Raw genomic sequence first — 43,180 nt, 5'->3', positions numbered from 1 at the left:
AGGGGGTTCGTTCTTCGGAACGAGCCTCCTCCTTTTTTGTTGCTTGGTCTTGTGAACATGTGAATGGTGGGGTTGTTGCCCGTGCGGGTACTTCGTTGGCTTTCGTCAGGTTCTCCGTGATCTTGCTACCAGGAGCGAAATCGGCGCCGAACTCGCTCCTGGTAGCAAGATCACGGAAGGGGAGGGGTGGGTTGTCCGGTTTTCGGGGCTGTGTCGCTTTTAAGCTCTGCGTTCCATGGTCTGGCTCTGTTCCAGGCCCAGCAGGTACTGCTTGCGTTCCAGCCCGCCCGCGTAACCGGTCAGGCTTCCGTTGGCGCCGATGGCGCGGTGCCAGGAGAGTCAGATCACCACACGGTCCTGTCCTGCGGCTTTGGTGATGCGTGGGTGCGCTATGTCGTAAGCTGGAAGGTACGAGTACTACTACGCGCTGCTACTGCTCAAGGTGGCAGCGCTTTTGAGTGTTGACGGACGGGTTGGATGACTGAGGACAGCCGATCGGGAGACCGCGAGGACTCCGGAGCAAACGACCAAAGCGGTAACCGCTCCGGTGAGCCTGATGGTCGCGGGCGCGGTGACGAGTCCCGTTCCCGGTCTGGCGACGGGGGTTCCCGGGACGACAGAAGTGGTGAACGCCGGAACTTCCGGGGTGGTAGCGACCGCCGTGATGACCGTTCGGGCGGTAACGACCGCGGCGGATACCGCGGTGACCGGGATCGCCGGGACGACCGCGGTGGTGACCGTCGCGGTGGCGGTCGTGACTTCCGTGGTGGAGACCGCGGACGTGATGACCGTTCCGGCGGTAACGACCGTGGTGGTTATCGGGGTGGTCCCGGTGGAGACCGCGGGCGTGACGACCGCCGTGACAACCGCGGGGATAACCGCGGTCGCGACTTCCAGCGGGATGACCGTCGGCCGCCGCGTCAGGACGGTGCTGGCTACCGGGGTGGTCCCGGTGGAGACCGCGGACGTGACGACCGTGGCGGCTTTCGGGGTGGTAGCGACCGCCGTGATGACCGTTCGGGCGGGAACGATCGCGGCGGATACCGCGGTGACCGGGATCGCCGTGACGACCGCGGTGGTGACCGCCGTGGTGGCGGTCGTGACTTCCGTGGTGGAGACCGCGGACGTGATGACCGTGGCGGGCACCGGGGTGGTCCCGGTGGAGACCGCGGACGTGATGACCGTCGTGACAACCACAGGGACAACCGCGGCCGTGACTTCCAGCGGGATGACCGTCGGCCTCCGCGTGAGGACCGGGATCCGGCGGACATTCCGCCGCGGCTGCCCGAAGAGGCGACCTATGACCAGTTGGACAAGGACACCAAGCGCGACCTGCACTCGCTGCCCAAGTCCCTGGCCGAGTTGATCGGCAAGCACATCGTGGCCGCTGGCCTGCTCGTGGACGAGGACCCCGAACTCGCTTACAAGCACGCCGCCTACGCCCGCCGCAAGGCCTCCCGCCTGCCCAGCGTCCGTGAGGCCTCTGGTATCGCCGCCTACACCGTGGGCAAGTGGCAGGAGGCCCTGTCCGACCTGCGTGCGGCCCGCCGCATGAGTGGCCGGGACACCTTCCTGGCGATCATGGCTGACTGCGAGCGCGGCCTAGGCCGTCCCGAGCGGGCCCTTGAGATCGCCAACGACCCGGCCGGCAAGGACCTGGACGCGGACGAGCGCATCGAGCTGCGGATCGTCGCTGCTGGCGCCCGCCGCGACATGGGTGACGTCAAGGCCGCTTTGGCCGAGCTTCAGGTGCCGGAGCTGAAGGAGCGGCGCGCCCGGCCGTATGTGGCGCGGTTGTTCTACGCCTACGCCGACGTCCTGGAGGAGCTCGGCCGGACCGAGGACGCCCGCGAGTACTTCGCGCGTGCCTCCTCGGTGGACCGTGAGGGCGTCACCGACGCCGACGAACGCCTCGCCGCGATCGAGGGTGTGGAGCTGGTCGACAGCGACGTCGAGGACGGTGTCGTCTGGACCGACGTCGAGGAGGAGGCTGACGAAGCCGCCGCCGAGGCCGCGGCGGACGCCGCTCCCCGTGAGCGTCGTGAGAACCGCCGGGACGACCGGGACCGTGGCGGTCGCGATGACCGTGGCGGCTACCGCGGCGGCCGGGACTGACCCCCTCGGAACACAGTGACGGAGCGCCGTCGGGTGGCCTAGAGCCACTCGGCGGCGCCGTCGTGTACCTGGGCACGGTCCCCGAGGAGTACGACTCGGTGGTGTGCCTGACCCACCTCGACGGGCGCCCGCTCATGGTTCGCAACCGGCGGCGGGCCTGGGAGTTCCCCGGCGGGCACCGGGAACCCGGTGAGGACCTCTACGCCACCGCTCGGCGGGAGGCGTGGGAGGAGGCCGGAGCCACCCTCGGCGAGGTTCGGGTCGCGGGCTACTATGTCCTCTCCGGCGGACACACCACCGTGGTCACCCATGCGCTGGTGAGCTCCTTGGAGCCGCTCAGCGGGGAGTACGAGACCGTCGAGGTGCAGACCTTCGACTGCCTTCCACCGGAGCAAGAGCTGTCATGGGCGGACGGTCTGTACGCGCACCTGCTACGCGTTCTGGGGCTCCCCGGTGCCCGGGATCAGAATTCCAGCCGTTTGACGTAAGTGCTCTCGCTCCCGACCAGTGTGTACCCGAGCCGGTCGTTGATGGCGAGCATCGGCTTGTTGGTTTCGTGATTTCCGGTGTAGGCGTGCGTGAAGCCCTGCTCCCTGGCCCGGTGCAGGGCCATGTTTTTGGCGTATCCGGCCAGCCCTCGGCCCCGGTACTCGGGCAGGGTGCCGGTCATCGCCGACTCCATGCGGGTGCGGTGGTCGGACGAGTAGCAGGAGATCGTCACCGGGACCCCGTCGAGCAGCAGGACGAGGCTGAGCTCCAGGTCGGACATCGGGTTGTGCCACACCGCGTTGAGCCAGACCTCGTAGGGCAGGAACTCCTCCGCGGTCTCGCCCGGCTCGTCCTGGTCGGCGGCCTTGTCGATTTCGTAGAGCGGGCGGGGGTCGTCGGCGAACTCGCTCCACTGGCGCAGCTCGGCCCCTGCCGGTGCCTTCGGCGGGTCCGGAAGCTTGCTCAGATCCATACCGAGGACGTGGTGGCTCTCGACCAGCTGGTAGCCCCGCTGTAGGGCCGTCGTGCGGAAGAGGTCTCCGCTGACCTGGACACCCTCCTGTGCGACATCGGTGCGCAGGACGGTGGCCCCCTCCTCGACCAGGTGGGCCTCCGAGGCCTCCAGGAGCCGCGCGGCGAGCTCCTCGTTACGGTGGCCTTCGGCCAGGGCTCCGTAGAAGGACTTGCCCTTGCGGGTCCCATCCTCGTCCGTGTGCAGCCTGCTCATCACGTGCCCGACCAGGGTGTCGCCGACTACCGCGACCAGGCGGCTGTCCTCGACGTCGGGGCGGGGGTGGTCGAACCGCCACCGCATGTGCTCCTCGGTGAGGACCAGTGCCGGAAAGTCGTTCCTGAGGAGGGGGTGGGCCTGAGCGAGGTCGCCCTTGCGTGCCGGGCGTATGTGGGGAGTCATGCCGGGAGAGTACGGGGATTGGTGCCGGGACCGCACGTGGTTTGCCGCCGTCCCGGCACGTTCCCGGGGGCTAGGCCCGCTCCTCCTCGGCCTTTCTCTTCGCTTCTGCCTGCTCCTGGGTGAGCTTGTCCAGCCAGTGCACGATCCCGCCCACGTTGGCCTCCGGTCCGCTGAGCGTGTCCAGGACCGCGGCGGCCTCGGGGGAGGCGCCCGGGGGGAGGGGCTTGTACCTGGAGATGACCTTGTCGCGCACCATCGCGATGGCGTGGTCCAGATCCCCGCCGGTGTCCCGCGACTCCCGGACGGTCTCCACCCACAGGCGCAGCTCGGCCTCGGCGCGGTCGATGGTCTCCGCCACGGCACCGTGTGCGCCGAAGTGGGAGAACATCAGCCGCTGGGCGCCGATGTCACCGAACAGGCGCAGGGTGCGCAGGCAGGCCTCCATGTCGAAGTCCGGCGGCGGGGTCGCCGGGCGCAGGTCACCCGTGAGGGGGTTGTACACGCCGAGGGCGTCACCGACGTACAGGTCGCCGGTCCCGGTGTCCACCAGGCCCATGTGGTGCTTGGCGTGCCCGGGTGCGTAGTGCGAGACCAGCCTGCGGCCCGCGCCCAGGTCGATCTCACCGGTCTCGGCCACCGAACGGATCCGGGCCGCCTCGGTGGGGTGCATCTGTCCGAACAGCGTCTCTAGCCGGTCGCCCCACACCATCTTCGCGCTGGCCATCAGCCGGCTGGGGTCGGCCAGGTGGCGGGCGCCGCGCTCGTGCACGACGATCTCCGCGTTGGGGAACAGCGCGGCCATGTCTCCGGTGCCGCCCGCGTGGTCCAGGTGGATGTGGGTGACCACGATGGTGGCGAGGTCTTCGGGGGCCAGGCCGAGCCGGATCACGGCGTCCCGCAGAACCGGTGCCGAACCGGCGGTGCCCACCTCGACGATGCAGGGCCGCTCCGTGCGGATGAGGTAGGCGGACACGACCCCGGGATAGCCGGCGAGCATCGTGTCGATGGCATAGATCTCGTCGCCCAGGGGAGTGATCCCCTCGGGCAGACCGCTGACGTCCACGTCGTCGTGCACGGCAGACACCCCTCTTCCTCAGGCTTTGTGCGATCCGTTCCGGACCGAACCCGACTCTAGAACAAGGGTGTCACGCCAGCTGACGGCGGGGCCATGCCGGTTATCCACAGCTTTCAGGAGGGTCTTTTCTCCGGAGTCAGACCGGGTGATGCTGGAACCAGCGCGCGCACCAGGTCACTCCCAGAAAGGCCCTCGTGCTCGAACCCACTTCCAACCCCGGCCTCTCCACGCCCACCAAGAACAAGAAGAGGGGGAAAAAGCCGAACCCCGCCCTGGAACCGCCCGCCGCGAAGAAGGTGGTGGAGCGGCGAGCCTCCGCCTCGTACCCGGAGACCGAGGCGGTGCCCGAGAGGGCCCGTGAGTCGGCCCCGGTCGTCAGGAACAGCAAGCGAAAGGGGCAGCGGAACATCACCCCGGAGCCGGCCTCCGAACCGGAGAGCGGGGCTGTGGAGCAGCGCGTCCCTGGTTCGGAGACCGCGAAGGCGGGTGATTCGGGGCTGCCGATGCCGCCTCTGACGGAGCGGCCGGACCGGGCCGAGGGGCACCGGAACGAGGTTTTCGTGGTCGGGCGGGTCACCTCCGCCCCCTTCGAACGGGAGTTTCCCAGCGGGGCGCGGTTGGTGACCTGGCGGATCTGCATGGCCCGGCCCGAGGTCCCCGGGCGGCGTGCCCGGTCCGACTCGCTGACTCTGGTCTCCTTCGACGAGGCCCTCTGCGCGAAGGTACACGGGTGGCGGGTCGGTGACGTGGTTCGGGTGACCGGGGAGCTGCGCCGACGGATCTGGCGCGGGTGGAAGGGCGTCCAGAGCGTGCTGGAAGTGGAGGTGGACACCGCCACGCTGGTGCGCAGGGCGAACCGGTGAGTCGGTCACCAACCCAGGGCGCTCAGGGCCTCGCTCACCGTGGGACCGGTCGGGTCGATGGAGTCGTCAGCCCAGACCGCCGTGCACAGGGCGCGCAGACCGTCCAGGCGGTCGCCCTCCCCGGACAGGCGTACCGCGGCGGCCTCCGCTTTGACGGTCCAGCCGCCGCACTCGGTCCGGGCGGTGTCCCCGTCGACGTGGCGGAGCGTGCCCGGGTGGGTCTCGTTCATCCCGGACACGTCCCAGGACAGGTACCGGGGGCGCTGGTGGGCGGGGGCGGCCAGGGCGTCCTGGGGGGTGGCGACACCGGACAGGACCAGCAGTCCGGCGGCGCCGTGCGTGGTGGCGCCCTCGATGTCGGTGTCGAGCCGGTCGCCCACGATGAGGGGGTTGGTGGCGCCGGTGCGCATCATCCCCTCCTCGTGCAGTGGCCGCATCGGCTTGCCCGCGATCACCGGCTCCACCCCGGTGGCGTGGGCGATCACCCGCACGAAGGATCCGTTCGCTGGGGTGATCCCCCACTCGGTGGGCGCGGTCGCGTCGGAGTTGCTGGCCACGTAGAACGCTCCGCCGGAGACGGCGAGGGTGCCCTGGTCGAGGAGGTCGCGGGACATGTTCCGCGAGTAGCCCTGGACCACCGCCACCACGGACTCCGTGGCGACCGTGACGGGCCGCAGTCCCATCCGGTGTACGGCCTGGCGCAGACCGGTGTCGCCGACCACCAGCACGTCCGAACCCTGGGGGTAGCGGGCGGACACCAGGCGGGCGGCGGCCTCGGCGGAGGTCACCACGTCCTCGGGGGCCGCGGGTACGCCCAGGTGGGTGAGGTGTTCGGCGATGCGGGCGGGGGTGCGTCCGGCGTTGTTGGTCACGAAGGCGACCCGCGCCCCGGCGGCCCGTGCCTTGCCCACGGCCTCGGGCGCGGCGGGAACGGCCTTGGGTCCGATGTAGACCACGCCATCCAGGTCGAGGAGCATCGCGTCGTGGAGCTCGTTGAGCGGGCGGTCAGCTGCCTGCAAGGCCATCGCGCAAGGTCCGATTCCGTGTGTCGGGAGAGGTCACCCCCAGGCTAGGCCGCCCGGCGCCCCGAGCGCCCCCGCCCCGGGGTGTGTGCTCCGTCGCAGCCCCACGCTACGAAGAGAGGAGCGAGGTCCCCGGGATGCTCCACCCCACGCGGGGCAGATCCCGCGGCCCTGTGAGCCGTGCTCCCGTTACGGCGGTTGTGTGTTGTCGGAGGGTGCCCTGGAGTGGCTGTGGTCAGTAGCGGTGTTCGGTGAGCCAGGAGGTGGCGAAGGTGACGGCCTCGGGGAGGGGGAACAACCGGGCGGTGGCTGAGCCCACCCGGTCGACGGTGACCACGCCGGTGGCCTCGAAGGCCGCGCCCAGGGCGGGGAAGTCGCTCTCGTCCAGGACGATGCCGGTGTAGGTCACCCACTCCCGTTTTCCTTCGGGTGTGCGGATGGCGCAGGAGGAGGGTTCGGTGGGCGGGTGTGGGACCCGGTACTCGGCCAGGTGGAAGGCGGTGCAGGAGTCGTAACCGGTGCCCAGGAGCAGGACGCGGGCGTCGGCTTTGGCCAGGCGGGCCAGGGGTGAGTCCTCACCGAGGGCGGATGCGAGGGGATGGGGGTGCATGAGCTCGGCGGCGTTCGGGCCGAGCGCGGCGAAGGAGGTCTGCGGGTGCGCGCTGCGCACGGCGCCCGGCCAGGTGCGGAGCCGTTCGGCGACGCGTCCCATGTGGGGGCTGGAGGTGATGGCGGGGTCGTAGGCGGGCATCTCGGTGCGGATGGTTTCCCACCAGGCCTCGGGGACGGGCGGGTTGCACCAGTCCGCGGGGTCGGAGTTGTCGCTGGTCTGGGTGGGCACCACGAGGTTGCCGGTGGGCCCGACTGCGTCCAGGAGGGCTCGGACCACGGTCTCGTCGGACCCGCACACCCAGCCGAGGGAGCGCAGGGAGGTGTGGACCAGCAGGGTGTCGCCGGGGGTGACTCCGAGCCCGGTCAGGTCCTTGGCAAGGCTGGTGCGGGTTCGGAGTATGTCCTGCGTCTGCTCGGGCATGGGGTGGCTTCCTCACTGGGATCGGGGCACTCAGTATGGCTTCCGGGGCTTGGGGCGGACACTCGTTTTTCGTCTCCGGGAGGGAAACACCCGAAGATGACGTAGCGGAGCTTCCGACTCAGCCCGTGAGGTGTCTGCATGAGGGATGGGCAACGATGAGTTCGTGACACTGGCCCTGGTGCTCGCCGTGGTGGTGGCGCTGGGGCTGGTGGGCAATCTGCTTCGACAGCCGTTGATCGTGGTCTTCATCGCGGTCGGGATCATCGTCGGCCCGGTCGGGCTCGGCTGGATCTCGCCTTCGGGGACGTTGGAGCTACTGGCCCATGTGGGTATCGCTCTGCTGTTGTTCCTGGTGGGGTTGCGGTTGGACCTGCATTTGATCCGGGCCACCGGGCCGGTGGCGTTGGCCACGGGCTTGGGGCAGATCGTGTTCACTTCGGCGGTGGGCTACGGTCTGGCCCGGCTGCTCGGTATGGAGCCGCTGACCGCGCTGTACGTCGCGGTGGCGTTGACCTTCTCGTCGACGATCATCATCGTCAAGCTGTTGTCCGACAAACGCGAGCTCGACAAGCTCCACGGGCGTATCGCCATCGGGTTCCTCATCGTGCAGGACATCGTCGTGGTCCTGGTGATGATCGCGCTGACCGCCTTCGGCCAGGCCACCGGGGATTCGGTCCCCGCTGAGATCCTTCAGGTGCTGGCGGTCGGCGGCGGCCTGCTCGTGGGGTTGGCTCTGCTCTCCCGTTACGTCCTGCCCCGGGTGGTGGCCGTCGTGGCGCGTTCACAGGAGCTCCTGGTCCTGTTCGGGGTCGCCTTCGCGGTCTCCGTGGCCGCGCTCAGCGAGTGGTTGGGCTTCAGTGCCGAGGTCGGTGCGTTCCTCGCGGGGGTGTCACTGGCCTCGACCGACTACAGGGACGCGCTCGGAGCCCGTCTGGTGAGTCTGCGCGACTTCATGCTGTTGTTCTTCTTCCTGCAGCTGGGCGCCAACCTGGACTTCTCGGACGCGGGCCGCCAGATCAGCGAGGCCGCGGTCCTGTCGGTGTTCGTGCTCGTCGGAAACCCGCTCATCGTTGTGTTGATCATGGTGCTGATGCGCTATCCGGCCCGGGTCGGTTTCCTGGCGGGGCTGACCGTCGCCCAGATCAGCGAGTTCTCGTTGATCTTCGCGGCCCTGGGGCTGAGTCTGGGGCACATCGGTTCTGCGACGGTCAGCCTGATCACGGTCGTCGGTCTGATCACCATCGGCGGGTCCACCTACATGATCCTTTACTCCCATCAGATCTACCGCTGGCTGGGGCGTTGGCTGGACCCCCTGGACCGGCTCCTCCCCGGCAGGCGCCACCTCGGTGAACCGCCGACCGGGGACATCGACGTGATCGTCTACGGTCTGGGCCGGTTCGGCAGGGAGGTCGTCACACGGGTCGCCGCGGCCGGTTACCGCGTTCTCGCGGTGGACTTCGATCCGCAGAAGGTGGCGGCCACCGAGCAGGAGAACGTCACCGCCGCGTTCGGCAGCGCTGAGGACCGGGAATTCCTGGAGACGCTTCCTCTGGAACAGGCCCGCATGGTGCTCAGCGCGATTCCCTCCTCACAGGCCGACCTGGTGCTCATACACGCTCTGCGCCAGCACGGCTACGAGGGGACGGTCGTGTTGACGGCGCTCGATCCCGCCCTGGCCGACCAGCTCCGTCGGGCCGGTGCCGACCACGTGCTGGAGCCCTACCGTGCGGGGGCCGAGGACCTGCTCGACGACCTGCGTGAACACATGGGTCCGCCGCCGGGGTCGACCGGCCCCGGGGCGGGCTGAGGTGTTCAGGGGATGACGCGCATGACCAGGCCGGTGCGGGGTTTGGGTCCGAAGGAGGTGGACTTGCGCGGGGTGAGTTCGCCGCGGTCGGCGACGGCGTAGACCTGCTCCACGCGCAGCGGGGGCACGATGACGGCGGTGCCCTTCTCGTCGCGGGCGGCGGCCGCGGCCTCGGCCGGGTCGTCGTGCACCATCCGGACCCGGTCCTCGGGGAACTCCCACAGCGGCATGAGTACCTCGTGCAGGGCGGCCGTGGCCAAGTGGCGCCAGTCCGGGGAGTGGTCGGGCATGGCCTGGGCCAGGGTGGTTTCGTCGAATCCGCTCACCAGGTGGGTCTCGCCCTCGGCCGACACCAGGAGCAGGGCCGGGGCCTGTGCCTGGGCCAGGGCGGTCGCGTCGGCCTCTGGGACCGGTTCCACCGTGGCCACGGTGCGGGCGGCGGCCAGCGCGCGGGCGGTGTCCAGGCCAGGCAGGACCCGGTGGATGGCGCCGAGCCGGGGCGGGTGGGCGTCGCTGTCCACGAGCAGGGCCAGACCGTGGCTCCACCCCTGGTCGGCGCTCTCCTGGCGCAGCCTGAGATAGGCGGCGTAGCGGTGGTGGCCGTCGGCGATCAGGGCGGACCGCCCGGCCAGGTCGGCGATGATCTCCTGTTGAATCCCGGGGTCGGTGATGGCCCACAGGCGGTGTTGGGCGCCGTCGCGGGTGCGGGTGGAGACCACGGACCGCCCCTGGGCGCCGGTGGTCTCGGTGGCGGCGGAGGCCGCGCCGCCCGCGCCGCGGTAGACGAGGAAGATGGGTTCGAGGTTGGCGCGGGCCACCTCCATCAACCGGAAGCGGTCGCGCACCGGCGGGTCGGCGACGTCCTCGTGCGGGCGTACGGCCGAGTCGGTTCCGGTGCTCTCCTCGGGTAGCCCCAGGGCGCCCACGAGACCGCGCTGTACCTGGCCGTCCGCGGTGACCTGCTCGTACACGTACAGAGCCGGCTCCTCGTCCAGGGCGAGCACCCCTTCGGTGATCCAGCTGCGCAGGAGGTCGGCGGCGGCCCGGTAGCGCCGGGAGACGGCGTCCTCGCCCTCGGGTGCCTGCCGGGAGAGTTCGAAGGGCAGTGTGACCCTCGCCGCGTTGTGCGGGTCGGAGCGCTGGAGCTTGCGGGCCTCCTCCGCGTCAGGGATGTCGTAGGGCGGGGCCAGCAGCCGTGCGATGTCGAAGCCCCCGTCGATGAAACGGTCGACGTCGGGGGCCACGTAGCGCAGGCCGCGGAAGGGGGCCAGGACAAGTGGTTGACGAGGCATCCCAGCAAGGTACCCGCCGTCCGGCGGTGCCGGTGCGCTCCGCCGGCGTGAGGTGGTCGGGCGGGTCACAGCAGGCGTCGCATGCGCAGTAGGTCGCTGAGGCTGGCGTCGACCTTGAGCCGTCGGCTGAACAGCGCCTTGGCGGGGTCCAGCCGGTCCTCGGCCAGGTCCACGAGGTCGCCGCTGGAGACGGTCACCCGGACCTGGGGGGCGGCCGCCGCGGCCGCCGCCGGACCGGAGGTGATGTCGGTGAGGCCGTCGACGGTCAGACGCATGTCGAAGGCGGTCGCCAGGTCAGGGACGATCACGCGCACGGTGCGTTCGCGGATGACTTCGCGGCGCCGGTCCAGTGGTTGGGCGAGGATGCGCTCGTTCGCCCGGGCGATGCCCTCTAGGCACGCGTCGATGCTGCTCATGGGCACATGATGCCCTATTCGGTGGATACCGTCCGGTGGCCGGCCAAGACGCCCTCGGCCGGGCCAAGGGCGCGGATCGCTTCTGGGGCGGGTGGTGCCGGTGGGGTGAGCTCCGTCGTTTGCGTGTCACACGCGCCCCGGCCCCGGTAGCGTTGGCGTCACCCCCGGAGCACGAGGCCCCTCCCTCAGCGCGCCCGCTTTCCTACATTCCCTCCTGCGGTCCCATCAAGGAGCAAGTCATTATGGTCGTCGACGCGGTTCGCACCTATCTGGACGCCGCCAATGGCCTTACCGAACTCTCGCGCAAGCAGGCCGTGGCGGCCGCCAAGACCCTGATCCGGGCCAACGGGGCAGCCGCGCCCGCCGAGGGTGAGGCCCCGCCGAGGGTGGGGCAGAGCATCCAGACCCTGGCGGGCGAGCTCATCGAGACCAGCCAGGCCAACCGGGCGGCCGTGGCCGACCTGGTGCGGGCCGAGGTGCGGTCCGCGCTGGAGCAGATGGACATGGTCCCGCGCGCCGAGTACGAGCGGGTGGTGCGCCGGGTCGCTGAACTGGAGCGCCGGATGGCCGCTCGGCAGACCGTGGAGCGGGTGCTGGCGCCCCGCGGTGGTGCGTCCTCGGTGCTTCCCGCGCGGGAGGAGGGCCGCGGGTCGGCGGCTCAGAAGGAGGCCCCGGCGGTCGAGGAGCCCGTTGAGTCCGAGAAGGCCGTGCCGGCTCTGTCCTCGGAGAATGCCTGGAGCTCCGAGAGCGGCGAACACTCCGAAGGCGGGGAGAGTGGCGAAGCCGAGCAGACGGCGCGGAGTGCGGACGAGGACACCTCCGCCGCCGACACCCCCGACACCTCTGCTGAGGGTGCTGAGGGCGGCGGGGACGCGGACGGAACCGAGGACGAGGCCGATCCCCAGGCCGCCGCCAAGCGCACCGCCTCGGCCCGGAGCAAGGCCAAGACCGGCGCCAAGTCCACCCGGGCGCGTTCGACCGCTAAGCGCACCACCAAGAGCAAGGGCGCCAAGAAGTAGAGTCCGTCCCGGGCCGTGTGCCCGAAGACACAGGTGAGACCAGATGAAGGGACGGGGCGTGATGGATCCGAGTGAGCAGGCCGAGGCCATGGCCGAGCAGACTCTCAGCTCGACCAGGGAGCGGCTGGCCGGGCTGGACGCCCTGCCCACCCACGAGCATGTGGCGGTCTTCGACGGACTTCAGCAGGAGCTGTCGGGTGTTCTGGGCGCACTGGGGCAGAGCGCCCAGGGTTCCCGATAATGGCCGGAGCTGCCGGTACCCTAGGTGACCATGGCAAAACGTAGTCGGCTCGACGCGGAACTGGTCCGCCGCGGTCACGCACGCTCCCGGGGTCACGCGGCCGAGATGATCGAGAGCGGTTTCGTCCTCGTGTCCGGCATGGTGGCGTCCAAGGCCGCGACCCAGATCGGTACCGATCAACCCATCGTGGTGCGCACCCCCTCGGAGGAGCCGCCCTATGTCTCCCGGGGCGCGCACAAGCTCATCGGGGCGTTGGACGCCTTCGAACTGGATGTGAAGGGCCGTCGGGCCCTGGACGCAGGTGCCTCCACCGGGGGTTTCACCGACGTCCTGCTGCGGCGCGGCGCCGCTCACGTCACGGCGGTCGACGTCGGGTACGGGCAGCTGGCCTGGTCGCTGCGTAGCGACGACCGGGTGCGGGTGATGGAGCGCGTCAACGTCCGCGAGCTCACCCCGGAGCAGATTGGTGAGCCGCGCCCGGACCTGGTCGTCGGTGACCTGTCGTTCATCTCCCTCAAACTCGTGCTCGGCGCGCTGCGCGAGTGCGTGGCCCCCGACGCCGACTTCTCAATGATGGTCAAGCCCCAGTTCGAGGTTGGCAAGGCCCGGGTGGGCGCGGGCGGTGTGGTCCGTGAACCTGAGCTGCGGGCGGAGGCCGTCTCCGACGTGGCGGCGCACGCCCTGACCCTGGGGCTGGGTGTGGTCGACGTGACAGCCAGCCCCCTGCCGGGCCCCTCGGGCAACGTCGAGTACTTCCTGTGGATGCGTGCAGGGGCGTCGCCGCTGGACCCGGCGGTGTTGGAGCGGGCGATCCAGGAGGGCCCCTCCTGAGAGCATGGCCTCCTGTCGCAGGAGTCCGGTAACGTGACCCGGCCGGGTGCGGTCGAGCATCCGGTCGGCACCAGGCTTCCCGTCGGGGAGTGAACGTAAGGGGACGGCGATGACCAGCGGACGCAGTGTTCTCCTGCTGGCCCATACCGGTCGGCCCGCGGCGGTACGCAGCGCCCAGCTCGTCCACGAGAGGCTCAGCCGCGCGGGGTTGACCGTGCGCATGCTCAAGAGCGAGGTCGAGGATCTGGCGGCCAGCGGCTGCGAGCTGTCCCCGATCGAGCCGGTGGAGGCGGCGCAGGCCGCCGAGGGTGTGGAACTGGTCATGGTGCTCGGCGGGGACGGGACCCTGCTGCGGGCGGCGGAGATCGCGCGTCCGGCCGGTGCGCCGCTGCTGGGTGTGAACCTGGGGCACGTGGGTTTCCTGGCTGAGGCCGAGCGCGAGGACCTGGGTGCCACGGTGAACAGCGTGGTCAACCGCGACTACGTCGTCGAGGAGCGCATGACCCTGGACGTGGCCGTTTTTAACGGCGGTCGCGGTGACGGGACGCCTCCGGTGCGTTCGTGGGCGCTCAACGAGGCGACTCTGGAGAAGGCCGATACCCGTCGCATGCTGGAGATGGTCCTGGAAGTGGACGGGCGTCCCCTGTCCAGCTGGGGCTGTGACGGTGTGGTGTGCGCGACCCCCACCGGGTCGACCGCCCACGCGTTCTCGGCGGGTGGCCCGGTCGTGTGGCCGGATGTGGAAGCGCTGCTGGTCGTGCCGATCAGCGCGCACGCCCTATTCGCGCGGCCCCTGGTCGTGGGGCCGGAGGCGACGGTGGCGCTCGAGGTCCTGCCGGAGACCACGCCGGGCGTGCTCTGGTGTGACGGACGGCGTATGGTCGAATTGCCCGCGGGGGCACGAATCGAGATCACCCGTGCCGATACGCCGGTCCGGCTGGCCCGGTTGCACCGTGCGCCTTTCACCGATCGGTTGGTGGCCAAGTTCGGCCTGCCGGTCACCGGGTGGCGGGGGCGGGCCAAACACGGACGCTGAAGCAGCGCCGTCACATGCAAAGGGCGTCAACTATTCAGGAGAGGGATCGGTGCTCGAAGAAGTCCGCATCCAAGGCCTCGGTGTCATCGATGACGCCGTGTTGGAGCTGTCACGGGGCCTGACCGTCGTCACCGGTGAGACCGGCGCTGGTAAGACCATGGTCGTCACCGGGCTGGGACTGCTCTTCGGTGGGCGCGCCGACCCTCAGCGGGTACGCCCGGGGGCCGACCGTGCGGTGGTCGAGGGGCGGCTGACCGTTCCCCAGGGGGGCCGGGTGGCCGACCGGGTGCTGGAGGCCGGCGGTGACATCGACGACGACGTCCTGATCCTGACCCGCGCGGTCTCGGCGGAGGGCCGTTCCCGGGCGACCATGGGCGGCCGTTCGGCCCCGGTGAGCCTGCTGGCCTACCTGGCCGACGACCTCGTGGCCGTGCACGGGCAGTCCGACCAACAGCGTCTGCTGCGGGCGGACCGTCAGCGCTCTTCTCTGGACCGGTTCGCCGGTGACGACCTGGCCAAGGCGTTGAAGCGTTACTCGTCCGCCTACCGTCGCTACCGTGAGGTCTCGGCGGAGTTGGACGAGCTGGTCGAGCGGGCGCGTGAGCGTGCTCAGGAGGCCGACATGCTGCGGTTCGGGGTGGAGGAAATCACCGCCGCCGAGCCGCTCGCGGGGGAGGACGAGGAGCTTCTCGCGGAGGAGACCCGGCTGGCGCACGCCGACGGGTTGCGGGTGGCCTCGACCACCGCGCACGAGGCGTTGGCCGGTGACCCGGCCGCGGCGGACGTGCAGGCCGACGTGGTGGGGCTGCTATCCGCGGCCCGCCAGGCGGTGGGCTCGGTGCGTGAGCACGACGCGGAGCTGGCCGCCATCGGCGACCGGTTGGACGAGGCGTCCTACATCCTCACCGACGCCGCCACCGAGCTGGCCTCCTACGCGGAGTCGGTGGATGCCGACCCGGCCCGGCTGGCCGCGATCCAGGAGCGCCGGGCGCTGTTGACCCAGCTTTCGCGCAAGTACGGCGCGACCACGGACGAAGTGCTGGCCTGGGCAGAGAACGCCGCCAAGCGCCTGGGTGAGCTGGACGGTGACGACGAGCACATCGACGCCCTGCGCGCCGAGGCCGATGAACTGTACGCGCGGATGGACGAGGCAGCGACCGCGCTGACCGACATCCGGTCCGCCGCGGCCGAGCGGTTTGGCGCGGCGGTGACCGAGGAGCTGACCGCGCTGGCCATGCCGCACGCGCGGGTGAGCGTGCGCATCACCACGGGTGAGGAGTTCGGTCAGCACGGGCGCGACGAGGTCGAGCTGCTGCTGGCGCCGCACCCGAGCTCACCGCCGCTGGCGCTGCACAAGGGCGCTTCCGGCGGTGAGCTCTCGCGGGTGATGCTGGCGATCGAGGTGGTCTTCGCTGGGGCGGACCCGGTGCCCACCTTCGTGTTCGACGAGGTGGACGCGGGTGTGGGCGGTAAGGCCGCGGTGGAGATCGGGCGGCGGCTGGCCCGGTTGGCCCAGCGCGCCCAGGTCATCGTGGTCACGCACCTGCCACAGGTGGCGGCTTTCGCCGACGCGCACCTGGTGGTGGAGAAGTCCACCGAGGGTCTGGTCACCGAGAGCGGTGTGGTGCGTCTGGACCGGGGCGGGCGGGTGCGTGAGCTCTCGCGGATGCTTGCCGGTCTGGAGGACTCCGAGCTGGGCCGGGCCCACGCCGAGGAGCTGCTGGACAACGCCGACCCGGATCGCGCCTACCCAGCCGCCTGACGCCCCGCTGCCCGTATATCCCCCGTGATCTTGCTACCAGAAGCAAGTTCGGCGCCGAACTTGCTTCTGGTAGCAAGATCACGGGGAAACGGGGGGTGAACAGGCCCCGGGTATCCATCGGGTGCGGCTCCTCGACCAGGGAAGGCCCGGAACTCGTCCTGGCCCTGGCTCTCAGCGGTGCCTGTACCGGTTCGGTACGGGCACTGTTGTTTTCCGGATGCTGCTGCAGAACTGGGTGTTTTGCCCCGAAAACGCCGATCGATCGAGTGTTGTAACTCAGGGTGATCAAGTTCTGACATTATGCCAGCGATGAAGGTATCGGATGCGTTCAGAGCCACAATGCGATTCCGCCGCACGCGGGCGGACGCCCCCACCGGGCTGGTCGCGCCCGTCCGTTCGGACCGCCGCACCAAGAATCTGACCAAGAGACTGCGCCCCGGCGACATCGCCGTGATCGACCACGTCGACCTGGACCGGGTCAGTGCCGAGGCACTGGTGGGCTGCGGGGTGTCGGCGGTGCTCAACGTCGCCCGCAGCATCAGCGGGCGCTACCCCAACCAGGGCCCCGAGATGATCGTGGCCGCGGGAATCCCCCTGGTGGACGACGTCGACCCCGAGGTCCTGACCCGGGTCCGCGAGGGCGAACGCCTGCGGCTGGTGGAGGACACCCTCTACCGGGGCGAGGAGGTCATCGCCCGCGGCATCCGCCAGGACAAGGAGACGGTGGCCGCCGCCATGGCAGAGGCCCGCGCCGGGCTCGCCACCCAGCTGGAGGCCTTTGCCGCCAACACCATGGCCTACCTCCAACGCGAACGCGACCTGCTGCTGGACGGCATTGGTATCCCGGTGATCGGCACCGTCATGGAGGGCCGCCACGTCCTGATCGTGGTGCGCGGCTACCACTACCGCGAGGACATCGCCGCGCTGCGCCCCTACATCCGCGAGTTCCGGCCGGTCATCATCGCCGTTGACGGGGGAGCCGACGCCGTCATGGAGGCCGGGTACCGGCCCGACATCATCGTCGGCGACTTCGACTCGGTCTCCGACCAGGCCCTGAGCAGCGGTGCCGAACTCGTGGTGCACGCCTACCGGGACGGCCGCGCCCCCGGTCTGCAACGCCTGAACGACCTGGGCCACGAAGCGGTGGTCTTCCCCGCCACCGGAACCAGCGAGGACGTGGCGATGATGCTCGCCGACGGTTCGGGTGCCAGTCTGATCGTCGCGGTGGGCACCCACGCCACCCTGGAGGAGTTCCTCGACAAGGGACGCTCGGGCATGGCCAGCACCTTCCTGACCCGGCTGAGGGTGGGGGGAAAGCTGGTGGACGCCAAGGGCGTGAGCCGCCTCTACCGCTCCCGCATCTCTCCGTGGGCACTGCTCGGCCTGGTGGCCGCGTGCCTGCTCACCATCCTGGTCGCCGCCTACAGCTCACCGGCCGGGCAGGTCTATCTCACCTTTCTCGCGGCGCGCTGGGACGCGTTCGTCTACTGGATGACGGGGCTGTTCACGTGATCGACTTCCGCTACCACCTCGTGTCCATCGTGGCGGTGTTCCTCGCACTCACCGTCGGCCTGGTCCTGGGCACCACGATGCTCCAGGACCCGCTCCTGAACACCATGAAGTCCGAGACCGCGGACCTGCGCGGGCAGAGCGAGGAGCTGCGCGCCGAACGCGACGACTCCGAACTGCTCAACGCCGGGGCCGACCAGCTCGCCGACGCCGTGGCCGGGGACATGCTGGAGGACCGGCTGCTCGACCGCAGCGTGGTCCTGGTGGCCTCGCCCGGCGCTGACGAGGAAGTGCTGCTCGCCCTGGGCGGACGCGTCGAGGAGGCGGGCGCAGAGGTGGTCGGTCAGCTGCTGCTGGAGGAGGCGTTCCTGGACGTGGGCAGCGCGACCTTCGTGGACGAGCTCGCGCTCCAGGTCTCGACCGAGCCCGGTGACCTGTCCGGCAACCCCTACGACAAGGCCGGAACCGAGTTGGGTCGTGCACTGGCCGCCAAGAACGGACAGACGGACAACGGGAACGAGGACGACGAGGACAAGGACGACGGGGACGGGGACACCGAGGCCAGCGGGGCAGCCGAGGACGAGGACGGGGAGAGCGACCCCCGCCACGACGCGAGCACGGTGCTGTCCGCCTTCGCCGAGGGCGGCCTCCTCACCATCGAGGATTCCCCGGCCCGTTCCGCCGACACCGTGATCGTGCTCGCCCCGGCCACCGCCGCCCCCGAGGACGACGGTGAGCGCGCCAACACCGCCCTGACCAGCTTCACCGCCGCCCTGCACGAGCAGGTTGGACCCACGGTCCTGGCCGGAGGCACCGAAACCGGACGCTCGGGCGGGCTCATCGCCCAGGCCCGCGCCCTGGAGCCCGCCTACGCCACCGTGGACGTGGCCGGCCGCCCGACCGGAGACCTGGTCGCGGTCCTGGCCCTGGCCGAGGCCCTGTCCGGTTCGGGGTCGGCCTACGGCATCGGTGAGGGGGTCACGGGGTTTCTTCCTACCCCGCTGCCCGGTCCGGCCGAGCCTGCGGACCCCGACGCGGACAGCGACTCCGAATCGGAGGCGGACGTGGAGGCCGACGCCGCGGCTGAGCCCGGCGTCGAGGACGAGGCCCGCCGCACCGTGCCCAGGAACGGGGAGTGACCCCGGTGACCGCCACATCCCTGATCACCCCTGTCACCCCGACCACCCAGGCCGCCCGAGGACTGGCCGGGGCCGCGCTGGGTGCCCTGGCCGCCCGCTCCGCCTACCGGCTGCTCAACCGGGACGGAGAGCGCTCTCCCACCTGGCAGCGCGTCAACTTCCGCGGCCGCACCGTCACCCTCCAGGAGGGGCCGGCGCTGGTCTCGGGGGTGTGCGCGGGCTGCGTGCTCGCCCCTGGACTGCCCCCGCGCGTGCGCGCGGCCACGGCCCTGGCCGCCGCCGGTTCGGCGGTCTTCGGCGCCTACGACGACCTCGCCGGAGATACGCGGGCCAAGGGACTGCGCGGACACCTGGGTGCGCTGGCCCACGGGCAGGTCACCACGGGCGCGGTCAAGATGGCGGGCATCGGGGTGACCGGTCTGGCCGCCGCCTCCCTGCTGCGCCGCGGACCGCTGCGCACCCGCATCGTCGACACCCTGGCCGACGGGGCCCTGATCGCGGCCAGCGCCAACCTGGTGAACCTGTTCGATCTGCGCCCGGGACGGGCGGTGAAGTTCGCACTCCTGGCCTCGGCCCCCGCGCTGGCCTCCCCGGCCGCGCCCGTGGTCGGCCCGGTCCTGGGCGCCTCGGCCGCCCTGCTCCCCGACGACCTCGCCGAGCGCTCGATGCTCGGTGACGCCGGGGCCAACGCGCTCGGTGCCGCCCTGGGTGCGGCCGCCGCGGCCCGGGCCCCGCGCCCGGTGCGCCTGGCCCTGCTGGGCGGGGTGGTCGGCCTGACCCTGCTCAGCGAGCGGGTCAGTTTCTCCAAGGTCATCGACCGGGTTCCCGCTCTGCGCCGCCTGGACCGCTGGGGACGCCTGGGCCCCGATCTTCCCGATGCCGCCGCCACCGGATCCGCTGCCAACGCCGAAGCCGAACCCGCCGACGCCGCCGCATCCGGTACTCGCACCGAAGCCGCCACCCCGGGCCCCGACGGGGTGCGCGAGCGGGGAGCGGCCGAGGCCGATCCCACGCGCGTTCCGCGGGTGCGGCGATCGGCCGCCTCCTCGGCACCGGGGTGACCCGCGGGGTCGCCACGGCGGCGGCGCTCATCGCGGTGGTCACGGTGGGCGCTCGGCTGGCCGGGTTCGGTCGGACGGTCGTCTTCTCCCAGACCGTGGGCGACACCTGCCTGGGCACCGCCTACGTCACCGCCAACCAGCTCCCCGCGGTGCTGTTCGAGATCGTCATCGGCGGCGCCCTGACCGCCATGGTTGTCCCGGTCCTGGCCGCCGCGGTCAAGCGCGGCGACCACGAGCAGGTCCGGCACACCGCCTCCGCCCTGGTCACCTGGGTCCTGCTGCTCTCGCTACCGCTGGCCACCCTGCTCGCGCTGGTCTCGGTTCCGGCCATGACCCTGATGCTGGGAGCGGGGACCGGCTGCGACCACGGGGCCCTGCTGGGCCTGTCCGCGCGCATGCTGGTGGTGTTCGCCCCCCAGATCGTCTTCTACGGGCTGGCCGCGGTGCTCTACGGGGTGCTCCAGTCGCACCGCCGTTTCCTGGCCCCGGCCCTGGCCCCGCTGATCTCCAGCCTCGTGGTCATTGCTGCCTACCTGGCATTCGTTCCGCTGGGCAGCGAGCACCGTCAGGACATCGACGCCCTGCCGATCTCCGCCGAGCTGGTGCTGTCCCTGGGCACCACCGCCGGGGTGGTGGCGCTCTTCCTCACCGTGCTGGGCCCCGCCCGGGGCCTGAGGCTCCGGTTGCGGCCGCGCCTGACCTTTCCCCCGGGTGTGGGGGAGCGGGTGCGGTCCCTGGCCGCGGCCTCCCTGCTGCCGTTGGTAGCCATGCAGGTGTGCCTGCTGCTCTCGGTGGCCCTGGCCAACTGGGGCGGGGGAGCGGGCGCGGCCGTGCTCTACAGCTACGCGTGGGCGCTGTTCACCCTGCCCTACGGGGTGATCGCCGTGCCCATCGCGACCAGTGCCTTCACCGCGCTGGCGGTCGCCGACGCCGAACGGGACCGGGCTGGGTTCGCCCGGCTGCTGTCGGGCAGCGCCCGGGCGTGTGTGGTGATCACCGCCGGGGTGGGTACGGCTCTGGCCGCGGCCGCCGGTCCGATCGCGGTGGTCTTCGCGCAGCTGGATCCTCCGCCGCTGGAGCGGGCCCTGTTGGCTTACGCCCCGGGTGTGGTGGGGTTCGGGTTGGTGGCCCTGCTCAGCCGGGCCCTGTACGCCTCACACCACGGGCGTAGCGCCGCCGCGGCACAGGTCGTGGGCTGGATCGTGGTGATGGCCTGTGCGGTGGGGCTGGTGTGGGCGCTGCCGCCGGGCTGGGCGATCGCGGGACTGGGCGCGGCGAGCACGGCGGGGCTCAGCCTGGCCGCGCTCCTGCTGTGCGCGGGTGTGCTGCGCGCCCACGGCGGTCAGGCCCTGGCCGGGCTGCCCCGATCCCTGATCGCGGCGCTGCTGGCGGGCGCCGCCGGTTGGCCGGCCGGGCGGGCGGTGGCCGCGGCCCTGGCCCGAGGGCTGGACACGGCCCGGGGCGAGGGGATCTGGTGGACGGTGCTGGACTCCGCGGTGGCGGGGGCGACGGCGCTGGTGGTCTTCGGTGCGGTCGCGGCTTTGGTGGACCGCTCCGCGCTGCGCACGGTCGCCGATCGTGCTCGGAACGTACGCGAACGCAGGAGGGAGACGCGGTGAACGGCAGGATTGCATTGGTCGTGGGAAGCGTCAGCGGCGGGGTGGGCCGCCATGTCCGCTCGCTGGGGGAGGGTTTGCTGCGGCGGGGGTATCGGGTGGCGGTGGTCGGGCCGCCCTCGGCCGAGCGGGAGTTCGGGTTCGCCGCTCTGGGGATGCGTTTCTCCCCGGTGCAGATCGGGCCCGCGCCCTCCCTGGGCGACCCCGGGGTGGTGCTGCGGTTGCGCGCCCTGCTGCGCGGGGCCGACGTGGTGCACGCGCACGGGCTGCGGGCCGGTGCCCTGTGCGCGTTGGCGGGGGCCCGGCCGCTGGTGGTCACCGCGCACAACGCCCCACCCGTGGTCGAGGGGGCGCTGGGCGCGGTCTACCCGGTGTTGGAGCGGATCGTGGCGCTCCGGGCCGAAGTGGCCCTGGGCGTGTCCGGTGACCTGGTGCGCCGACTGCGTGCGGCGGGGGCGCGGGACACCCGCATGGCGGTGGTGGCGGCTCCGGAGACGGGGCGGCCGCTCAAGGGGCGGGCGGAGACCCGGGCGGACCTGGCGGTGCTCCCCGAGCGGCCGCTGTTGTTGACGGTGGCCCGGCTCGCGGAGCAGAAGGGGCTGGACATGTTGTTGGCCGCGGCGCCGCGGATCGCCGACCGGGCGCCCGAGCCGGTGGTGGCGATCGCGGGGGACGGTCCGCTGTGGGGGGAGTTGCACGACACCGCCGCCGAGATGGATGTGGACGTGCGGATGCTGGGGCACCGGAGTGACGTGGCGGACCTGCTGGCCGCGGCGGACGTGTTCTGTCTCACCAGTCAGTGGGAGGGGCCCTCGTTGGTGATCATGGAGGCGCTGCGGGCGGGGCTGCCCGTGGTTGCCACCCGGGTGGGCGGTATCCCCGACCTGTACGCGGGGACGGTCCTGATGGTGCCGCCGGGCGATCCCGAGGCGTTCGCGGCGGCGGTCGGCCGGGTGCTGGACGATCCGGTTCTCGCCGCTGACCTGCGGGCACGCTCCGCGGAGGCGGCTCGGGAGCTGCCTTCGGAGGAGGACGCGGTGGAGGCCGCCTGCTCGGTCTACAAGGCGGTGGCCCGCTGGTGAACACCGTGGTGGACAAGTCCGGTACGGGACGGGGGTCCCGAAGCGGTGGGGCCAACGGAGGATGTCCGGCCGGTGCGGAAGGTGTGTCCTCGCGGAGGGGTGGTCATCCCCGTGTGGGTGACTTCCTCAGAGAGGTTTTTGATGGCATGCTGGGGGCCGGTGCGGATGGCGTAACCTGTTCTGGTGCGCTTTTCGCGCCTGCTTCACCACGTGAGGGGAGTATCCCTGTCGCGGCGGTGCCGTCATCACGGAGTACAACGGTGTGCTCCCGGTTCCGTCGGTTCACGCCTTCCGGGCGTGAGCGGGAGAGACCTCCGGTTAATCGCCGTGCGTGCACAACGCTCGCGCGCACCAACCGGAGGAGAATCCGTCCGTGAACGTTCCCCTGTGGGTCTGGGCCGCCACGATCGCAGCCATGATCCTGATCCTGGCTGTGGATCTCGTGATCGTCGACCGCCCGTGGAGTAAGACCAAGGGTCCCAAGGAGTTCGGGATCAAGCAGGCCTCCTGGTGGGCGGCCTTCTACATCGGCATCGCCATCGTGTTCGGCCTCGGAGTCATGTACTTCGGCAACCCGACCTCAGGCGCCGAGTACTTCGCCGGGTTCGTCACCGAGAAGAGCCTGAGCATCGACAACCTCTTCGTGTTCTACCTTCTGATGACTGCCTTCGCGGTTCCGAAGAAGTACCAGCACGAGGTCCTGCTCGTCGGCATCGTCATCGCGATCGTGATGCGCGGCATCTTCATCGTCCTGGGCGCCCAGGTCATCAACGCCTGGAGCGAGGTCTTCTACCTCTTCGGCGTCTTCCTCATCTACACCGGTTACAAGATCGTCCGTGACCACGTGAAGGGTGGCGAGGAGGAGAAGGACTTCACGCAGACGCCGGTCGTGCGCCTGGTGAAGCGCTTCTGGCCGGTCACGAAGGACTACCACGGCGCCAAGCTGACCGTGAAGCTCGACGGCCGCCGCCACGTGACCCCGATGCTGTTGGTCATCGTCGCGATCGGCGTCATCGACCTGGTCTTCGCCGTCGACTCCATCCCGGCGATCTTCGGTCTGACCCAGGATGCCTACATCGTCTTCACCGCCAACGCCTTCGCCCTGATGGGTCTGCGCCAGCTGTACTTCCTGCTGGCCGGTCTGATGGACCGCCTGGCCTACATCAGCTGGGGCCTGTCCGCGATCATGGTGTTCATCGGCGTCAAGATGATCCTGCACGCGCTGCACGAGAACGGCGTGCACGTGGTGGAGGTCGGCATCGGTACCTCGCTGACCGTCATCCTGGGCGTCATGACCATCACCGTTGTCGGCAGCCTGGTGAAGTCCGGCATCGACAAGCGTCGCGAGCCCGCCGAGGTCTCGGGTCGCGACGACGAGGACGTCACCGCCGACCGCTCCTGATCCCGTTCGTTCCCGGCCCTGCGTGAAGCCGTGTGAACCCGGTCCCGCGCGGGACCAGAGCCCGTTCGCGGGGCGTTCACCGGATCTGTGGAAAACGACCTCGTTCGAACTGCTGTTCGCCTATAGTGGTGGTGTCCTGGTGCCTGAGCACCACGGACACCACCACTTCTGCGTGGTGGAAGAAACCGTCACAGGCGATCGTTAGTCTTGTCGGACGGGGAGGGATCTCATCCTCCGCCCACTTCCTCAGCGGCCCGGTTCCGGGTCCGCAGCGGCCCCGAGGGGTCTGCGACCGCCGCAAAGCGAAGCCACACACGGGTCCACCGACGTCACCCGACGTGGTCCACGTCCTGTGCGTCAGAGCCGAAGGATGTCTCACTCGATGGTCGAACAACTCGTGGTCCGTGGAGCACGGGAGCACAACCTCAAGGACGTGTCCCTGGACCTGCCACGCGACTCCATGATCGTGTTCACCGGCCTGTCCGGTTCGGGCAAGTCCTCGCTTGCCTTCGACACGATCTTCGCCGAAGGGCAGCGCAGATACGTCGAGTCCCTCTCGGCGTACGCCCGCCAGTTCCTCGGCCAGATGGACAAGCCCGACGTCGACTTCATCGAGGGGCTGTCCCCCGCGGTGTCCATCGACCAGAAGTCGACCAGCCGCAACCCGCGGTCCACGGTGGGCACCATCACCGAGGTCTACGACTACCTGCGCCTGCTCTGGGCCCGCGTAGGCGTTCCGCACTGTCCGGAGTGCCGTCGCGAGATCACCCGGCAGACGCCGCAGCAGATCGTGGACCGGGTCATGGAGATGACCGAGGGCACCCGCTTCCAGGTGCTCGCGCCGGTCGTGCGCGGCCGCAAGGGCGAGTACGTCGAGCTCTTCAAGGACCTGCAGTCCAAGGGCTACACGCGCGCCGTCGTCGACGGCCAGGCGGTCCGGCTGGACGAGGCGCCCAAGCTCGGCCGCTACGACAAGCACGACATCGCCGTGGTCGTGGACCGGCTCAGCGTCAAGCCGGGCGCGGAAGGGCGGCTCACTGATTCGGTGGAGACCGCGCTGAAACTGGCCGGGGGCACCATCGTCCTGGACTTCGTGGACGTGGAGCCCGAGGACCCCGAGCGCGAGAAGGTCTTCTCCGAGCACCTGTACTGCCCCTACGACGACCTCTCCTTCGAGCAGCTCGAACCGCGCTCCTTCTCCTTCAACGCACCCTACGGCGCCTGCGCCGACTGCTCGGGGCTGGGCACCCGCATGGAGGTCGACGCCGACCTGCTGGTCCCCGACCCGGAGAAGAGTCTGGCCGAAGGTGCCATCGCCCCCTGGTCGGGCGGGCCCAACGGCGGCTACTGGGAACGCATCCTCAAGGCGCTGGGCGAGGCCGTGGGCTTCGACACCGACACGTCCTGGGAGCGGCTCCCGCGCCGCGCGCGCAAAGCCATTCTGGAGGGCCACGACACCCAGGTGCACGTCAGCTACCGCAACCGGTACGGGCGCAACCGCTCCTACTACACCGAGTTCGAGGGTGTGGTGCCCTGGGTCAAGCGCCGCCACTCCGAGGTGGAGAGCGACCACACCCGTGAGCGGCTCGAGGGCTACATGCGTTCGGTGCCTTGCCCCACCTGCGAGGGAACCCGTCTCAAGCCGGTGGTCCTGGCGGTGACGGTGGGCGGCAAGTCCATCGCCGAGGTTGCCTCCATGGCGCTCGGTGAGAGCGCGGCCTTCCTGGCCGATCTGCGACTCTCCGACCGTGACATGGTCATCGCCGCGCAGGTGCTCAAGGAGATCAACGCCCGGCTCGGCTTCCTGCTGGACGTGGGCCTGGACTACCTGAGCCTGGCCCGCTCCTCCGGTTCGCTCTCGGGCGGTGAGGCCCAGCGCATCCGCCTGGCCACCCAGATCGGCTCCGGTCTGGTGGGCGTGCTCTACGTCCTGGACGAGCCCTCCATCGGCCTGCACCAGCGCGACAACGCCCGCCTGCTGGATACCCTTCAGCGGCTCCGCGACATCGGCAACACGCTCATCGTGGTCGAACACGACGAGGACACCATCCGCGCCGCCGACTGGGTGGTGGACATCGGCCCTGGTGCCGGTGAGCACGGCGGCCACGTGGTGGTCTCGGGCATCGTCGACGAACTGCTCACCTCGACCGAGTCGATGACCGGCGACTACCTGTCCGGCAGGCGCATCATCGAGCTGCCCGCCTCGCGGCGCCCGCTCACCAAGGGGCACGAACTCGTGGTGCGGGGTGCACGGGAGAACAACCTGCACGGCATCGACGTCGCCTTCCCACTGGGCGTGTTCACTGCGGTCACCGGTGTGTCCGGTTCGGGCAAGTCCACCCTGGTCAACGAGATCCTGTACAAGGCCCTGGCCAAGGAGCTTAACGGGGCGCGCAACGTGCCCGGCCGTCACCTGCGGGTCAACGGTATGAACAAGGTCGACAAGGTGGTGCACGTCGACCAGAGCCCGATCGGCCGCACCCCGCGTTCCAACCCGGCCACCTACTCCGGGGTCTTCGACCACGTGCGCAAGCTGTTCGCGCAGACCACGGACGCCAAGACGCGCGGCTACCAGCCCGGCCGGTTCTCCTTCAACGTCAAGGGCGGCCGCTGCGAGGCCTGCTCCGGTGACGGCACGCTCAAGATCGAGATGCAGTTCCTGCCGGATGTGTACGTGCCCTGCGAGGTCTGCCACGGGGCCCGGTACAACCGGGAGACCCTGCAGGTGAAGTACAAGGGCAAGAACATCTCCGAGGTGCTGGACATGCCGATCTCGGAGGCCCTGGAGTTCTTCGAGCCGGTCAACGCGATCCGCCGCCACCTGCAGACGCTGGCCGACGTCGGGCTGGGCTACGTGCGTCTGGGCCAGCCCGCCACCACGCTCTCGGGCGGTGAGGCCCAGCGGGTCAAGCTGGCCGCCGAGCTCCAGCGCCGCTCCACCGGCCGGACCGTGTACGTGCTCGACGAGCCCACCACCGGTCTGCACTTCGAGGACATCCGCAAGCTGCTGGGCGTGCTCAACCGGCTGACCGGCACCGGGAACACGGTGATCGTCATCGAGCACAACCTCGACGTGATCAAGACCGCGGACCATGTCATCGACATGGGCCCCGAGGGCGGCTCCGGCGGCGGCACGCTCGTGGCCGAGGGCACCCCGGAGGAGGTCGCCGCGGTCGCGGAGTCCTACACCGGACAGTTCCTGGCCAAGATGCTCTGACCCGAACAGTTCCGAACAGCGGAGCCCGCGCCCTGTCCGCACGGCGCGGGCTCCGCCATGCTTGGACGCATGATCGGACGACTTCGCGCGGTGACCATCGACTGCCCGGACGCGAGTGCCCTGGCCGACTTCTACTCCGAGCTTCTCGGTCTGCCCGTCACCAGGCGCGTCGCCGACTGGGCGCGGATCGGCGACGGCAGCTCTGCGGGCATCGAATTTCAGCAGTTCAGTGACCACCGACCCCCGGCCTGGCCGGACCCGGAACGGCCCCAGCAGGTGCACTTCGATATCGAGGTGTCCGACATCGAGGCCGCCCAGGAGCGGGTGCTGGCCAGGGGTGCCCGGCTGCTGGCCGCCTGCGAGGACGACCCGGGCAACCTCTACCGGGTCTACGCCGACCCTGCTGGTCACCCCTTCTGTCTGGAGTTCTCGCGCTAACCACTCGTGGCCCGAACCCGCGCGGAACTTGCCGCTTCGCGTACTTTGTCGGTTGGATTTCCTTCACCCCGCGAAGAACCGAGTTCCCCCGAGTCAGAGAGGGCCACGTGCCTCTACACCGTGAATTCCACAAGACCCAGCCTCAGAAGCTTCCCGCGGGGAGTTGGCGCAGCCTGAGGTTCGACGTCGACGACCAGGGCCATGAGGGTAAGTTCTACGCCCTGGTCGGTCAGGGCGAACCCCAAGGGGCCCTGTACGACCTGTCCGTGGGCGTGGTCCTGGACGAGGTCGACCCCGGCTCGGAGGTGCAGCTGCGCGCCAGCGAGTACGTCAGGACCCAGGACGGGTGGGAGATCGCCCGCGACCGGCCGATCGACAGCCCGGTGCACGCGGGCGGCAAGGCCCACTTCACCTACTCCTGGAAGGACTATCTGGAGCCGGGCCGCCGGGTCCGCATCCGGCTGGCCCAGTACGGGCGCTCCCCGGCGGTGATCCTCAGGGCCGAGGCGACCGCCTTCTACTGGCCCGAGGGCGGGTTCGCATCGGAGGCGCAGCCGATGCAGGAACAGGAGGGTCAGTACGGTCAACCCGCCCCGTACGGTCAACCCGCCCCGTACGGTCAACCCGCCCCGTACGCGCAGCCCGGGCAACCCGGTCAGTACGGACAGCCCGCCCCGTACGGACAGTCCGGTTACTACGGTCAGTCCGGCCAGTACCCGACACAGGAGCCGGGTGCTGGGCAGCCGCCCGTCTCCTACCCGCCGTACGAGGTTTCCGGTGGGTACCAGCCCCCGGCCGACGGTGGCTACCAGCCGCCCCAGCAGGGCTACCCCGGGCAGGCTTGACCGGGGGCGGTGCGGGGCACCCCACCTGAGCTACTACAGTTCGTAGTGGAATTCAGGCGCAGGTGAGGAGCGTTCGGTCGTGGCTGGAAAGAGGACATGCGGGTGCGGTGTGAGCAGGCGCCGTCTGCTCGGTACGGCAGGGGCGGCGGCCGCCGTCACCGCTGTGAGCGCCTGCGGCGAGCCTCCCAGCCCGCAGGAGGTGCGGCGCGGTCACGTGGTCGGTCAGACCACGGATGTGCCGGAGGGCGGGGGGAAGGTGTTCAGCCACAGCAAGCTGGTGGTCACCCAGCCTGAGGAAGGCGAGTACAAGGCCTTCAGCGCGGCCTGCACCCACGGCGGCTGCACGGTGCAGGAGGTCGACGGCGAGGTGATCCGCTGCCTGTGCCACGGCAGTGAGTTCGACATGGTCTCGGGGGAGCCGTTGGCCGGACCGGCAAAGGAGCCCTTGGTGCCCTTCACTGTCACGATCGACGGGACCGACATCATCCTCGACTGATCACCCGGTCGATCACCAGGTACAGAACGACGGAGCCCCACCAAGCACTCTTGGTGGGGCTCCGTCATGGTCCGTTCTGAGGGGTGGGGGCGCGGTTCAGACCTCTTCGGCGTTGCCGGACTGCGCGGTCCCGTTGCTGCTGTCGTGGGCAGCGCCGGAGGCGGCGGTGGCCCGACGAAACGCCGAGGTCGGGAACTGCTCGGCATAGGAGAAGTCCTCCTCGGCGCCGCCGACGAACTCGGTGCGCTTGCGCGGCAGGGACTGCGGGTAGTTCTCGACCAGCCAGGTGACCAGGTGCTCACGGATCTCGCAGGCGATGTTCCACTGGTTGCCGGTGTCGGAGGCGCTGGCCACCACACGGACCACGACCTCACCGGACTCGGTGATGTCCACGACCTGGCAGGACCAGCTGCGCCCGTCCCAGAACTTGCTGGCGGTGATCAGCTTGCCGGCCTCTTCGCGCAGCTCGCCGACAGGCACCTCCCAGTCCAGGGGCAGCTGTACCTTCGCGGTGATGTTGGTGCCGGACTTGGTCCAGTTCTCGAAGCTGGTGGTGGTGAAGTTGGCGACCGGCACGACCAGGCGGCGCTCGTCCCAGATCTTGATGGTGACGTTGACCAGGCTGAGCTCCTCGACCCGTCCCCACTCGCCCTCGACCACGACGACGTCGCCGATGCGCAGGGCGTCGCTGAAGGCCAGCTGGAGTCCGGCGAACAGGTTGCTCAGGGTGGACTGGGCGGCCACACCGGCGACGATACCGATCACACCGGCCGAGGCCAGAAGACCGGCGCCGAGCGCGCGGACCCCGTCGAAGGTGAACAGGATCGCGGCGATCGCCAGGACGACGACGACGGAGGTGATGACCCGTCGCAGGAGCCGTACCTGGGTCTGGAGCCGACGGGCCCGGCGGTCGGCGTCACCGTTGCGCACCGACAGTCGCTCCAGGACCATGTCGGTGGCCGCGTACGCCAGGCTGAGGATCAGCGCGGTCAGTGTGCCGATCATGAGGATCGTCATCGCGTGGTCGATGGTCTGGAAGGTGCTCCAGGGCACGTCTCCCCGGTTGGGGAGGGCCAGGTTGGCACCAACGACCGCGGCCGCGGTGTAAGCGGTCACCGCTGAGCGCGAGACCACGTAGCGGGCCATCGGCCAGACCTTGCCCAACTTGTGGTTGAGCAGCCACTGGAACACGAAGACCAGGGTCATCGAGATCGCGACGGCGACACCGATCACGATCCATTGGGCTGGAGACACGACGAAGATCCTCCTTGTCGTTCATGTCGGAAGGTTCGGCTGTACCCGCCCAACCTAGAGCATCTAGATATCCAATCGTGACGTTTGGTTGAACGAATCGTGCCGAAGTGATCCGCTCCACGGAGCGCCTCGCGCGGGCGAGTGGCCGTCTGTCCCCGGGACAGACCAGAATGGGGGCATGGCTGCGACTCCTCACCTGCGCCCCGCCCCCGGCTCCATCCCGACCGCACCCGGCGTCTACCGCTTCCGGGACGCCGCTGACCGGGTCATCTACGTGGGCAAGGCCAAGAACCTGCGGTCGAGGCTGTCCTCCTACTTCCGTGACTTCGCTGGGCTGCACCCGCGCACCCAGCAGATGGTCTCCACCGCCGCCGATGTGGACTGGACCATCGTCGGCACCGAGGTCGAGGCCCTCCAGCTGGAGTACTCCTGGATCAAGCAGTACGACCCGCGCTTCAACGTCAAGTACCGCGATGACAAGAGCTACCCCTATCTCGCGGTCACCCTCAATGAGGAGTTCCCCCGAGTACAGGTGATGAGGGGGGCCAAACGCAAGGGGGTGCGTTACTTCGGCCCCTACTCCCACGCCTGGGCGATCCGGGAGACGGTCGACCTGCTGCTGCGGGTCTTCCCGGTGCGTACCTGCTCGGCTGGGGTCTTCCGGGGCGCGCGCAACAGCGGCCGCCCCTGTCTGCTCGGCTATATCGGCAAGTGTGTGGCCCCGTGCGTGGGCAAGGCGAGCCCGGAGGAACACCGCGCGCTGGCCGAGGACTTCTGCTCGTTCCTGGCCGGTGACACCGGGCGCTTCATGCGTGAGCTGGAAAAGCGGATGAAGGAGGCCGCCCGGGAGATGGAGTACGAGCGGGCCGCGCGCATCCGCGACGACATCGAGGCCCTACGCGCCGCCCTGGAGAAGCAGGCCGTGGTCCTGCCCGACTCCACCGACTGCGACGTCATCGCGATGGCCGAGGACCCGCTGGAGGCGGCGGTGCAGATCTTCCACGTCCGGGGCGGCCGCATCCGCGGCCAGCGCGGCTACGTGGTGGACAAGGTCACCGACGCCGGTGCGGGCGAACTCATGCGGACCTTCCTGCGCCAGCTCTACGGCGCCCTGGACGGCAGCGAGGAGACCGAGGGCACCGGAACCTCGGTGCCGCGCGAGGTCCTGGTCTCCCACGAACCCGACGACCCCGAGGCGGTGGCTGGCTGGCTGGCCGAGCACCGGGGTGGCGCGGTGGACCTTCGGGTGCCCCAGCGCGGCGACAAGAAGTCCCTCATGGAGACCGTGGACAAGAACGCCCGCGAGGCGCTGGCCCGGCACAAGACCCACCGGGCCGGGGACCTGAGCACCCGCGGCCGCGCCCTCAACGAGATCCAGGAGGCGCTGGAGTTGACCGAGGCGCCGCTGCGCATCGAGTGCTTCGACATCTCCAACCTCCAGGGCGAGCACGTGGTGGCCTCCATGGTGGTCTTCGAGGATGGCCTGGCCCGCAAGTCCGAGTACCGGCGCTTCTCGGTGCGCGGCAGCGGGGCCGGGGGCGCCGAGCAGCACGACGTCGCCGCCATGTACGAGGTGGTCAGGCGCAGGTTCCGCCGCTACCTGGAGGAGAGCTCCCGCTCGGGCGAGGTTGCGCGCATGGGTGAGCTCGGAGACCACAGTGGCGGAAGTGGTGAAACAGCGCACGGCGGCGGTGTGACCCAGGGCTCAGGGGAGGAGCCGGCTCCCGGAAAGTTCGCTTACCCGCCTAACCTGGTGGTGGTGGACGGCGCCCGGCCCCAGGCCGAGGCGGCACAGCGCGCGCTGGACGAGCTCGGGATCGAGGACGTGGCGGTCTGCGGTCTGGCCAAGCGTCTGGAGGAGGTGTGGTTGCCCGACGACGAGGACCCGGTGATCCTGCCGCGTAGCGGCGAGGGCCTCTACCTGCTCCAGCGGGTGCGCGACGAGGCGCACCGCTTCGCCATCCAGTACCACAGGCAAAAGCGCGCCAAGGCGCTCACCGGAAGCAGCCTGGACGAGCTCCCGGGCCTGGGCCCGGCGCGCAGGACCGCCCTCATCAAGGAGTTCGGCTCAGTGAAACGACTGGCCTCGGCGAGCGCCGAGGAGATCGCGGCGGTGCCCGGGATCGGCCCCAAACTGGCCGAGTCCGTGCACGCGCACCTGTCCGGCGGCCCCGGCCGGAAGGACGGGGAGGGCGACGGGGCGACGGTAAGGCAGAGTACAGACGGGGGAGGAGACACATGACGGTCGAACTAGGCGGGGAGCTACCGCCCGAGGTGGTCATCGTCACCGGGATGTCCGGTGCGGGCCGGAGTACGGCGGCCAGGGCCCTGGAGGACCTGGACTGGTTCGTGGTGGACAACCTGCCACCGGGCCTGCTGCCGACGATGATCGAACTGGCGGGCCGTACCCACGGTGCGGTCCCCAGGGTCGCTGTGGTGGTGGACGTGCGTTCGCTCGCCTTCACGGAAGACCTGCTGTCCACGGTTGAGGAGTTGCGCAAGCGCGACATCACCGCACGCGTGCTCTATCTGGAGGCCGGGGACGACGCCCTGGTCCGCAGGTTCGAGGGGGTACGCCGGCCGCACCCCCTCCAGGGTGACGGTCGGGTGACCGACGGCATCGCCCGCGAGCGCGAGACCCTGCGCGCCATCCGCGGCGAGGCCGACCTGGTCATCGACACCTCCCAGCTCAACGTGCACCAGCTCAAGGCTCGGGTGATCGGGTTCTTCGGGGAGAGCGACGAGGTGCGCCCGCGCGCCAACGTGGTCTCCTTCGGTTTCAAGCACGGCCTGCCCGTGGACGCCGACCTGGTCCTGGACTGCCGCTTCCTCCCCAACCCGCACTGGGTGCCCGACCTCAGACCGATGAACGGCCGCGACGAGCCGGTCCGTGACTACGTGCTCTCCCAGGACGGCGCCAAGGAGATGCTGGAGGCCTACTCGGAGGTGCTGAAGCTGACGATCGCCGGCTACCAGCGGGAGGGCAAGCACTACATGACCCTGGCGGTGGGCTGTACCGGCGGCAGGCACCGCAGCGTGGCCATGACCGAACAGTTCGCCGAGCGTTTGCGCGGGCAGGGCGTTGACGTGCACGTGGTCCACCGGGACGTGGGTCGCGAATGACCGACGGGTGACGCGCGCCCGCCCGCCGAGTGAACCGAATCGCCAAGAATGGCGTCTTCCCTTACATTGGCCCGGTCATTATTGGTGCCGGTCCGGCAAGGGACCGGGACACGGCGGGCCGGGGGCGCGGGTCGGCCGTTCGCACATCCTTCGGGGTGCGGCCCGAAGCGTCCGCCGGACACGGGACGAGGAGGCAGGCCAAAGGCATGTCGAAGATCACCGCTCCGGACGGGGACGACGCCTCGCGTCCGCCCCGGGTGGTCGCGCTGGGGGGCGGGCACGGCCTGCACGCCTCGTTGTCGGCGCTGCGCAGGGTGACCACGGACGTCACGGCGATCGTGACGGTCGCCGACGACGGCGGCTCCAGTGGCCGGCTGCGTGAAGAACTGGGTGTGCTTCCACCCGGGGACCTGAGGATGGCCCTGGCCGCGCTGTGCGGGGACGACGAGTGGGGGCACACCTGGAGCCAGGTGCTCCAGCACCGGTTCCGTTCGGAGGGCGACCTGCACGGTCACGCCGTCGGCAACCTGCTGATCGTCGCGCTCTGGGAGCTGTTGGGTGACTCGGTGGCCGGGCTGGACTGGGTGGGGCAGCTGCTCGGCGCCCACGGCCGGGTCCTGCCGATGTCGTCGGTGCCGCTGGAGATCTCCGCGGAGGTGTCGGGGATCGACCCGCGCAAACCCGAGGCGCTCACCACGGTGCGCGGGCAGGTGGCCTGCGCCAGTACCAGTGGTCAGGTGCGGTCCATCTCGCTGATCCCCGAGGACCCCCCGGCCAGTCCGCAGGCGGTCAAGGCGGTGCGCGAGGCCGACTGGGTGGTGTTCGGGCCCGGGTCCTGGTTCACCAGTGTGCTGCCGCACCTGCTGGTGCCCGAGCTGGCCCACGCCCTGGTCACCACGCGCGCCAAGCGGGTGGTCGCGCTGAACCTGTCGCCCCAGAAGGGGGAGACCGAGGGTTTCCGGCCCGAGACCTACCTGGAGGTACTGCGCGAGCACGCGCCCAAGCTGGGGGTGGACGTGGTGCTGGCCGACACCGGGACGGTGGAGGACGCGGCCCCGCTCACCTCGGTGGTGGGCGAGCTCGGCGGCCGTCTGGAACTGGCCGATCTGAGCCGGGGGGACGGGACTCCGCGCCACGACGCCGACAAACTGGCCACCGCCCTGGAACGGATTCTGGCGGACTAGCGTGGGCTCCGCGGGCTGATGATGGGTGTCCGGCCGGGGTGGTGGTGACCTCCGGCCGGGAAGGGTGGTCGTATGGCTGATCACCGCATTCGCCTGGAACGCGGCTACGACGGGGTCCGTGCCGAGGAACACCCCGGGCAGGAGGAGGGTTTCCCGCCCGGGCCCCGGTTCCTCGTGGACCGCCTCTGGCCCCGGGGTGTGCGTAGGAGCGCGGTTACCGGGGGACACCTGGGCCAAGGACGTCGCCCCCAGCCCGGGGCCGCGCCTGTGGTTCGGGCACGACCCGAGCCGCTTCGCCGAGTTCGCGGAGTGCCACCGGACCGAGCTGGAGGCGCGCCCCGAGGTGCTCGAACCGATCCTGGTGGCCGCGCTCCGAGGGCCGGTCACCCTGCTGTACGTGGCCAGGGACACCGAGCACAACCACGCGGTCGTTCTCCGGGACCACCTGGAGTCGCAGCTGTCCTCTTCTGACTCCCGGAGCGTCTCCCCGAGCTCCGGGAGCAATTGACCGCACACCGTCACGAAGGCCGACACGCCGCCTCTGAGCAGGGCGGGGGGATCGACGACACGCCGTGCAGGGGTCGGCGTAAAGGCCCGAGTCACGTAGTCTGCAACGAGAAAGCCGCCCGGGGCAGGGCCTCGTGTCGGCACCTCCGGTACCAGGGTGTGCGGTGCCGGTGTTCTGCCAGAACAAGGGGAGGATCGCAGCGATGGCGATGACCGGCGTGGTGAAGGATGAGTTGAGCCGGTTGGCGATCCTCAAGCCATGCTGCCGCAAGGCGGAGGTGTCCACCATCCTGCGGTTCACCGGAGGCCTGCACCTCGTGGGCGGCCGGATCGTGATTGAGGCCGAGCTCGATACGGGGGCCGCCGCCAGACGGCTGCGCAAGGACATCTCCGAGGTCTTCGGGCACGAGTCCGAGGTCGTGGTGCTCTCCCCGAGCGGCCTGCGCAAGGGTAACCGGTACGTGGTCCGGGTGATCAAGGACGGCGAGTCCCTGGCCCGCCAGACCGGCCTGGTGGACAACAACGGGCGCCCGGTGCGGGGTCTGCCTCGGCACGTGGTCGCGGGCGGCGCCTGTGATTCGGAGTCCGCCTGGCGCGGTGCCTTCATCGCGCACGGTTCGTTGACCGAACCGGGCCGCTCGATGTCGCTGGAGGTCACCTGTCCCGGCCCGGAGGCCGCGCTGGCCCTGGTCGGTGCGGCCCGACGCCTGAAGGTGCACGCCAAGGCCCGCGAGGTGCGCGGGGTGGACCGGGTGGTGGTGCGCGACGGCGACTCCATCGGTGCGCTGCTGACCCTGCTGGGCGCTCACCAGAGTGTTCTGGCCTGGGAGGAGCGGCGGATGCGCCGGGAGGTGCGGGCGACCGCCAACCGGCTGGCCAACTTCGACGACGCCAACCTGCGGCGCAGCGCCCGGGCCGCGGTCGCGGCCGGCGCGCGCGTGGAGCGGGCTTTGGAGATCCTGGGCGAGGACGCCCCCAAGCACCTGGTGGCTGCTGGTCAGCTGCGGCTGGCGCACAAGCAGGCGTCCCTGGAGGAGTTGGGGCAGCTGTCGGTCCCGCCGCTGACCAAGGACGCGATCGCCGGGCGTATCCGCAGGCTGCTGGCCATGGCGGACAAGCGGGCCAGTGACCTGGGCATCGAGGGAACCGAGGCGAACCTCACTCCTGACATGCTGGTTCCCTGAGGGCGCACGATCCCCGCATCAGGGCACGGGTGCTCTGGAACGCTTCCGCAACACCGATGTTCGGCTTTGTTAACTGCGAAAACTCCGGGATAACTTCCGAAAATGGTATAGACCTCTCTGCTTCGCGATGTCAGGATGGACGCGAATCCGCGAGGGGCGATGAGCCGCTGGGCGGGGGCGAGAACGGTTCCCCGCCAGTGCTCCGCTAGGCTCTTTGTGAACACCTGTTATGCGTTCACGCTGCTCAACACGGTTGACCCGGGCTGTACCAGTCCGGGATCCCGGGAGCAGCCGAACGCTCGGGTGAAACTGCTGTGCGACAAAATGAGGAGAATGGTTCCGTGACCATCCGTGTAGGCGTCAACGGCTTCGGTCGGATCGGCCGTAACTTCTGGCGAGCGGTCGCCGCTGGCGGCAGCGACATCGAAATCGTTGCGGTCAACGACCTCACCGACACCAAGACGCTCGCGCACCTGCTCAAGTACGACACCGTGCTCGGCACCCTCGACGGTGTCGTCGAGGCCGGTGACGACTTCATCCGCATCGGTGACAAGACCCTCAAGGTCCTCTCCCAGCGCGACCCCGCCCAGCTGCCCTGGGGTGAGCTGAACGTCGACGTCGTCGTCGAGTCCACCGGTATCTTCACCAAGGCCGAGGCCGCCCGCAAGCACATCACCGCCGGTGCCAAGAAGGTCATCATCTCCGCCCCGGCCAAGGGCGAGGACATCACCATCGTGATGGGCGTCAACGACGACAAGTACGACGCCGCCAAGCACGACATCATCTCCAACGCCTCGTGCACCACCAACTGTGTGGCGCCCATGGCCAAGGTCCTCAAGGACGCCTTCGGCATCCAGCAGGGCTTCATGACCACGGTGCACGCCTACACCAACGACCAGGTCATCCTGGACTTCCCGCACTCGGACCTGCGTCGCGCCCGTGCGGCCGCGCAGAACATCATCCCGACCAGCACGGGTGCGGCCAAGGCCACGGCCCTGGTCATCCCCGAGCTCGCGGGCAAGCTGGACGGCATGGCCATGCGCGTCCCCGTGCCGGACGGTTCCGCCACCGACCTGGTCGTGACCCTGGACCGTGAGGTCACCAAGGACGAGGTCAACGCCGCGTTCAAGGCCGCAGCCGAGGGCGAGCTCAAGGACGTCCTGGTCTACACCGAGGACCCGATCGTCTCCTCCGACATCGTCGGTACCTCGCCTTCCTGCACCTTCGACGCCGGTATGACCATGGCGTTCGGCAACCAGGTCAAGATCCTGGGCTGGTACGACAACGAGTGGGGCTACTCCAACCGCCTGGTCGACCTGGCCAAGCTGGTCGGCTCCAACCTGTAACCACCGGGCCCCGACCCGTGGACGCAGTCGCGTGACCCGGCACCCCTTCCGCCTGTGCGCGGCAAGGGGTGCCGTCGCGTACGTGCCCCCGCCGCCCCGCCGGCCCCGCCGGCCCCGCCGGTGACCCCAGACTTTCGCAACCCCAACGAGGAGACCAGCATGCGGACGATCGACGACCTCGACGTCTCCGGCAAGCGCGTGTTCGTCCGAGCAGACCTGAACGTGCCCCTGGACGGTGAGCGCATCACCGACGACGGCCGTATCCGCGCGGCCCTGCCGACGATCACCAAGCTCCGTGAGCGCGGCGCCCGCGTCATCGTCGCCGCCCACCTGGGCCGCCCCAAGGGCGCCCCGGACCCCCAGTACTCCCTGCGCCCGGTCGCGGCCCGCCTGGGCGAGCTGCTCGGCACAGAGGTCGCCTTCGCCGCCGACACCGCCGGTGAGTCCGCCCGCGCCACCTCCGCCGCCCTCAAGGACGGCGAGGTCGCGCTGCTGGAGAACGTGCGGTTCGAGCCGGGCGAGACCAGCAAGGACGACGCTGAACGCGGCGAGCTCGCCGACCGCTTCGCCCAGCTCGCCGACCTGTACGTGGGCGACGCCTTCGGCGCGGTCCACCGCAAGCACGCCAGCGTCTTCGACCTGCCCGGCAAGCTCCCGCACGCCGTCGGCGGCCTGGTCCTGGCCGAGGTCGAGGTGCTCAAGAAGCTCACCGAGACCCCCGAGCGCCCCTACGTTGTGGCCCTGGGCGGCTCCAAGGTCTCTGACAAGCTCGCCGTCATCGACAACCTCCTCGGCACCGCGGACCGCCTGCTCATCGGCGGCGGCATGGTGTTCACCTTCCTCAAGGCCAAGGGCTACGAGGTCGGCTCCAGCCTCCTGGAGACCGACCAGCTCGACACCGTCCGCGGCTACCTGGAGCGCGCCGAGCGCGAGGGTGTGGAGATCGTCCTGCCCGTGGACGTCGTGGCCGCCGAGAAGTTCGCCGCCGACGCCGCGCACGACGCCGTTGACGTCGACGCCATCCCGGCCGACCGCATGGGCCTGGACATCGGCCCCAAGAGCCAGGCGCTGTTCGCCGAGAAGCTGGCTGACGCCCGGACCGTGTTCTGGAACGGCCCCATGGGCGTGTTCGAGCTGGCCCCCTACGCGGGCGGCACGCGTGCCCTGGCCCAGGCCCTCATCGACTCGGGTGCCTTCACCGTGGTCGGCGGCGGCGACTCCGCCGCGGCCGTGCGCTCGCTGGGCTTCGATGAGGCGGCCTTCGGCCACATCTCCACCGGCGGCGGCGCCAGCCTGGAGTACCTGGAGGGCAAGAACCTTCCCGGTATCGACGCCCTCGCCTGACCAGCTCAGCTCAGCAAGCCTCCTCCGACGATTCGAAGAGAGTCAAAGATGACCAAGCGTCAGCCGCTCATCGCGGGCAACTGGAAGATGAACAACAATCACTTCGAGGCGATCGCGCTCGTCCAGAAGCTGGCCTTCGCCCTGAAGGACAAGGACTACGACAACGCCGAGGTCGTCGTCCTGCCGCCGTTCACCGACCTGCGCAGCGTGCAGACGCTGGTGGACGGCGACAAACTGCGCATCGGTTTCGGCGCCCAGGACATTTCCGCGCACGACAAGGGCGCCTACACCGGTGAAATCTCCGGTCCGATGCTCGCCAAGCTGGAGTGCTCCTACGTCCTGGCCGGCCACTCCGAGCGCCGCGAGTACCACAACGAGGACGACGCGGTGGTCAACTCCAAGGTCAAGGCCGCCTTCAAGCACGGCATCGTGCCGATCCTGTGCGTGGGCGAGGGCCTGGAGGTGCGCAAGGCCGGGAAGCAGGTCGAGCACGTCCTGTCTCAGCTGGACGGCGCCCTGAAGGAGATCCCGGCCGAGCAGGCCGAGAAGATCGTCATCGCCTACGAGCCCGTGTGGGCCATCGGCACCGGCGAGGTCGCCACCCCCGAGGACGCCCAGGAGGTCTGCGCCGCGATCCGCGTCCGCCTGTCCGAGCTGTACTCCTCCGAGGTCTCCGGTGCGGTCCGCGTGCTCTACGGCGGTTCGGTCAAGGGTGACAACGCCGGTGACATCATGGCCAAGGACGATGTCGACGGTGCCTTGGTCGGCGGTGCCAGCCTGAAGGCCGACGAGTTCGCCAAGATCATCCGTTTCAACGAGAACGGCTGACCAAACGTCTTGTCAAACCCGGCCCGTCACTCTCTGACGTCCAGGGGTGACGGGCAGGGTGCCCGACAGGTGCCCCGGTCGGGCTAGACTTCGCTGTGGGGATTCCCGTGCCTCGTGGTTTCCCCTCCCGTGCCGCCAGCGGCACGGTAAAATCCGAAAACGTCCCCGGTCTCCTCCTTCCGTAACCCGCTCCCGCTCGGCTCCCTCATGCCGTCGCTGGTACGGGTGGGGAAAGGGGGCCGAGGTGTCCATCCCCCCGCTGCGGGGTCGAGCTACGGGTGAGCGTGTGATCCTCGGTCTGTCCATCTTCGTGATGCTTCTCAGCGTGCTGTTGATCCTCCTTGTGCTGATGCACAAGGGCAAGGGCGGCGGCCTGTCCGACATGTTCGGCGGTGGCGTCACGTCCTCGCTCGGCGGATCGTCGGTTGTCGAGCGCAACCTCGACCGGATGACCGTGGTCATCGCGGTCGTGTGGATTCTGACGATCGTCGTTCTCGGCCTGCTGATCAACCGGGGAATGTAGCGCGCCGATCGGCCGCAGGCCCCTCGTCCAGTCAATCTCGCGCGAGTACATGAGCGAGTTCGCCGAAGGAGTTATTCGTGGGTAGTGGCAGTGCCATCCGTGGCAGCCGAGTCGGAGCCGGCCCTATGGGCGAGGCGGAGCGGGGCGAGGCTGCTCCCCGTGTCCGGGTTCCGTTCTACTGTGCGAACTTGCACGAGGTCATCCCCAGCTTCGCCAGCGAAGCCGCGGTCCCCGACGAGTGGGACTGCCCGCGTTGCGGTTTCCCCGCGGGCAAGGACAAGGCCAACCCGCCTTCGCCGCCGCGTACCGAGCCGTACAAGACGCACCTGGCGTACGTGAAGGAGCGTCGTAGCGAGGAGGAGGGCAAGCTCATCCTCGATGAGGCCCTCGCCAAGCTCCGTGCCGACCGCGCCGCGGTCGAGGCCCACATGCGGGCTTCCCAGAACTAGTTTTGAGCGCGCCGCGCCGCCCTGCAGGCGTCCGGTGCGCCGGCGGGGCCCGCCACCGGTGTTGATCCGGTGGCGGGCCCCGACGCGTGCCTGGATTCAGGTCCGGCATGCCTGACATGTGCCCGGATCACAGGTCCGAGTCGCTCGGATCAGTGTCCACTATGACCAGATCAGGCCCAGGGGCCCGAGAAAGACATGAGGAAACCACAGACCTTCTCATTCTCGGGACTGATGTGGCGGGTGGGAAATACGATGACCGACACACCCCCGAAGCCCCCTTCCTGAGGAGTTGGTGTCGATGTCAGCGTGCCCTACCGGCGGGGACCACGACTGGATTCTCGGCGACGACCGCAAGTTCCAGTGCGCCAAGTGCGGAGCTCAGAGCGCCAGGCGGTTCTGAGTCACGCCGCCCGGCCGGGCGGTGCCCCGGGCCTCGGGTTCGTTCTTGGCCTTGGCCCGCCAGGTCACGGGTCGCCCCAGGCTCTCAGCGACCCCCTTGGCCCAGCGCTCCAACGGCGCGAACCGCGCCTCCCCCTCCTCGTCGAGCATCGTCTGCCCCCGGTAGACGATCCCCTCGATGGCCAGGACCTCCCCGTCCACCAGGAGCGCGGTCTCGTACTCTCGTGTGCTGCGCCTCATGAGACAGGACTGTAGCGCCGGCGAGCGTCGGACATCAGGCGTTCGCTGGGATTGACCGAACACGGCCGCACACGAACGACAAACCGGGGTGAGCTACCGAACCAAGCACACCGGAACCTTGGAAGAATGGGGGTATGGCTTCCCCCGAACCACCGGACGTCACCCCTGACGCACGGGGCGTCCCCTCGGACCTGACCCAGCCACCCGCGAGCGTGTCCCACCTGCGCCGCTATGTCAGCCTGCGCGGCCCCAACGTGCGTATGTGGATGACCGCGGCCTACTTCTCCGTCGGCCTCACCCTGGGGTTCCTGGTGGTGGTGGGCTCCATGTTCTGGCACGTGCTGCGCGAGGAGACCACGGTCGGCTCCGTCACGCTGTGGGCGTTCGCGGCGCTGGTCATGTTCTTCATCGGCCCGGGCAGCAACGTCTTCCTGGTGCGCGGGCTGCCCCAGCGCATCACCCGCCAGGGCATCAGCGCCGACAGCGACGGCGTCACCGTGCTCCAGGAGCGCAAGTGGTGGTTCCCCGGCGAGGGCACCTTCATCGCCTGGCCGGAGATCCGCCGTATCCGCGAGGTGCACACCGGCGGGCGCAGGGTCACCTACTTCATCGAGTTCGCGTTGGACACCATCCGCACCGATCCCGAACTGCCCAGCTGGGCCGAGACCCCCGAGAGCCTCGACCTGGAGGTCGACCCCGAGGCGGCCACGCAGTTCTTCGTGCAGGTACCGCGCGACCGCAAGGAGCACATCCTCAAGATGGTGGAGCGCACCGCGCCGCTGCCCGCCATCGTCGAACGGTCCCGGCCGCTGCGTTCACGCCACGCCTGATCCGGACGCTAGCGGGCGGATCAGGCGCGGCCGCTGAGTTTTCGGGTGAGCTCACCGGCGGCGTCCCGCACCCGCGACGCCAGCGCCCGCGGGGTGACCGGACGCGCGCTGGGAACCGTCAGGCTGATCGCCGCGGCGGGCCGTCCGTTGTGGTCTGCGGCGGCCGCCGCCACCGACAGGAAGCCCTCGGTGACCTGGCCGCTCTCGATCGACCACCCCTGCTGGCGCTCCTCGCCGAGCAGCGTGCGCAGTTCCCCCGGTGTACCCGGCCCGCGTCCGGTGCGGTCGGTGAAGGCCGCCGCGTCCGGGTACAGGGCGCGCACCTGCGCGCGCGGCAGCTGGGCCAGCATCGCCCGCCCCGAAGCGGTCAGGTGCGCGGGCAGCCGCACCCCCACCCCGGTGATGAGCGTGGGCGCGTGCGGCGGCTGCTCCTTCAACAGGTACAAGGTGTCGGCGCCGTGCAGTACTCCCAGGTGCGCGGTGGCCCCGGTGGTCTCGGTCAACTGGTGCAGCAAGGGGCGCGCCAGCCGCTCGATCCCGTCGTGGCGCAGGTACGCCGACCCGATCTCGAAGGCCGCCACCCCCAGCCCCCACCGCCGCTCCTCGGGCAGATGGGTCACGAACCCCTCCTCGGCCATCGCCTCCAACAGCTGGTAGACGCTGGACCGAGGAAGGCCGAGCCCGTTGGCGATCGCCGAGGCAGAGACGGGCCCGGGCCGTGAGGCCAGGAACCGCAGCAGCCGCAGCGCACGGGTGGCCGCCGGAACAACACTCATCCCCTCATCTTCGCACGGGCGCTCTTTCGGTGTCGCTATGGGCATTTCATGCCTACCAGTGGCGCCAAAATGCATGTGCTTATAGTGGTCCTCTTGCTACTGTGGCGCCATGGTTGCTATTCAGATCAAGGATGTTCCGGACGAGGTCAGAGAGGCGCTGGCGGCGGAAGCCAAGAGGTCGGGCAAGTCGCTCCAGGCCTACCTGCTTGGCCTTCTGGAGAAGGAAGCCCGCTTTGCGCGCAACAGGGAGATCGTGGAGCAAACGCCCTTGCCGGGAGCCAACCTGAGTATGGATGAGATCGTCGCCGCAGTGCGCGAAGCCCGAGGTGACAGCGGATCCGGGACTGAAAGCGGAGCCGCATGATCGTTGTTGACACTTCAGTACTGATCGATCTCTACGCGGGGTCGCCTGGGCGCACGTCCAACACGGCTCGAAAGGTGGTGGGGTCGAACGTCGAATGGTACGCGCCGAGC

The 43,180-nt window shown here is 69.8% G+C and carries 41 protein-coding genes and 2 pseudogenes (1 of these 43 only partly in view); 33 read left to right on the top strand and 10 right to left on the bottom strand.

Annotated features, from left to right (window positions below):
* Window positions 1-219 precede the first annotated feature (219 nt).
* Window positions 220-330: pseudogene (locus D457_RS36780) on the bottom strand (MGMT family protein); the annotation flags it as partial.
* A gap of 217 nt (window positions 331-547) precedes the next feature.
* Here D457_RS36780 and D457_RS36775 point away from each other — a divergent pair.
* The 3 genes from D457_RS36775 (at window position 548) to D457_RS0121170 (ending at window position 2,603) form a co-directional block, all read left to right on the top strand.
* A complete protein-coding gene (locus tag D457_RS36775) occupies window positions 548-1,366 on the top strand; it encodes a hypothetical protein (RefSeq protein WP_017582679.1) in 819 nt (272 codons plus the stop codon).
* A complete protein-coding gene (locus D457_RS36770) occupies window positions 1,309-2,115 on the top strand; it encodes a tetratricopeptide repeat protein (protein ID WP_017582678.1) in 807 nt (268 codons plus the stop codon). The genes D457_RS36775 and D457_RS36770 overlap by 58 nt, the downstream gene beginning before the upstream one ends.
* Window positions 2,116-2,177: 62 nt before the next feature.
* The gene (locus D457_RS0121170; protein WP_017582677.1) at window positions 2,178-2,603 is read left to right on the top strand and encodes an NUDIX hydrolase; all 426 of its coding nucleotides are present in this window, start codon (window positions 2,178-2,180) and stop codon (window positions 2,601-2,603) included.
* Here D457_RS0121170 and D457_RS0121165 read toward each other — a convergent pair.
* Window positions 2,579-3,517: a GNAT family N-acetyltransferase gene (locus D457_RS0121165; RefSeq protein WP_017582676.1), complete on the bottom strand. Its 939-nt coding sequence runs from the start codon at window positions 3,515-3,517 to the stop codon at window positions 2,579-2,581. The two genes, D457_RS0121170 and D457_RS0121165, sit on opposite strands and share 25 nt — an antisense overlap.
* Before the next feature lie 70 nt (window positions 3,518-3,587).
* Entirely contained in the window at window positions 3,588-4,592 is a 1,005-nt protein-coding gene (locus D457_RS0121160; protein ID WP_017582675.1) for an MBL fold metallo-hydrolase, read from the bottom strand.
* 194 nt (window positions 4,593-4,786) lie between these two features.
* On the opposite strand from D457_RS0121160, the gene D457_RS37715 reads away from it, so the two are divergent.
* Window positions 4,787-5,455 carry a single-stranded DNA-binding protein gene (locus D457_RS37715; protein ID WP_338043090.1) on the top strand — a complete coding sequence of 223 codons (669 nt, stop codon included), beginning with the start codon at window positions 4,787-4,789 and terminating at the stop codon, window positions 5,453-5,455.
* Window positions 5,456-5,460: 5 nt separating this feature from the next.
* Here D457_RS37715 and D457_RS0121150 read toward each other — a convergent pair whose 3' ends face one another.
* Entirely contained in the window at window positions 5,461-6,480 is a 1,020-nt protein-coding gene (locus D457_RS0121150) for an HAD-IIA family hydrolase (RefSeq protein WP_017582672.1), read from the bottom strand.
* Between the two features lie 232 nt (window positions 6,481-6,712).
* Window positions 6,713-7,510, bottom strand: coding sequence for an aminoglycoside N(3)-acetyltransferase (locus D457_RS0121145; protein WP_017582671.1), 798 nt, complete (start codon window positions 7,508-7,510; stop codon window positions 6,713-6,715).
* Window positions 7,511-7,655: 145 nt separating this feature from the next.
* On the opposite strand from D457_RS0121145, the gene D457_RS0121140 reads away from it, so the two are divergent.
* On the top strand, window positions 7,656-9,317 hold the full coding sequence (locus tag D457_RS0121140) for a cation:proton antiporter (protein ID WP_017582670.1): 1,662 nt from the start codon (window positions 7,656-7,658) through the stop codon (window positions 9,315-9,317).
* Between the two features lie 5 nt (window positions 9,318-9,322).
* On the opposite strand, the gene D457_RS0121135 is transcribed toward D457_RS0121140, so the two are convergent.
* On the bottom strand, window positions 9,323-10,609 hold the full coding sequence (locus D457_RS0121135; protein WP_017582669.1) for a DUF1015 domain-containing protein: 1,287 nt from the start codon (window positions 10,607-10,609) through the stop codon (window positions 9,323-9,325).
* Window positions 10,610-10,674: 65 nt separating this feature from the next.
* Window positions 10,675-11,025: an SCP2 sterol-binding domain-containing protein gene (locus D457_RS0121130; RefSeq protein WP_017582668.1), complete on the bottom strand. Its 351-nt coding sequence runs from the start codon at window positions 11,023-11,025 to the stop codon at window positions 10,675-10,677.
* A 242-nt stretch (window positions 11,026-11,267) separates the two neighbouring features.
* Here D457_RS0121130 and D457_RS0121125 point away from each other — a divergent pair, with 242 nt between their 5' ends.
* The 15 genes from D457_RS0121125 to D457_RS0121055 all read left to right on the top strand — a co-directional run bounded on the left by D457_RS0121125 (window position 11,268) and on the right by D457_RS0121055 (window position 28,719).
* Entirely contained in the window at window positions 11,268-12,044 is a 777-nt protein-coding gene (locus D457_RS0121125) for a coiled-coil domain-containing protein (RefSeq protein ID WP_017582667.1), read from the top strand.
* A 61-nt stretch (window positions 12,045-12,105) separates the two neighbouring features.
* Entirely contained in the window at window positions 12,106-12,285 is a 180-nt protein-coding gene (locus D457_RS0121120; protein ID WP_026116872.1) for a hypothetical protein, read from the top strand.
* A 30-nt stretch (window positions 12,286-12,315) separates the two neighbouring features.
* The gene (locus D457_RS0121115) at window positions 12,316-13,116 is read left to right on the top strand and encodes a TlyA family RNA methyltransferase (protein WP_026116871.1); all 801 of its coding nucleotides are present in this window, start codon (window positions 12,316-12,318) and stop codon (window positions 13,114-13,116) included.
* Window positions 13,117-13,225: 109 nt separating this feature from the next.
* Window positions 13,226-14,152 carry an NAD kinase gene (locus D457_RS0121110; RefSeq protein WP_017582664.1) on the top strand — a complete coding sequence of 309 codons (927 nt, stop codon included), beginning with the start codon at window positions 13,226-13,228 and terminating at the stop codon, window positions 14,150-14,152.
* Window positions 14,153-14,201: 49 nt separating this feature from the next.
* Window positions 14,202-15,914, top strand: coding sequence for a DNA repair protein RecN (gene recN / locus D457_RS0121105; protein ID WP_017582663.1), 1,713 nt, complete (start codon window positions 14,202-14,204; stop codon window positions 15,912-15,914).
* A 339-nt stretch (window positions 15,915-16,253) separates the two neighbouring features.
* A complete protein-coding gene (gene steA / locus D457_RS0121100) occupies window positions 16,254-17,426 on the top strand; it encodes a putative cytokinetic ring protein SteA (RefSeq protein WP_017582662.1) in 1,173 nt (390 codons plus the stop codon).
* Window positions 17,423-18,562, top strand: a complete 1,140-nt coding sequence (locus tag D457_RS0121095) for a copper transporter (protein ID WP_017582661.1) — start codon at window positions 17,423-17,425, stop codon at window positions 18,560-18,562. Before steA ends, D457_RS0121095 begins: the two co-directional genes overlap by 4 nt.
* Window positions 18,563-18,585: 23 nt before the next feature.
* Entirely contained in the window at window positions 18,586-19,623 is a 1,038-nt protein-coding gene (locus D457_RS33070; protein ID WP_152514310.1) for a hypothetical protein, read from the top strand.
* Window positions 19,620-21,242, top strand: coding sequence for a murein biosynthesis integral membrane protein MurJ (gene murJ / locus D457_RS0121085; protein WP_017582659.1), 1,623 nt, complete (start codon window positions 19,620-19,622; stop codon window positions 21,240-21,242). The genes D457_RS33070 and murJ overlap by 4 nt, the downstream gene beginning before the upstream one ends.
* On the top strand, window positions 21,239-22,321 hold the full coding sequence (locus D457_RS0121080; RefSeq protein WP_026116869.1) for a glycosyltransferase family 4 protein: 1,083 nt from the start codon (window positions 21,239-21,241) through the stop codon (window positions 22,319-22,321). The genes murJ and D457_RS0121080 overlap by 4 nt, the downstream gene beginning before the upstream one ends.
* Window positions 22,322-22,694: 373 nt before the next feature.
* Window positions 22,695-23,723, top strand: a complete 1,029-nt coding sequence (locus D457_RS0121075) for a TerC family protein (RefSeq protein WP_017582657.1) — start codon at window positions 22,695-22,697, stop codon at window positions 23,721-23,723.
* A 382-nt stretch (window positions 23,724-24,105) separates the two neighbouring features.
* On the top strand, window positions 24,106-26,940 hold the full coding sequence (gene uvrA, locus D457_RS0121070; protein WP_017582656.1) for an excinuclease ABC subunit UvrA: 2,835 nt from the start codon (window positions 24,106-24,108) through the stop codon (window positions 26,938-26,940).
* Window positions 26,941-27,009: 69 nt separating this feature from the next.
* Entirely contained in the window at window positions 27,010-27,378 is a 369-nt protein-coding gene (locus D457_RS0121065) for a VOC family protein (RefSeq protein ID WP_026116868.1), read from the top strand.
* 107 nt (window positions 27,379-27,485) lie between these two features.
* On the top strand, window positions 27,486-28,223 hold the full coding sequence (locus D457_RS37560) for a hypothetical protein (protein WP_051072981.1): 738 nt from the start codon (window positions 27,486-27,488) through the stop codon (window positions 28,221-28,223).
* Between the two features lie 109 nt (window positions 28,224-28,332).
* The gene (locus tag D457_RS0121055) at window positions 28,333-28,719 is read left to right on the top strand and encodes a Rieske (2Fe-2S) protein (RefSeq protein WP_017582654.1); all 387 of its coding nucleotides are present in this window, start codon (window positions 28,333-28,335) and stop codon (window positions 28,717-28,719) included.
* Window positions 28,720-28,815: 96 nt separating this feature from the next.
* Here the strand turns inward: D457_RS0121055 and D457_RS0121050 are convergent, their stop codons facing one another.
* Entirely contained in the window at window positions 28,816-29,973 is a 1,158-nt protein-coding gene (locus D457_RS0121050; protein WP_026116867.1) for a mechanosensitive ion channel family protein, read from the bottom strand.
* A gap of 178 nt (window positions 29,974-30,151) precedes the next feature.
* Here D457_RS0121050 and uvrC point away from each other — a divergent pair, with 178 nt between their 5' ends.
* The 10 genes and pseudogenes from uvrC to D457_RS0121000 all read left to right on the top strand — a co-directional run bounded on the left by uvrC (window position 30,152) and on the right by D457_RS0121000 (window position 40,461).
* Window positions 30,152-32,215 carry an excinuclease ABC subunit UvrC gene (gene uvrC, locus D457_RS0121045; protein WP_017582652.1) on the top strand — a complete coding sequence of 688 codons (2,064 nt, stop codon included), beginning with the start codon at window positions 30,152-30,154 and terminating at the stop codon, window positions 32,213-32,215.
* Window positions 32,212-33,096: an RNase adapter RapZ gene (rapZ, locus tag D457_RS0121040; protein ID WP_017582651.1), complete on the top strand. Its 885-nt coding sequence runs from the start codon at window positions 32,212-32,214 to the stop codon at window positions 33,094-33,096. The genes uvrC and rapZ overlap by 4 nt, the downstream gene beginning before the upstream one ends.
* Window positions 33,097-33,302: 206 nt before the next feature.
* Window positions 33,303-34,280 (top strand): gluconeogenesis factor YvcK family protein, encoded by a 978-nt coding sequence (locus D457_RS0121035; RefSeq protein WP_017582650.1) that lies wholly within the window; start codon window positions 33,303-33,305, stop codon window positions 34,278-34,280.
* A gap of 72 nt (window positions 34,281-34,352) precedes the next feature.
* Window positions 34,353-34,788 (top strand): annotated as a pseudogene (locus D457_RS33055) (DUF488 domain-containing protein).
* A 202-nt stretch (window positions 34,789-34,990) separates the two neighbouring features.
* Window positions 34,991-35,971: a DNA-binding protein WhiA gene (whiA, locus tag D457_RS0121025; RefSeq protein WP_017546454.1), complete on the top strand. Its 981-nt coding sequence runs from the start codon at window positions 34,991-34,993 to the stop codon at window positions 35,969-35,971.
* 341 nt (window positions 35,972-36,312) lie between these two features.
* On the top strand, window positions 36,313-37,317 hold the full coding sequence (gap, locus tag D457_RS0121020) for a type I glyceraldehyde-3-phosphate dehydrogenase (protein WP_017582648.1): 1,005 nt from the start codon (window positions 36,313-36,315) through the stop codon (window positions 37,315-37,317).
* A 159-nt stretch (window positions 37,318-37,476) separates the two neighbouring features.
* Window positions 37,477-38,661 (top strand): phosphoglycerate kinase, encoded by a 1,185-nt coding sequence (locus D457_RS0121015; protein WP_017582647.1) that lies wholly within the window; start codon window positions 37,477-37,479, stop codon window positions 38,659-38,661.
* A gap of 48 nt (window positions 38,662-38,709) precedes the next feature.
* On the top strand, window positions 38,710-39,489 hold the full coding sequence (tpiA, locus tag D457_RS0121010) for a triose-phosphate isomerase (protein ID WP_017582646.1): 780 nt from the start codon (window positions 38,710-38,712) through the stop codon (window positions 39,487-39,489).
* Between the two features lie 286 nt (window positions 39,490-39,775).
* Window positions 39,776-40,012, top strand: coding sequence for a preprotein translocase subunit SecG (gene secG, locus D457_RS0121005; protein WP_017582645.1), 237 nt, complete (start codon window positions 39,776-39,778; stop codon window positions 40,010-40,012).
* 77 nt (window positions 40,013-40,089) lie between these two features.
* Window positions 40,090-40,461, top strand: coding sequence for an RNA polymerase-binding protein RbpA (locus D457_RS0121000; protein ID WP_083926821.1), 372 nt, complete (start codon window positions 40,090-40,092; stop codon window positions 40,459-40,461).
* 378 nt (window positions 40,462-40,839) lie between these two features.
* Here the strand turns inward: D457_RS0121000 and D457_RS0120995 are convergent, their stop codons facing one another.
* Complete coding sequence (locus tag D457_RS0120995) at window positions 40,840-41,100, bottom strand: hypothetical protein (RefSeq protein WP_017582643.1); 261 nt, start codon at window positions 41,098-41,100, stop codon at window positions 40,840-40,842.
* Window positions 41,101-41,234: 134 nt separating this feature from the next.
* Between D457_RS0120995 and D457_RS0120990 the strand changes: the two genes are divergently transcribed.
* Window positions 41,235-41,930: a hypothetical protein gene (locus D457_RS0120990; protein ID WP_017582642.1), complete on the top strand. Its 696-nt coding sequence runs from the start codon at window positions 41,235-41,237 to the stop codon at window positions 41,928-41,930.
* Between the two features lie 20 nt (window positions 41,931-41,950).
* Here the strand turns inward: D457_RS0120990 and D457_RS0120985 are convergent, their stop codons facing one another.
* Complete coding sequence (locus D457_RS0120985; protein ID WP_017582641.1) at window positions 41,951-42,706, bottom strand: IclR family transcriptional regulator; 756 nt, start codon at window positions 42,704-42,706, stop codon at window positions 41,951-41,953.
* A gap of 109 nt (window positions 42,707-42,815) precedes the next feature.
* Between D457_RS0120985 and D457_RS0120980 the strand changes: the two genes are divergently transcribed.
* Together D457_RS0120980 and D457_RS0120975 are read left to right on the top strand one after the other, a co-directional pair.
* A complete protein-coding gene (locus D457_RS0120980) occupies window positions 42,816-43,070 on the top strand; it encodes a FitA-like ribbon-helix-helix domain-containing protein (RefSeq protein WP_017582640.1) in 255 nt (84 codons plus the stop codon).
* A protein-coding gene (locus D457_RS0120975; RefSeq protein ID WP_026116866.1) for a type II toxin-antitoxin system VapC family toxin crosses the window boundary here: on the top strand, window positions 43,067-43,180 show its beginning. 288 nt of this gene lie beyond the right edge of the window; 114 of the gene's 402 nt are visible here — the first part of the coding sequence; its start codon is at window positions 43,067-43,069; its stop codon lies beyond the right edge, outside the window. The genes D457_RS0120980 and D457_RS0120975 overlap by 4 nt, the downstream gene beginning before the upstream one ends.

It is taken from the genome of Nocardiopsis valliformis DSM 45023 (assembly GCF_000340985.1).
In the GTDB taxonomy this organism is placed as follows: Bacteria; Actinomycetota; Actinomycetes; order Streptosporangiales; family Streptosporangiaceae; genus Nocardiopsis; species Nocardiopsis exhalans.
This window is presented reverse-complemented; position numbering and strand designations above follow the sequence as displayed.

Bases quoted from the DNA above. Each gene is read 5' to 3' on its own strand.
- D457_RS0121165 (WP_017582676.1), bottom strand. From the start codon at position 3,517: ATGACTCCCCACATACGCCCGGCACGCAAGGGCGACCTCGCTCAGGCC.
- D457_RS0121150 (WP_017582672.1), bottom strand. From the start codon at position 6,480: ATGGCCTTGCAGGCAGCTGACCGCCCGCTCAACGAGCTCCACGACGCG.
- D457_RS0121145 (WP_017582671.1), bottom strand. From the start codon at position 7,510: ATGCCCGAGCAGACGCAGGACATACTCCGAACCCGCACCAGCCTTGCC.
- D457_RS0121140 (WP_017582670.1), top strand. From the start codon at position 7,656: ATGGGCAACGATGAGTTCGTGACACTGGCCCTGGTGCTCGCCGTGGTG.
- D457_RS0121135 (WP_017582669.1), bottom strand. From the start codon at position 10,609: ATGCCTCGTCAACCACTTGTCCTGGCCCCCTTCCGCGGCCTGCGCTAC.
- D457_RS0121130 (WP_017582668.1), bottom strand. From the start codon at position 11,025: ATGAGCAGCATCGACGCGTGCCTAGAGGGCATCGCCCGGGCGAACGAG.
- D457_RS0121125 (WP_017582667.1), top strand. From the start codon at position 11,268: ATGGTCGTCGACGCGGTTCGCACCTATCTGGACGCCGCCAATGGCCTT.
- D457_RS0121120 (WP_026116872.1), top strand. From the start codon at position 12,106: ATGGATCCGAGTGAGCAGGCCGAGGCCATGGCCGAGCAGACTCTCAGC.
- D457_RS0121115 (WP_026116871.1), top strand. From the start codon at position 12,316: ATGGCAAAACGTAGTCGGCTCGACGCGGAACTGGTCCGCCGCGGTCAC.
- D457_RS0121110 (WP_017582664.1), top strand. From the start codon at position 13,226: ATGACCAGCGGACGCAGTGTTCTCCTGCTGGCCCATACCGGTCGGCCC.
- steA (WP_017582662.1), top strand. From the start codon at position 16,254: ATGCGATTCCGCCGCACGCGGGCGGACGCCCCCACCGGGCTGGTCGCG.
- uvrA (WP_017582656.1), top strand. From the start codon at position 24,106: ATGGTCGAACAACTCGTGGTCCGTGGAGCACGGGAGCACAACCTCAAG.
- D457_RS0121065 (WP_026116868.1), top strand. From the start codon at position 27,010: ATGATCGGACGACTTCGCGCGGTGACCATCGACTGCCCGGACGCGAGT.
- uvrC (WP_017582652.1), top strand. From the start codon at position 30,152: ATGGCTGCGACTCCTCACCTGCGCCCCGCCCCCGGCTCCATCCCGACC.
- rapZ (WP_017582651.1), top strand. From the start codon at position 32,212: ATGACGGTCGAACTAGGCGGGGAGCTACCGCCCGAGGTGGTCATCGTC.
- D457_RS0121035 (WP_017582650.1), top strand. From the start codon at position 33,303: ATGTCGAAGATCACCGCTCCGGACGGGGACGACGCCTCGCGTCCGCCC.
- whiA (WP_017546454.1), top strand. From the start codon at position 34,991: ATGGCGATGACCGGCGTGGTGAAGGATGAGTTGAGCCGGTTGGCGATC.
- D457_RS0121015 (WP_017582647.1), top strand. From the start codon at position 37,477: ATGCGGACGATCGACGACCTCGACGTCTCCGGCAAGCGCGTGTTCGTC.
- tpiA (WP_017582646.1), top strand. From the start codon at position 38,710: ATGACCAAGCGTCAGCCGCTCATCGCGGGCAACTGGAAGATGAACAAC.
- D457_RS0120995 (WP_017582643.1), bottom strand. From the start codon at position 41,100: ATGAGGCGCAGCACACGAGAGTACGAGACCGCGCTCCTGGTGGACGGG.
- D457_RS0120990 (WP_017582642.1), top strand. From the start codon at position 41,235: ATGGCTTCCCCCGAACCACCGGACGTCACCCCTGACGCACGGGGCGTC.
- D457_RS0120985 (WP_017582641.1), bottom strand. From the start codon at position 42,706: ATGAGTGTTGTTCCGGCGGCCACCCGTGCGCTGCGGCTGCTGCGGTTC.
- D457_RS0120980 (WP_017582640.1), top strand. From the start codon at position 42,816: ATGGTTGCTATTCAGATCAAGGATGTTCCGGACGAGGTCAGAGAGGCG.